General features: G+C 51.6%; 53 protein-coding genes (1 of these 53 running past the window's edge). 18 read left to right on the forward strand and 35 right to left on the reverse strand.

Going from position 1 to position 57,671, the window contains the following annotated elements:
- Window positions 1-4: 4 nt before the first annotated feature.
- The 3 genes from IPI86_RS00730 to trxB form a co-directional block, all read right to left on the reverse strand.
- Window positions 5-1,324, reverse strand: coding sequence for a citrate (Si)-synthase (locus tag IPI86_RS00730; RefSeq protein WP_345296057.1), 1,320 nt, complete (start codon window positions 1,322-1,324; stop codon window positions 5-7).
- A gap of 46 nt (window positions 1,325-1,370) precedes the next feature.
- Window positions 1,371-2,306, reverse strand: a complete 936-nt coding sequence (gene mdh / locus IPI86_RS00735) for a malate dehydrogenase (protein WP_345296058.1) — start codon at window positions 2,304-2,306, stop codon at window positions 1,371-1,373.
- 225 nt (window positions 2,307-2,531) lie between these two features.
- Window positions 2,532-3,470 carry a thioredoxin-disulfide reductase gene (gene trxB, locus IPI86_RS00740; RefSeq protein ID WP_345296059.1) on the reverse strand — a complete coding sequence of 313 codons (939 nt, stop codon included), beginning with the start codon at window positions 3,468-3,470 and terminating at the stop codon, window positions 2,532-2,534.
- A gap of 285 nt (window positions 3,471-3,755) precedes the next feature.
- Here trxB and IPI86_RS00745 point away from each other — a divergent pair, with 285 nt between their 5' ends.
- From IPI86_RS00745 to IPI86_RS00760, 4 genes are all read left to right on the forward strand, one after another.
- Window positions 3,756-4,235, forward strand: coding sequence for a hypothetical protein (locus IPI86_RS00745; RefSeq protein WP_345296060.1), 480 nt, complete (start codon window positions 3,756-3,758; stop codon window positions 4,233-4,235).
- Between the two features lie 180 nt (window positions 4,236-4,415).
- Complete coding sequence (locus tag IPI86_RS00750) at window positions 4,416-5,222, forward strand: rhodanese-like domain-containing protein (protein ID WP_345296061.1); 807 nt, start codon at window positions 4,416-4,418, stop codon at window positions 5,220-5,222.
- 39 nt (window positions 5,223-5,261) lie between these two features.
- Window positions 5,262-5,939, forward strand: coding sequence for a response regulator transcription factor (locus IPI86_RS00755; RefSeq protein ID WP_345296062.1), 678 nt, complete (start codon window positions 5,262-5,264; stop codon window positions 5,937-5,939).
- Window positions 5,940-5,960: 21 nt separating this feature from the next.
- The gene (locus tag IPI86_RS00760) at window positions 5,961-7,052 is read left to right on the forward strand and encodes a HAMP domain-containing sensor histidine kinase (RefSeq protein WP_345296063.1); all 1,092 of its coding nucleotides are present in this window, start codon (window positions 5,961-5,963) and stop codon (window positions 7,050-7,052) included.
- A gap of 16 nt (window positions 7,053-7,068) precedes the next feature.
- On the opposite strand, the gene IPI86_RS00765 is transcribed toward IPI86_RS00760, so the two are convergent.
- Window positions 7,069-8,418 carry an aminotransferase class III-fold pyridoxal phosphate-dependent enzyme gene (locus IPI86_RS00765; RefSeq protein WP_345296064.1) on the reverse strand — a complete coding sequence of 450 codons (1,350 nt, stop codon included), beginning with the start codon at window positions 8,416-8,418 and terminating at the stop codon, window positions 7,069-7,071.
- Between the two features lie 212 nt (window positions 8,419-8,630).
- On the opposite strand from IPI86_RS00765, the gene IPI86_RS00770 reads away from it, so the two are divergent.
- Genes IPI86_RS00770 through IPI86_RS00780 form a run of 3 tightly spaced genes read left to right on the forward strand, consistent with a single transcriptional unit; the run spans window position 8,631 to window position 11,250 of the window.
- Entirely contained in the window at window positions 8,631-10,043 is a 1,413-nt protein-coding gene (locus IPI86_RS00770; RefSeq protein WP_345296065.1) for an MFS transporter, read from the forward strand.
- Window positions 10,044-10,101: 58 nt separating this feature from the next.
- Entirely contained in the window at window positions 10,102-10,683 is a 582-nt protein-coding gene (locus tag IPI86_RS00775; protein ID WP_345296066.1) for a TetR/AcrR family transcriptional regulator, read from the forward strand.
- Window positions 10,684-10,689: 6 nt separating this feature from the next.
- Window positions 10,690-11,250: an adenylate kinase gene (locus IPI86_RS00780; protein WP_345296067.1), complete on the forward strand. Its 561-nt coding sequence runs from the start codon at window positions 10,690-10,692 to the stop codon at window positions 11,248-11,250.
- 26 nt (window positions 11,251-11,276) lie between these two features.
- Here the strand turns inward: IPI86_RS00780 and IPI86_RS00785 are convergent, their stop codons facing one another.
- The 5 genes from IPI86_RS00785 to IPI86_RS00805 are packed head-to-tail and all read right to left on the reverse strand — an operon-like array spanning window position 11,277 to window position 15,470.
- Window positions 11,277-11,765 carry a hypothetical protein gene (locus IPI86_RS00785; RefSeq protein WP_345296068.1) on the reverse strand — a complete coding sequence of 163 codons (489 nt, stop codon included), beginning with the start codon at window positions 11,763-11,765 and terminating at the stop codon, window positions 11,277-11,279.
- Complete coding sequence (locus IPI86_RS00790) at window positions 11,762-13,042, reverse strand: DUF58 domain-containing protein (RefSeq protein ID WP_345296069.1); 1,281 nt, start codon at window positions 13,040-13,042, stop codon at window positions 11,762-11,764. Before IPI86_RS00790 ends, IPI86_RS00785 begins: the two co-directional genes overlap by 4 nt.
- A gap of 1 nt (window position 13,043) precedes the next feature.
- Window positions 13,044-13,997, reverse strand: a complete 954-nt coding sequence (locus IPI86_RS00795) for a MoxR family ATPase (protein ID WP_345296070.1) — start codon at window positions 13,995-13,997, stop codon at window positions 13,044-13,046.
- The gene (locus IPI86_RS00800; RefSeq protein WP_345296071.1) at window positions 13,972-14,580 is read right to left on the reverse strand and encodes a hypothetical protein; all 609 of its coding nucleotides are present in this window, start codon (window positions 14,578-14,580) and stop codon (window positions 13,972-13,974) included. The genes IPI86_RS00795 and IPI86_RS00800 overlap by 26 nt, the downstream gene beginning before the upstream one ends.
- Window positions 14,580-15,470, reverse strand: coding sequence for a DUF4129 domain-containing protein (locus IPI86_RS00805; protein WP_345296072.1), 891 nt, complete (start codon window positions 15,468-15,470; stop codon window positions 14,580-14,582). Before IPI86_RS00805 ends, IPI86_RS00800 begins: the two co-directional genes overlap by 1 nt.
- A gap of 57 nt (window positions 15,471-15,527) precedes the next feature.
- Here IPI86_RS00805 and IPI86_RS00810 point away from each other — a divergent pair, with 57 nt between their 5' ends.
- Window positions 15,528-16,031, forward strand: coding sequence for a DUF309 domain-containing protein (locus IPI86_RS00810; RefSeq protein WP_345296073.1), 504 nt, complete (start codon window positions 15,528-15,530; stop codon window positions 16,029-16,031).
- 51 nt (window positions 16,032-16,082) lie between these two features.
- Here IPI86_RS00810 and IPI86_RS00815 read toward each other — a convergent pair whose 3' ends face one another.
- From IPI86_RS00815 to IPI86_RS00875, 13 genes are all read right to left on the reverse strand, one after another.
- A complete protein-coding gene (locus IPI86_RS00815) occupies window positions 16,083-16,445 on the reverse strand; it encodes a response regulator (RefSeq protein ID WP_345296074.1) in 363 nt (120 codons plus the stop codon).
- A gap of 4 nt (window positions 16,446-16,449) precedes the next feature.
- Window positions 16,450-16,806, reverse strand: coding sequence for a response regulator (locus tag IPI86_RS00820; protein ID WP_345296075.1), 357 nt, complete (start codon window positions 16,804-16,806; stop codon window positions 16,450-16,452).
- Between the two features lie 5 nt (window positions 16,807-16,811).
- A complete protein-coding gene (locus IPI86_RS00825; RefSeq protein WP_345296076.1) occupies window positions 16,812-19,463 on the reverse strand; it encodes a PAS domain S-box protein in 2,652 nt (883 codons plus the stop codon).
- Window positions 19,408-21,570, reverse strand: a complete 2,163-nt coding sequence (locus tag IPI86_RS00830) for a histidine kinase N-terminal 7TM domain-containing protein (RefSeq protein ID WP_345296077.1) — start codon at window positions 21,568-21,570, stop codon at window positions 19,408-19,410. The genes IPI86_RS00825 and IPI86_RS00830 overlap by 56 nt, the downstream gene beginning before the upstream one ends.
- Before the next feature lie 181 nt (window positions 21,571-21,751).
- Window positions 21,752-22,321 (reverse strand): hypothetical protein, encoded by a 570-nt coding sequence (locus tag IPI86_RS00835; RefSeq protein WP_345296078.1) that lies wholly within the window; start codon window positions 22,319-22,321, stop codon window positions 21,752-21,754.
- A 12-nt stretch (window positions 22,322-22,333) separates the two neighbouring features.
- Entirely contained in the window at window positions 22,334-22,720 is a 387-nt protein-coding gene (locus IPI86_RS00840; protein WP_345296079.1) for a PilZ domain-containing protein, read from the reverse strand.
- A gap of 15 nt (window positions 22,721-22,735) precedes the next feature.
- Window positions 22,736-23,983, reverse strand: coding sequence for a gephyrin-like molybdotransferase Glp (glp, locus tag IPI86_RS00845; protein WP_345296080.1), 1,248 nt, complete (start codon window positions 23,981-23,983; stop codon window positions 22,736-22,738).
- Window positions 23,984-23,987: 4 nt separating this feature from the next.
- Entirely contained in the window at window positions 23,988-24,851 is an 864-nt protein-coding gene (locus IPI86_RS00850; protein WP_345296081.1) for a UbiA family prenyltransferase, read from the reverse strand.
- Window positions 24,852-24,923: 72 nt separating this feature from the next.
- Entirely contained in the window at window positions 24,924-25,424 is a 501-nt protein-coding gene (locus IPI86_RS00855) for a hypothetical protein (protein WP_345296082.1), read from the reverse strand.
- 261 nt (window positions 25,425-25,685) lie between these two features.
- The gene (locus IPI86_RS00860) at window positions 25,686-26,792 is read right to left on the reverse strand and encodes an aminotransferase class I/II-fold pyridoxal phosphate-dependent enzyme (RefSeq protein WP_345296083.1); all 1,107 of its coding nucleotides are present in this window, start codon (window positions 26,790-26,792) and stop codon (window positions 25,686-25,688) included.
- Between the two features lie 103 nt (window positions 26,793-26,895).
- Complete coding sequence (locus tag IPI86_RS00865; protein ID WP_345296084.1) at window positions 26,896-27,366, reverse strand: DinB family protein; 471 nt, start codon at window positions 27,364-27,366, stop codon at window positions 26,896-26,898.
- A 70-nt stretch (window positions 27,367-27,436) separates the two neighbouring features.
- Entirely contained in the window at window positions 27,437-29,107 is a 1,671-nt protein-coding gene (locus IPI86_RS00870; RefSeq protein WP_345296085.1) for a hypothetical protein, read from the reverse strand.
- A 66-nt stretch (window positions 29,108-29,173) separates the two neighbouring features.
- Window positions 29,174-29,887, reverse strand: coding sequence for an SDR family oxidoreductase (locus tag IPI86_RS00875; RefSeq protein ID WP_345296086.1), 714 nt, complete (start codon window positions 29,885-29,887; stop codon window positions 29,174-29,176).
- 116 nt (window positions 29,888-30,003) lie between these two features.
- Here IPI86_RS00875 and IPI86_RS00880 point away from each other — a divergent pair, with 116 nt between their 5' ends.
- From IPI86_RS00880 to IPI86_RS00915, 8 genes are all read left to right on the forward strand, one after another.
- Window positions 30,004-30,789 (forward strand): ABC transporter permease subunit, encoded by a 786-nt coding sequence (locus IPI86_RS00880; RefSeq protein ID WP_345296087.1) that lies wholly within the window; start codon window positions 30,004-30,006, stop codon window positions 30,787-30,789.
- Window positions 30,790-30,927: 138 nt separating this feature from the next.
- A complete protein-coding gene (locus IPI86_RS00885; RefSeq protein WP_345296088.1) occupies window positions 30,928-32,307 on the forward strand; it encodes a hypothetical protein in 1,380 nt (459 codons plus the stop codon).
- 35 nt (window positions 32,308-32,342) lie between these two features.
- Entirely contained in the window at window positions 32,343-32,507 is a 165-nt protein-coding gene (locus IPI86_RS00890; protein WP_345296089.1) for a hypothetical protein, read from the forward strand.
- A gap of 10 nt (window positions 32,508-32,517) precedes the next feature.
- Window positions 32,518-33,498, forward strand: a complete 981-nt coding sequence (locus IPI86_RS00895) for a MoxR family ATPase (RefSeq protein ID WP_345296090.1) — start codon at window positions 32,518-32,520, stop codon at window positions 33,496-33,498.
- A gap of 127 nt (window positions 33,499-33,625) precedes the next feature.
- Window positions 33,626-33,868, forward strand: a complete 243-nt coding sequence (locus IPI86_RS00900) for a four helix bundle protein (protein WP_345296091.1) — start codon at window positions 33,626-33,628, stop codon at window positions 33,866-33,868.
- 37 nt (window positions 33,869-33,905) lie between these two features.
- Window positions 33,906-34,787, forward strand: a complete 882-nt coding sequence (locus IPI86_RS00905; RefSeq protein WP_345296092.1) for a DUF58 domain-containing protein — start codon at window positions 33,906-33,908, stop codon at window positions 34,785-34,787.
- Between the two features lie 57 nt (window positions 34,788-34,844).
- Entirely contained in the window at window positions 34,845-36,842 is a 1,998-nt protein-coding gene (locus IPI86_RS00910; RefSeq protein ID WP_345296093.1) for a BatA and WFA domain-containing protein, read from the forward strand.
- A gap of 20 nt (window positions 36,843-36,862) precedes the next feature.
- Window positions 36,863-39,739 (forward strand): VWA domain-containing protein, encoded by a 2,877-nt coding sequence (locus IPI86_RS00915; protein WP_345296094.1) that lies wholly within the window; start codon window positions 36,863-36,865, stop codon window positions 39,737-39,739.
- A 49-nt stretch (window positions 39,740-39,788) separates the two neighbouring features.
- Here the strand turns inward: IPI86_RS00915 and IPI86_RS00920 are convergent, their stop codons facing one another.
- The 13 genes from IPI86_RS00920 to hisG form a co-directional block, all read right to left on the reverse strand.
- A complete protein-coding gene (locus IPI86_RS00920; RefSeq protein ID WP_345296095.1) occupies window positions 39,789-45,152 on the reverse strand; it encodes a hypothetical protein in 5,364 nt (1,787 codons plus the stop codon).
- A 505-nt stretch (window positions 45,153-45,657) separates the two neighbouring features.
- Complete coding sequence (gene epsC, locus IPI86_RS00925; protein ID WP_345296096.1) at window positions 45,658-46,362, reverse strand: serine O-acetyltransferase EpsC; 705 nt, start codon at window positions 46,360-46,362, stop codon at window positions 45,658-45,660.
- Between the two features lie 77 nt (window positions 46,363-46,439).
- A complete protein-coding gene (gene cysK, locus IPI86_RS00930) occupies window positions 46,440-47,390 on the reverse strand; it encodes a cysteine synthase A (protein WP_345296097.1) in 951 nt (316 codons plus the stop codon).
- 398 nt (window positions 47,391-47,788) lie between these two features.
- Complete coding sequence (locus IPI86_RS00935) at window positions 47,789-48,919, reverse strand: hypothetical protein (protein ID WP_345296098.1); 1,131 nt, start codon at window positions 48,917-48,919, stop codon at window positions 47,789-47,791.
- Window positions 48,916-49,191: a phosphoribosyl-ATP diphosphatase gene (gene hisE / locus IPI86_RS00940; protein WP_345296099.1), complete on the reverse strand. Its 276-nt coding sequence runs from the start codon at window positions 49,189-49,191 to the stop codon at window positions 48,916-48,918. Before hisE ends, IPI86_RS00935 begins: the two co-directional genes overlap by 4 nt.
- Before the next feature lie 51 nt (window positions 49,192-49,242).
- Window positions 49,243-49,656: a phosphoribosyl-AMP cyclohydrolase gene (hisI, locus tag IPI86_RS00945; protein ID WP_345296100.1), complete on the reverse strand. Its 414-nt coding sequence runs from the start codon at window positions 49,654-49,656 to the stop codon at window positions 49,243-49,245.
- Window positions 49,657-49,685: 29 nt separating this feature from the next.
- Window positions 49,686-50,441, reverse strand: a complete 756-nt coding sequence (gene hisF / locus IPI86_RS00950; RefSeq protein ID WP_345296101.1) for an imidazole glycerol phosphate synthase subunit HisF — start codon at window positions 50,439-50,441, stop codon at window positions 49,686-49,688.
- Window positions 50,442-50,502: 61 nt separating this feature from the next.
- Window positions 50,503-51,219, reverse strand: a complete 717-nt coding sequence (gene hisA, locus IPI86_RS00955) for a 1-(5-phosphoribosyl)-5-[(5-phosphoribosylamino)methylideneamino]imidazole-4-carboxamide isomerase (RefSeq protein WP_345296102.1) — start codon at window positions 51,217-51,219, stop codon at window positions 50,503-50,505.
- Window positions 51,216-51,836, reverse strand: coding sequence for an imidazole glycerol phosphate synthase subunit HisH (gene hisH, locus IPI86_RS00960; protein WP_345296103.1), 621 nt, complete (start codon window positions 51,834-51,836; stop codon window positions 51,216-51,218). Before hisH ends, hisA begins: the two co-directional genes overlap by 4 nt.
- Before the next feature lie 22 nt (window positions 51,837-51,858).
- Window positions 51,859-52,446, reverse strand: coding sequence for an imidazoleglycerol-phosphate dehydratase HisB (gene hisB, locus IPI86_RS00965; protein WP_345296104.1), 588 nt, complete (start codon window positions 52,444-52,446; stop codon window positions 51,859-51,861).
- Between the two features lie 35 nt (window positions 52,447-52,481).
- Window positions 52,482-53,585 carry a histidinol-phosphate transaminase gene (hisC, locus tag IPI86_RS00970; RefSeq protein ID WP_345296105.1) on the reverse strand — a complete coding sequence of 368 codons (1,104 nt, stop codon included), beginning with the start codon at window positions 53,583-53,585 and terminating at the stop codon, window positions 52,482-52,484.
- A gap of 63 nt (window positions 53,586-53,648) precedes the next feature.
- Complete coding sequence (gene hisD / locus IPI86_RS00975) at window positions 53,649-54,998, reverse strand: histidinol dehydrogenase (protein WP_345296106.1); 1,350 nt, start codon at window positions 54,996-54,998, stop codon at window positions 53,649-53,651.
- Window positions 54,999-55,003: 5 nt separating this feature from the next.
- Entirely contained in the window at window positions 55,004-56,002 is a 999-nt protein-coding gene (gene hisG / locus IPI86_RS00980) for an ATP phosphoribosyltransferase (RefSeq protein WP_345296107.1), read from the reverse strand.
- Between the two features lie 376 nt (window positions 56,003-56,378).
- Between hisG and IPI86_RS00985 the strand changes: the two genes are divergently transcribed.
- Both IPI86_RS00985 and IPI86_RS00990 read left to right on the forward strand, forming a co-directional pair.
- On the forward strand, window positions 56,379-56,690 hold the full coding sequence (locus tag IPI86_RS00985; protein WP_345296108.1) for a hypothetical protein: 312 nt from the start codon (window positions 56,379-56,381) through the stop codon (window positions 56,688-56,690).
- Window positions 56,691-56,790: 100 nt separating this feature from the next.
- On the forward strand, window positions 56,791-57,671 hold part of the coding region annotated (locus IPI86_RS00990; RefSeq protein WP_345296109.1) for an Ig-like domain-containing protein (this coding region is incomplete at its 3' end). The annotated region continues 4,589 nt past the right edge of the window; 881 of 5,470 annotated nt are visible.

The raw sequence follows: 57,671 nt of genomic DNA on the forward strand, positions 1-57,671 counted from the left end.
CAAGCTATGCTGCAGGTTGGGCAGCTTTTGCCACTACATCTTCCAGCATCTTGGTCGTCAACGATTTGGGACGTTCGATCGGCATGCCGAGGGCACGAGCCCAGACATAGTTGGCAGTGACGCCAAGCGCGCGGCCGACACCGAATAACACAGTGTAGAAATCAAATTCACGCACACCATAGTAATACTGCAAGGTGCCGCTGATCGCATCTACATTCGGAGCGGGATTCTTCGCCTTGCCCTGCTCCTTGAGAACGGCAGGCACTACATCAAAGACGAGATCGGCGAGGCGCAATAATTCATCATCGGGGAAGCGCTTCTTGGCAAATTCCATCTGCGCCATGTAGCGTGGATCGGGCACGCGCAAGACCGCATGGCCGTAACCAGGGATGACATGACCGCCGTTGAGCGTATCCCAGGCGAATTTATACAGGTCATCGCGGGAGGGCACGCCGCCGAATTTCTTGTGTACTTCCAGCAACCAGCCGAGACACTCTTGATTGGCCAGACCATGCAAAGGTCCAGCAAGACCGTTGAGCGAGGCGGAGAAGGAAAGGTACGGGTCGGAGAGAGCGGACCCGACGAGGTGCATCGTGTGGGCGGAGACATTCCCAGCTTCATGGTCGCTGTGCAAAATGAAATACAGACGGGCAAGTTCGGAATAACCCTTCTTGTCTGAGACCTTCATCATCTTGGAGAAATTCGCGCCGTAATCGAGTTTGGGGTTGTATTTTGGTTTGGAGGTCTCGCCGTAATATTTCATGCGATAAATATACGCGGCAATGACGGGGAGTTTCGCGGTCAGGTCGAGGCTGTCTTCGAGGGCGGCTTCCCAGTAGACATCCTTTTTCATGCTGTGATATTTTGCCGCGAAAGCCGATCCGTTCTGAAGCGCAAGGACCGCCTGCGAGAAGAGAGTCATCGGGTGAGTCTCTTTCGGCATGGTCTTGAGCATCTTGTACACATAGTCAGGGACGATGGCGCGCTTGGCCCATTCGGCTTCGACCTCGAGCGCCTGTTCCTTGGTCGGAACTTCGCCGATCATCAACAGATAATACAGGCCGCCCACCAAAGGCATTTTGCTGGCGCGCGCCTTGGGCAGGGCCTTCAGCAATTCAGGGATGGTCAATCCGCGGAAGATGATCCCATGCGCGGGGTCAACAAAAGAGACATCGGAAAGCAGGGACTTGATATCGCGCATCCCGCCCACGATCTGTCCGATGTTGACATGGTCGACGACCACTTCGGCATGTTCCTTGGCAAGAGACTTAATGCGCTCGCGCCATGCGGGCAGTTGAGCAGAGAGTTTTTCATGCAGAATCATTTGTTCCTCCAAAGGTAGGGTCACGGCGCTGCCATGACCCATCAAATTAGAATGTGACCAAACCCTTCAATGCTTCGTGCGTCTCCTTCACTGAAGCCGCAGATTTCTCGAACATGGCCTTTTCGTCGGCGTCGAATTTGTATTCAACGACTCTTTCCATGCCGCCTGCGCCAAGCACCACAGGCACGCCAAAGTACATGTCGTTCAAACCGTATTCACCCTGCATCATGGTGGCGCAGGGGACGATCAACTTCTTGTCTTTCAAAATAGCTTCGGCCATTTGTACGCAGGCCATCGAGGGAGCATAGTAAGCGGAACCTGTCTTGAGCAGATTCACGATCTCGCCGCCGCCCTTACGGGTGCGATTGACAATGGCTTCGAGTTTGTCGGCGGGCAGATATTCCTTCAAAGGAATACCAGCGATGTTGGAGTGACGTGTCAGGGGAACCATTTCATCGCCGTGGCCGCCCAGCACGTAGCAGTTGATATTCTCCACACTCACACCAGTTTCCATGGCAACGAAGGCGCGCATGCGGGCCGAATCCAAAATGCCAGCCTGTCCGATGACACGTTCACGCGGCAGTTTAGTCATCTTCATGGTCAAGTAGGCCATGGTGTCGAGCGGATTGGTCAGAACGATGAAGATGGCATTCGGGGAGTGCTTGAGGGTCTCCATGGCAGCCTTGCCGACGATATCAGCATTGGTCTTCAGGAGGTCATCGCGGCTCATGCCAGGCTTGCGGGCAATGCCAGCCGTGATGATGATGATGTCTGAATTCTTTGTATCGGCGTAATCGTTCGTTCCGATCACGTGCGTGTCCTTACCAATGATCGGCATGGCCTCCAGCATGTCGAGGCTCTTGCCCTGCGGCATTCCCTCCACCACGTCCAACAAAACGACATCGGCAAGTTCGCGTTCGGCGAGCCAATGCGCGGCGGTTGCGCCCGTATTGCCTGCGCCGATAATTGAGATTTTCTTCATGTGTTCCTCCAATGGGATTTGGTCGGCAGAAAACGCCGCTATTTTTCACTAATTCTATCCGAAAGTATCACAGGCCAAAAGTACAAAATGTCACATTTTTTACGCACAAAAAAGACCCGCTTACACGAGTCTTTTTTGGGGAAACATCTGAACAGTAGGATTCTGCCCCTTGAACAGGACCAGACTTCCCGTCAGATGAGATACGCGATTTTCATCGCCTCATCCTTAACCGTGAACTGTTTCCTTTTCCTCAAGGAATTTCGTCGCCTGAATAGCGGCGGCGGCACCCATGCCTGCAGAGGTGATCACCTGTCTGAAATGTGGGTCGGCGATCTCACCCGCTGCGTATACGCCCTCGACACTGGTTTCCATCTTGTCGTTGACGAGGACATAACCGAGGTCGCTCATTTCGAGCTGACCTTTGAACATTTGCGAGTTCGGCGTGTGACCAATGAAAATGAACAGGCCGTCGGTCTCAAAAGTGGATTCTTGGCCCGTCTTGACGTTCTTCAACTTCAGGGCGGTGAGCTTATCCGTGCCGACTACTTCGGTGACGACGGTATCCAAAATGAAGTTCATCTTGGGGTGTTCTTTGGCGCGGTTCTGCAAAATTGCGCCCGCGCGGAATTCCTCGCGGCGGTGAATGAGCGTGACCGATGAAGCGTAGCGGGTGATGAAGAGCGCCTCTTCAAAGGCGCTATCGCCGCCGCCAACGATGACGACTCTTTTATCTTTGAAGAACCAGCCATCACAGGTGGCGCAGTAGGAAACGCCGCGGCCGGTCAACTCCACTTCGCCTGGAATTTCCAAATGATTCGGGTTCGCGCCTGTGGTGACAATGAGGGTTTCGGCTTTGTAATCACCGTCATCGGTTTTTACTGTGAAGGGACGCTGAGAGAGATCCACCTCATGCGCCATGTTGAATTCAACCTTTGCACCGAAATTCTCAGCCTGTTTTTGGAACAACTCACCCAACTGCGCTCCCCCGACCCCCTCAGGAAAGCCAGGGTAGTTTTCGATGGTATGTGTCAGTGCGGCCTGGCCGCCCAACTGCATCCCCGTCAGAACGATCGGTTCCAGCTCTGCGCGTGCCGCATACAGCGCCGCAGACAGCCCCGCCGGACCCGAACCCAATACCAATACCTTTACGTGTTTCTCAGTCATTTTCTGTTTTCCTATCCTAAGGTGATTTTCACCTGAAATTTGTTATCAACCGTATACAAGACGACCCTTTCAGGCCTGCTATTACCGACCTGCATTTTATCAGATGCGCGCCCCAGCGAAAAGTTGCAGAACTATAAGCAATAAAGTGCGCTGCGCATCCAGTTAATATTTCTCCTACACAGCCTCCACAATCTCTCACCCACCCATCCATAATTCCTCCACAATGGATTGATACATTTGGGGCGTAAGAACAAACCAAATCAATTCATTTTATAAGAGGTAAAAATGAAAAAAGGTCCATTTATTCTGTTTCGTGTCCTTGGCATGTTGATCATGCTGGGACTCATCGTCGGCGCAGGTGCATTCGCTTATAAAGCTGGCATGGCGCAGGGAATTTCGCAGGCTCCGGCCGTGGCAACGGCCATTGCTCAAGCCGCTGAAAATGGTCAGGCTGCCCCGCCCATGGTGTACAGTCACGGCTTCGCTCCTTATGGCTACGGCCTGCACGGGCACGGCCACTTCGGCTTCTTCCCGTTCGGCGCGATATGCGGCTCCATCTTCTTCCTTTTCATCTTCTTCGGTTTCATGAAGATGATGTTCTTCGGCAGAATGCGCCGCGGCTGGGGTCATCATGGCCACCGCGGTCCATGGGGCAAGGATTGGGAAGGCGGTGCTCCGTCCATGTTCAATGAATGGCACAAGCGCGCCCACGGCGAAACCCCTACTGAAGGCGAAAAGCCCGCTGAAGACAAACAGAGCGAGTAAAGGTCAGTGGGCAGCAAAAAGTAGTCAGTATAGAAAGAGGAAAGAAGAAAGAACAGCCATCTTCTTTCCTCTTTCTATTTTTTCATCCATACTTCCACATTCTCTCACCAAGACCTACACATTATCTCCACAAAGCATTGATATATTCCGTGCATACACAAACCCAACGGAGGCACAACCATGAACCGAAACGAGATTCTGATCGAAGCCGATGAGTTATTGAAGAAATTCGGCGACCCAAACATCCGCATTTTCGATGCGACCATCACAGATGACGGCTACTTACAGGGGCATATCCCCGGGGCGGCGTTCTTCGAGCACGAGGATTTCTCCGCGCCCGAAAGCCAGAACCGTTACACCAATATCCTCCCCGCAGACAAACTCGCCGAGCAGATCGGCGCGTTGGGTATTTCCAATGAAACGGAAGTGATCGTCTATGCCTGCGGAATGCTGCCCTATGCGGTGAGAGCGTGGTGGCTCCTGCGTTACGCGGGACATGATAAAGTCCGCATCCTCAATGGTGGTCTCTCTGCGTGGAAGCAGGCAGGCGGACAGATCGAGGATGAAGCGCGTCAATATCCGCCCGCGATATTCCAGCCGCAACTCCGAGAGTGGATGTACGCCAACAAGGAAGAAGTCATCGAAGCGCTCAAATCTTCCGAGGTCGCAGTTGTCAACGTCATGCCGCGTGAAAGTTACGATGGTCGTCATATCAAAGGCTCGATCTCCCTCTCCAGCATGAATTTGATGCAGCAGCTGGACGCCTTTCTGCCCGATGACCAAATCGCCACACACCTGCAGGAAGTGACTCACAACAAGCGCATTATCACCTACTGCGGCGGAGGGATTGCAGCAGCGGTCAACGCCACGGCCCATCTGATGACAGGCTACGAAAACGTGGCAGTCTATCACGGTTCAATGTTTGAATGGCTCGCAGAAGACTTGCCCACCGTCGGCACAGGCAAATGGGAAATCTGGAAAAAATAACCCACAACCTGCAACTTGTAACTTTGATATACTCCCCCCATGCCAGAACTCATCCTCGTTGTAGATGATGAACCCAAGATCGTCCGCATTGCGCGGGATTATCTTGAAAAGAACGGCTACCGCGTCCTCACAGCAGGCGACGGTCAGTCCGCATTGGCAACGGCCCGTCGCGAAAAACCAGACCTCATCGTCCTCGACCTCATGCTCCCCAATATGGATGGGCGTGAGGTCTGCAAAATCTTACGCCGCGAAAGCGCTGTGCCCATCATCATGCTCACCGCCCTTGCCGAAGAAGTCGACCAGGTGACTGGCCTTGAGATCGGTGCGGACGATTACATCACCAAGCCGTTCTCGCCGCGTGCGCTCGTCGCCCGTGTGCGCGCCCTGCTTCGCCGCTCCAAAGGCGAGGTCAAACCGCCAGCCATGATTCGCATTGGCGGCCTTGAAATCGACGCAGAGAAATATTCCGTCACCTTTAATGGCGCACCCGTAAAACTTACACCAAACGAATTCAAACTGCTTTTCATCCTTGCGAGTCGGCCAGGTCAGACACTCACCCGTGAGCAATTGCTCGAAGACCTGCACGGGGCCGCCTCCAGCATCGATCGCAGCGTGGATTCACACATCAAAAATCTCCGCAAAAAACTTGAAGCCGAATCAAACAGCCCATCCATTGAAACAGTCTACGGCGTTGGCTATCGCTTTATTGAAAGTTAAATCAGCCTTCGACCCATTATCATGTCTGATCATCACGAAGCCCATCCAAATCCACCGCATCGCTTTCAACGCCGCTGGAGCAGCAGCCGTCGTCGCTTTTTTCCATTTGCGATTTTCTTTTTCTTCTTCATACTGCTTTTTATAGGCGGTACTGCCGCAATTCTTTATTTGATCTTTTCAGAATATTCAGGGGTCAGGAATATTTGGCTGCTCTTGTGCGGCGCTCCGTTTGTGGTGATCTTCCTTTTGATTGTCACCATTTTCAGTTTATATACCCGCTTTGGCAAACCCCTTGGCGAGATATTCAACGCCATCGACGCCGTTGCTGAAGGCAATCTCTCTGTGCGCGTGCCTGAAGATAATTCACCACAGTTTCAAGAGTTGATCAAACGTTTCAATAAAATGGTCAGCGAATTGGAACGCGCCGACCAGCAGCGCCGCAATCTGACCTCAGACATTGCCCACGAACTCCGCACGCCGTTACACATCATTCAGGGAAATCTCGAAGGCATTGTTGACGGCGTGTATGAACCCACAACCGAACACATCAACAACACGCTGGATGAAACCAAACTGCTCGCCCGCCTTGTGAACGACTTGCAGACCCTCTCACTTGCCGAAGCGGGACAACTTCCGCTTCACCCCACCCGCTTCCTGCTCGCTGACCTGATGCATGATCTCACCGCAAGCTTTTCCGCCCAAGCCACCTCCCTCGGCATTGACCTGACCGCAGGTGTCACCAGTCCAAACCAGGAAATCACCGCTGACTATGACAGACTCAACCAGGTGCTGTCCAATCTCATTTCCAACGCCCTCCGTCACACACCCAAAGGGGGGACAATTTCTCTCAAAACAGAATCAGGCGTCGGTGAAGCGAGAAGCGTGCGGATCACGGTCAAAGATTCGGGCGAGGGAATTGCATCCGAAGATATTCCCTTCATCTTTGACCGATTCTGGCGCGGCGACAAATCGCGCACGGGCCGAGTTCACAGCGGGCTGGGGCTGGCCATTGCAAAACAAATCGTCCTCGCACACGGCGGGACGATTGAAGCCGAAAGCGATATCGGCAAAGGAACAACATTTACGATCGAATTACCAACAGGTCACGCTTGAGGCGTGACCTGTTTTTTTATTTCACAGCTTTATCTGTAATTTCCAGAGCCTTGTCTAAAATATCCATGCCTTCTTTCAATTCTTCCTCGGTAATAATGAGCGGCGGAATAATCAATACGGTATGCCAGTGTGTGTACAAGAACAACCCATGATCGGCGCAATATTTTCTCAACGCGACCATCTCAGGGGATGACCCATTCCACGGAGCCATCGGCTCTTTGGTGCTGCGGTCTTTCACCAACTCAAGAATTCCAAACAAACCGATATTGCGAACCTCACCCACAGATGGATGCGCCTCGCCGAGATCGGTAAGCATCCGACGCAGGGATGCGCCCATTGCCGCAGCATGCTCGACGATTCTGTCCTGTTTCATCACTTCGATGTTGGCAACCGCCGCCGCCAGCGAAATGGGATGCGAGGTGTAGGTCAGTCCGCTTTCGAAGGCATGTTCGTTGAAGGCCGCCGCAATCTCGGGTTTCATCGCCACTGCACCAAGCGGCGCATAAGCGGACGTGAGCCCCTTTGCCATTGTCATGATGTCGGGAACGACATCCCAGTGCTCGATGGCAAACATTTTGCCTGTGCGGCCAAATCCGCTCATGACTTCGTCGCAGATCATCACGATGCCGTACTTATCGCACAAGGCACGGACACCCTGCATGTACCCATTCGGCGGAATGATGATTCCATTCGTACCTGTCACCGATTCCATCAAAATAGCGGCGATGGATTCTGGACCTTCGTAGAGGATGATCTCTTCGAGATGGTTGAGATAATCGCGGGTAAATTCTTCTTCCGAAATGTTCGGATTGGTGCGATGGAAAGTGGAACGATAGCGATACGGATCAAGGAAATGCACCACGCCCGTCATCAGATTCGGCTCCCAAGCCACGCGGCGCGGGTCGCCTGTCGCGGCCATCGCACCCGCAGATGCGCCATGATACGAACGATAGCGGGTGAGAATTTTGTGGCGCTTTGTATATCCGCGCGCGAGTTTGATCGCGTTCTCATTTGCATCCGCGCCGCCGAGGGTGAAAAGCACCTTGCTCAACGCGCCATTGGGAGTGATCTCCGCCACGGCCTTGCTCGCTAATGCGCGGACCTTCGTGGTCATACCGGGTGCGGCATAGGGCAATTCCGCAGCCTGCTCCTGCATGGCCTTGATGACGCGCTCGTTGCCATGGCCGATGTTCACGCACATGGTCATGGAGTTAAAGTCGAGATACTTTTTATCATCCACATCCCAGAAATACACACCTTTGGCTTTTTTGATGGCAATGGGATTTACTTTGGCTTGCGCAGACCACGTCCAGAAGACATGCTCTTTCGAGAGAGGGAGAATTTCATTATCGGGGAGATCAAACATGGAAACCTCATTTGGATTTTCGATTTTCTATTGCAAACGAATCGTAACACAAAACCCCATGCCATTACCAAAAACACCAGGGCGGAAAATATTTCAGTAGCTTCATACACAATTCTTACGGATCATAACTTGACAGGCGTGCAGCGGCTTGATATTATAAACTTACCGAGCGGTCAGTAAGCAAAAATTCCGCGAATATTTCAGGAGATAAAATGAACGATAAAACCCGCAACAAAATACTGCTTGTACTCTTCCTGGGCGTTTTGATGGGCGCACTTGATATTGCAATCGTGGCGCCTGCCCTGCCTTCCATTCAAAATTTTTTCGGCATTGGAGACCGTGCACTTACATGGACGTTCACGATTTATGTTTTATTCAATTTGATCGGCACGCCATTGATGGCGAAACTCTCTGATACCTTTGGCCGCCGATCCATTTATATTCTAGATGTAATACTCTTCGCCATTGGATCGCTGATCGTCTCCCTCTCACCCTCAAACCTGTTTGCTGTGCTACTGGCTGGGCGCGCCCTTCAAGGATTCGGCGCGGGCGGGATTTTCCCGGTAGCCAGTGCGGTAATCGGCGATACATTCCCGCCCGAGAAACGCGGCGGCGCTTTGGGGCTGATCGGCGCGGTCTTTGGTCTGGCTTTCCTGGTTGGCCCCATCCTGGGCGGCATTATCCTGACGATTACTAGCTGGCAATGGCTATTTCTCATCAATCTGCCCATCGCTTTGATCGTCATCGTCATGGGCTGGCAATTACTCCCAACCACTCATTCAACATCCAATCGCCCATTCGATCTGAGTGGAATGCTGGTATTGGGCGCAATGCTGGCATCCACCACCTATGGACTCAATCAAATTGACACACAAAATTTCTTCGGAAGCCTGGCTTCGCTAAATGTATGGCCGTTCCTGTTGATCGGAATCATCCTGCTGTTTGTATTTCCTAAAATCGAAAAGAAGGCGGATGATCCCATCTTGAATCTTGATCTCTTCAAAAGTCGTCAGACCGTGCTTGCCAGTATGCTATCAGCTGGTGCAGGGCTGGGAGAATCGGGCATGGTTTTCATCCCGGCGCTTGCAGTAGCCTCCATGCCGATGATCATCAATGCACATAACGCCAGTTACCTGATGATGCCAGTCGTGCTTGCAATGGCAGTCGGCTCTCCACTGGTAGGCCGCCTGCTGGATAAATTTGGTTCCAAGGTGATGGTATTCTCCGGAACCTTGTTGCTTGCAATTGGCATGGGAATGTTAAGCAGCAATCTGACGAGCATGTTATGGGGCTTCATTACGTCAGCGGCCGTAGTCGGGCTGGGACTTTCCACTCTGTTGGGTGCGCCGATGCGCTACATCATGCTCAATGAAGCTTCGGCAGCCGAGCGCACATCCGCGCAGGGACTGATCGCACTGTTTACAAGTGTCGGCCAATTGACCAGCAGTGCGCTGGTCGGTGCAGTGGCGGCATCCATGGGCGGCGGTGTAAAAGGATATGGCGCCGCTTATATGGTTATCGGTGTTATTGCCGGGTTTATGGTTTTGCTCACGTTGGGGTTGAAAAACCGTCAACAAGAACAAAGCATGCTCAAAAGTAATCAGGCTATTACCGCCGCCGAATAGGTTAACTAACCTCTACGGCCTTTTTGAAAGATAAGGTTGTAGAGGTTACAATCAGCCCATGACAATTTCTGAAACCGGTGTGCGCGAAGAAATTCTGGCAGTTGCCATGCGAATGTTTATTCAACAGGGCTATCATGGGCTGGCGATGCGCCAAATCTCAGAGGCGGTTGGGGTTTCGAAGGCTGCGCTCTATTATTACTTCAAGGATAAAGAGGAGCTTTTCCTTGCCATCCTGAATAGCTACCTGAATGACATGGAGTCATCCATTGATGCCATTCGCGCAAAATCGGGATCGAGTGCAGATCAGATCACTCAATTTGTTGAGTCTGTGTTGAGGCAACCTGCCGAGCAACGCGCCCTCACACGCCTCGCCAGCCAGGAAATGGGACAACTAAGTGCAGCCTCACGTAAAAAATTCGACAAACTCTATCACGAAAAATTCATCGGAAAATTGACCGCTATTTTGCAGGAAGGCATGGATCGCGGGGAGTTTCAATCCCTCAACGCTGAAATTGCAACCTGGTCTTTATTGGGAATCATGTATCCTTATTTTTATCCCGCCCACAGTGGAGAAAAACCAATTCCTGCTGGAACAATTCAGGAAATTGTCAGCATTTATCTAAACGGTGTGAAAAAATAATCAGGCATGGAACGATCAACGACCAATTTCCCCCACAGCCGACTAGTGATAATCGGCACCACGTCGTCGGGCAAATCCACGCTGGCAAAGGCTCTTGCAGAGAAAATCAGCGCAGAGACTATTGACCTTGATTATCTGCACTGGGAACCCAACTGGGCGGAAGCGCCCGATGAAGTCTTCCGTGAGCGTGTTGAAAATGCGATTAGCGCCAGGGCATGGGTGGTGGCAGGGAATTATCACGTCGTGCGCGATATTGTCTGGGCGAAGGCGCAAGCCATCATCTGGCTGGATTATCCCTTTCATATCGTTTTCTGGCGATTGCTTACCCGCACGATTCGCCGTGTAGTGATGAAAGAAAAATTGTTTTCAGATAACGTGGAAGATTTCTGGACGCAGGCGAAAATCTGGTCGCAAGATTCGCTTTTCAATTGGCTGTTCAAAACCTACTGGCGCAGGAAACGCGAATACCCCGTTTTGTTCGTACAACCCCAAAATGCCCATCTAACGATCATCCATTTCAAACATCCGCGGGAAGCCGAGCGCTGGCTGGCTTCCATTTCAAAGTAGACGCTTCGACTTCGCTCAGGGCGAGGTTATTTTCTCAACCAATTGACCAATTGTCCCAGCCCGATCAATATCACGACCACCAGCAATGCACCCCACTCGATCGTAAATTTCACCCGCAGAATCATCGTGATCGAAGCAATCACCATACCGCCCAGCGCCAGCAAACTGATACGCGCCAAATGGCGGCGCTCCATTCCGCGCGCATTATCATCGGCGGCCACAAAGCGCATGCGCTCGCGGAAATCGGTCAGGTCCCAGGCGACGAGCGCGAAAATCGCACCAGAGAACATCCAACCCGGTGTGAGTCCAAACCACAGACCTGCAGCCGATAGAAAAACCGCAAGAGCCAGCCCAACCGAAGAAACCCACTTCCAACCTATTCGCTGCGCCACCAGCCACGCCACACCAAACGCCAGGATCCAACGCCCGAAATCGTTCAAGCCCGCTTCGAAAAACACCCAGGCCAGCGACCCAGCACTTAATATGATACTCGCTACAAGAACAAACCCCGTCACGACGACCTCCTGAAAACGGAACGATGAGGCCGCGTCAAAAACGGACCAATGGCCTGATCCAGCGGAATGGACACATCCCACCCGACGACTTGAATCCCCGCCCGTTCCAGGCGGCGCAACAGCAAATTACGCTCCATACGAATGATGCGCTCGGCCAACTCCACTTTAGGCAAATCAGATAAAAGACCGCGCTCAAACCTCGCAGGGTCTGGACTGATAACCATCACTTGATATCCGCGGCCTCGCAATTGGATCAAAACATCGAGGTCATCGTTCACCAGGGAACTAACCAGCACGATCTGCGATTCGGGCGGAAACATATGTGGAGATAAATGTTGTAAACCTGAAAAGACGGAACTCACACCCACTTCTGCCCCAGCCAACGCGCGCATGATCCGCTCGCGTTGAATCTTTCCATATCCGGGCATGGTCCAGCCGAGATACGACCCATAGACCAGCAAGCCAACGCGGTTGCCCTGCGCAAGAAATGCATCCGCAAGGCCAGCAGCAGCGGCAACCGAATATTCAAACAACGATTGATCCAAATGGAAGACGTTGGCACTGGCGCGCGCGTCCAATACAACGCCCACGTCGGCCACACGTTCCTGTTGATATTCATTCGAGAACAAACTACCGGGATGCCGCGCGCTGGCACGCCAATTGATCGTACGCGGCGAATCGCCCGATTGATATTCGCGCACGCCAAAAAATTCCGTCCCAGTGCCGCCGATGCGTCCGGGAATCGTCCCTGCATATACACGGGTCCGCAATGGATGAATGGCAACTGTTTTTAATTTTTTCACACCGGGAAAAATGATCAATTGCTGGCTGGCATGGATGGTTTGCTCGCGGCGGATCAACCCAAGCGGCTCGGTAGCCGTGACGTGGATCTGGTCAAAATTATAAAAGCCGCGTGAACCTGCGACAGTATATTTAAGGGTGCAGGAACTGTTCTTCGCGAGCCTCAGCAGGTGTCGGGGCGACCCGCTGCGCAACGTCAGGCGCGGAGAGATCTTGTCATCCAACAAAAGCTCCTCGATATCCGCTCCGTTGTTGACGACCGTTAAAGTCACAACGACTTCTGCATCGGATGAAGCGCGGTCGGAGGAAAGCGTTCGCCGTATTTGAATATTCAGATCTTCGGGCGCATTCCAAAACCCATATAAGAGAAAAAGCATGAAGGGAATCGCAAGCGCAATAAAACTGCCTTGCAAGGCGATCAAGCCCACAAGCAGCAATCCGTAAACAAGCGCAGAAAGCAGAACGTAGCGATACAAGTTATTTAATGACGGGCACGGGGGTATGGCTCAACACATCACGAATGACATCGCCGTTGACCTGCTGCGACATCCAATATTCGGGTTGAAGCAACAAGCGATGACTCAACACAGGCACTGCAAAGCGTTTGATATCATCGGGCAAAATGAAATCACGGCCAGCCAGCACTGCGCTGGCGCGTGCCATCTTGAGAAAAGCCAGTGATCCGCGCGGGCTTGCGCCAACCGCAACGCGACGGTCGGTACGCGTGGCATGCACCAGCGCAGAGATATATCCTTCGAGATCGGAATCCACATGCACCGATTCGAGCGCGGCACGCATTTCGAGAAGCTGCTTCGGCTTGATGACCTGCTTGAGCGTAAGTTCGTCCTGTTTGCGTTCGCGGCGGCGTTTGAGAATTTCCCTTTCCTCCGCGAGATCAGGGTACCCCACCGTAAGCTTCAACATAAAACGATCCAACTGCGCTTCGGGCAGCGGGAAAGTACCTTCGTATTCAATTGGGTTTTGCGTGGCCAGCACAATGAACGGGTCGGGCAATTTCATACTCTCGCCTTCCATCGTCACCTGACCTTCCTGCATGGCTTCCAATAAAGCGGATTGTGTCTTGGGCGAGGCGCGATTAATTTCATCGGCAAGCAGGATGTTGGTAAAGACGGGTCCCTGACGCAACTCGAATTTGTTCTTGGTCCGATTGAAAATATAGCCACCGGTAATATCGCCGGGCAAAAGATCGGGCGTAAATTGAATACGTTTGAAATCCAAACCAAGCGCAGACGCAAAACTGCGCGCGATCAGGGTTTTGCCAAGGCCGGGATAATCTTCGAGCAAAACATGGCCGCCCGCCAAAACGGAAGCCATGATCATTTCAAGCAGACCGCGCTTGCCGACAATGGCCCGCTCCACTTCAGAAATTATTTGTTTACTAAGTTCAGATGCTTTTACGATTTCTGTCACGATTCATCTCCATCTCGTTCTCAAGATAGTCAATTGCTTTTTGCGGGTCGAGATCCAGCGGCGTTGGGTTGGAATCACCCCACCAGTATGAATTCGGGTAATCAGCGAATGAGCCGTTCAGCCCGGTTTCCAGGTAGGCATCCACTTCAACGGGCGGCTCCCAATCCCTGCCGCGCAGTCTTGAATATCCCTTATATACGCGGCCTTCGCGCTGGTCGAGCATTTCGCGTGCCAGTCTGCCCAGGCGATTCGCGATCATCCACTTGTAATACACACCGCGTGTCGGTTTGTTAAGTAATATGGAAAGGCTTTCCACCGGCCCAACCGAAGTGTTCGGAATTTTCTTTTCAACTATAGGGAAGAAATTAATGATGGGAACCAATTTCAGGGATGAAATGAAAACCAATACAACCAGCAAGACCCACAAGATCAATTGCGGCACGGCATGATAATACAAACCAAACAACCACCAAAGATAGGCCAGCGGAACAAAAACGGTCTGATAGATCACGTCCTGCAGCATAAACGAAACGACAATTGCCGCAACGATCAACAGGACAAGCAGCCAGCGGCGATGTTTCACTACGCAGCCTCTCCGCAATAGCGCAGGATGGATTTCAGGCAATCGGAGGCTTCATCGATCTCACGCGGACCTGAGACATGCCCACCATAGCGAACGGATTCAAACAAACCAGTCAAACGGGAGATGGGTTCACGCGGAATGCCTGCACCTTCAAGATATGAAGCAAACTCAGCCGGGGTCATGGCGTATTGGCGGTGCAAGCCGCGCTTCATCCCCACCACATTACTCATGCGTACGTAACATTGAATAATAGTGTCGTTCGAATTTGAACCTGATGCGAGATCGTTCAGGGAAGCGCGTGCAATAGCCGCAATCTCCGCAAGCGGTTTTCTTTTTGAGATCAGTTCCTTTTGCCTTGCCCACCAGCGGCTGATAAGCCAAAACAAAAAAGCCATCAACGCGACAAATGCCATGGTCAACAAAAAGGATGTGGCAGAGGATACCTGCGGCGGCTCGAAGACGGGCGGAGGAATATCCTCCACCTGCCCGGAAGATTGCCCCATCTGACCAAATTGCAAAAGCCCGGCGAGGATATCCGGCTTGACCTTCAACAGGTAATAAACCATAATCACAGATGCAAGCAGCCGCAAGAGCATCAAAAAAAGTTTTTTACGTAATTCAGGGGAAAGAAACAAGGCAAGCAGTGAAAGAAAGAGAAAGATCGTCCCGAAAAAGACGAGTTGTTTCCACAGAGGAATCTGCCCCGAATCAACCAGTGCTTCCTTGAGACCGGAGAGGTCGATGCTAATGCGTTCACTCTCCGAACTGCCAATCGGCTGGGCAGGCAAAAAGTCAGCATTTCGCAACGCGCCAGCCAGCAGAACCAGTGAGATCAGCGCAAAAAATGCCAGGGCCATTCCCCAGCGTCTGTCTTCAAATCGCTTTTGCATTGTGGTTTAATTCTACCATCCGAAAGTCACACCCACGACCATACTTCAGAACTGTTTATGGAAAATTCCTGTTCAGCCCCGCTTCATCCTCAGGCCATCGATGGCCTGAGATTATTCAATCAAAGAAAGTACTTCGAAGCTCACGAAGCTTTGGAGGATGCCTGGCGTGACGAAACAGGACCCATCCGCGAGTTGTATCGCGGCATTCTTCAGGTTGCTGTGGCGTACCTGCATATCACCCGTGGAAATTACGACGGAGCGGTCAAGGTCCACGGGCGGAGTTTGAAATGGCTACAAGATTGGCCCGATGTTTGCCGGGGAATCGAAGTTGGAAAATTCAAAAGAGACGTTGAGGGTGTAATGAATATCGTTTTCACGCTGGGCAGGGATAAGATACAAGAGTTCAACCCGTCACTTTTTCACAAGATCGAGTGGAATGAGAAGAGAATTTGGATCTGTGACCGCTGTGGAACCGAGATGCATGAAAAGAACTGCAAGGTCAGCTGTCCCAACTGCGGAAATCGATTTGATTGCTCAGACCTGAATATTTATTTTGATTGACCTTCCCCATCTATCTACAAAACCCATGGAGAATAGAACAGATGAAACGACTTACTTTACACGGCTAAGTCGTTCGGCGAGGTCACGCAATTGTATGGGGCTGATCGGCTTCAACAGGACGATATCGGCCTTATCCTGTAATTCCTTAGCCTGATGAGTGCTCGCCGTCGCCAAAATGACCTTCACCGAATCGAAACGGGCATTGGCGCGGATCGTTTCCAGTATTTCAGCGCCGGAAGCACCGGGCAGGTTGATATCCAGGACAACCAGGTCAGGGACAATTTCGGTGAGTCGTTCGAGTGCCTGAGTGCCATCTGAAATGGTCTCAACTTCGAAGGACTCGAACAGGGTAAGCGTGAATATCTGATTGAGCTGCGGGTCGTCTTCAACGACAAGGGCGAGGGGTTTGGGCATACGATTATCCTTTCACTGATTCGGCAAGCTTCAAGAGGCTTGCAACACTAACGGGTTTGATGAGGACATGTTCGGCTCTTCCAGTAAAGGTCTTGGCCATATACAAGTCGGCGGTAACGATGGCGACAACCGTGTTCGAATAACGAGCCCGGATCACTTCGAGGATGTCACCGCCAAATGCAAAGGGGAGATGAAGGTCGAGGATGACAAGAGCAGGTTCGGCCAGGTCCAGAAACGAGCGGTATTTGTCGCCATTCGTATCGAGGTCGACATCAAATCCAGCGTGCTGCAGTGCGGTTTGAAATATCACTCCGAGCTTGGGATCATCTTCAATGACAATGGCATAGGGTTGGTTTGGCATGGCGATTATTCTCCAGGGGCGTTGATCAACGGCAGGGTAATCGTAAAAACGCTGCCCCTGCCCAATTCACTTTGTAGGGATATCTGGCCGCCCATCAATTCGACCAATTGCTTGACGATGGCAAGCCCCAAACCTGAGCCGCGATTTTCGCGGGTGATGGCGTTACTCACTTGACGGAAAGGTTCGAAAATGTTTTCCTGTTCGTCCAAAGGAATGCCCACGCCGGTATCGCGGACTTCCACCGTCCAGAAGGCTGGAACGGGCGCCGAAATACGAACGCTGACTTCACCTTCATTCGTAAATTTGATCGCATTCCCAGCGAGGTTGATGATGACCTGTTGCAATCGCTTTTCATCGGCATATAATTCACCGGGCAGGTCTGTGGAAATCTCTGTATGGAATGCCAATCCTTTTTTGCCTGCCAAAACTGACATGGTCGTATCGATCTTTTCCAGCAGGGTTAAAGGATTGAAATATGTATTGTGCAGGCTGAGCGATTTTGATTCGATCTGCGCCTGATCGAGCAAATCGTTGACTGTGTTCGTCAGGAAGTGTGTGCTTTCAACAATATTGTGAAGTGCCGTTTGCTGGGCTGGATTCAACGGACCGAATGCCTCATACTGAAGCAATTCGGTGTACCCAAGAATTCCACCCAGTGGGGTGCGAAGCTCGTGACTGACTCTTGATACAAGTTGACTCTTGAAACGGCTGGCTTCCAAAGCTTGATCACGGGATAGCGCGAGAGCTTCCTGCGCCTGCTTAAGCTGCGTGATATTGCGGGCCACAGCCTGGAAACCGATGACTTGGTCGCCGTCCATGATGAGTTGCACATTTTGACCGACCCACACAACCTCCCCATCCATGGTCACCGCGGGAAATTCATAATAGGTGCTCTGTGTCTTACTGAGATATTGATGATCGTAGACCCGCTTCAATTTATTTCGGAATTCAGGCGTGGTCAGGTCAAGATAATTTTTTCCAACCACATCGCGTTCATTCGTAAAGCCCATCAATTTCAATGCAGACGGGTTGGCATAGGTGAAATTCCCGTTCATATCGGCGCGATAAATGATATCGCTGGCGTTTTCCACGATCTGACGGAAACGCACTTCGCTTTCCAGGAGCAATATCTCGGCTTGTTTGCGCCGCAAAAGACCGGCAATCGCATCCGCCGCTGAACGCAGGAAGATCAGGTCATCATCCTCTTTTTGATACCCATGCGGAAGATAAAGCACAATAACACCCAATGTACTTTCACCCTGCACAATGGGAATGTTGTAATGTCCATGTTCTTCAATGCCGTCATAGCGAATTTCGTGGCGATCATCCAGACAATCGGAAAACTGAATCTCGCGGCTCAAGGCGGCACGTCCGCACAGGCATTGTCCCAATGCAACTTTGGAACACAGGACTTGTAAATGAGGGGAGAGATTGCGATGGACACGCAGATCCAGCAGGTTGGTTTGATCGTTGAACAGGAAGATTCCGCCCTTGGGCGAGATCGTCAACCAGTCGATAGAGAGAATCTCATTCAAAATCGCGTCGAGAACTTCATCCATGGATCGATCCTCGAGGCTGATCTTTAACAAGGAATTGATCACCTGCTGTTGTTGATGTGATCTTTGGAGGGATGTCTGCGCACGCTCGCGTTCAGCGATCTCCTGCACAGCCGAGTCATACAAGTTCACATTGTCCAACACCAGCGCAACGAGGCGGGCAAACAAGATGCCCGTCTGGGTTTGTTCAGGGGTAAATGGATACTCTGCCTGATTACGCCCGAGAGCCAAAATACCCAGACAACGGTCTCCCGCAATAACAGGGAAGTCAGCTACTGCATGCAATGAAAATTCATTGTAGGTTTCACGACGGCCAGGCCAGGTGGAATAATCATCAAGCAGGACAGGCTGGAGCGTGTCAAACGCCTTCCAGGAAAGGATCGCTTGTTGACGATTGACGCGCTCGCCAAGAATTTCAAGATGATTATCAGTGGCAGCCCGCACCAGCAGGTCGTCACCATCCAGAAGCATCAATTCGCTAAATGGGGCATCCAGGAGGGCGGCGGAATGATTGACGATTGTCTTCAACAGGTCGCCCAAATTACGTCGATCTAAAAGGTCCAGGGTGACTTGATGCAAAATGGAAAGATAATCATTCTGCTTCTGCAGTTGTTCCTGCAACACTTTTTGCTCGGTGACATCCTGTTTGATCTCGATGAAATTGGTAATCTCGCCATCACGGCTTTGCACCGGGGCGATCGAAGCAGACTCCCAAAACACAGACCCATCCTTGCGATGATTGCGGAATTCTCCCTGCCATATGTGGCCTTCATTAACAGTAAGCCACCATTCATCCTGAGTGAAATCGGTGGGCGTCTCAACTCCCTGCATCAATGCGGCCGGGGATTTACCAATGGCCTCTTCCGGAGTGTAGCCGGTCACTTCCGTAAATTTCGGATTGACATATTCGATCACGCCAGTACGGTCCATGATGATGATGGTGTTACCACTTTGTTCCACCGCCCTTGAAAGCTTCCGCAACTGACTCTCAACCTCGCGGCGGGAAGTAATATCCTCTTTGATGGCAACGTAATTGACCACCTGATTATCCTGATCGAGCACAGGCGCAATCGTGGCAGATTCCCAATAATAGTGTGCCATCCTTGCGTTTATTATGGAACACGCCATCCCAAATGTGTCCGGAGCTGATCGTGCCCCACATCTTTTCATAGAACTCAGGTTTTTGCCTGCCCGATTTCAAAATGCGCGGGTTCTTACCAAGGACTTCCTCCAATGCATATCCGGAAACCTGTTCGAATTTCGGATTGGCGTATTGAATATTCCCATTCAGATCCGTGATGACAATGGAATTTCCGCTTTGCTCGATAATGCGGAAATACTGCCGCAGCTCGGTATTGCTTCTAAGAGCGCTATCACGCGCATCAGCAAGGTCCTGTGTGCGTTCCTCAACACGCCGCTCCAACAGGTCACGCTCCTGCTGCAAAAGGGTTAAAGCCTGTGATTCCATTTGCCAGGCTTTGTTCAGGCTTTCCATAAGAATAACAATGGAAGTGGAGAGCGCCATTGCGCTGGCTGAAAACACAAAGAGACTGGTCATCCCCATTTGAAAAGTGCGCGGAGCAAGGGTATCCACGGTTAGATTGAATGGAATAAAGTCCGCCCTGCCAATCAGAAAACCGATCACAGCAAGTGTCACAACACTGACCAACCCGGCCGTCCAACCACCTGCCCGCCCGGTCAGCAAAACGGAGGTAACGATCAACGTCATAAAAAAGATAAAACTTTCCGATGAATAACCGAAATTAAGAGTCTCTACAAACCCCAATATGTACACAAGAAACAGGAACATGGCCGCACGGTATCTAAAATTGACCTTACGGGATAGGCCTAGAAACCAGAGCAAACCAATGATCGCGCCATACGCAATGTTGACATTCGTCAGAGCCGTGGCGCGCATAAAAGGCGACGTAAGGATGTAGGCAAGCGTGCCCACCAATGCCGAGAGCCTGATGATGATGGTAAAGGAACGTTCACGGGCTTGATACCAGCCCGGATTGATATCGCTCGGAATTGGAAGATCAGCCCTGACAGGGGTCACGAAGAAATCGATCAACCATCCAAGGAATCTTTTCTGCTGGGGACGATTGGGCTGTGTAAACTGTTTCGAGGACGAACGGGATGCTGTCTCTCTGGCGGCTGAACCTGATTGGGAAACAAATGCATCATCCATCAAGCGCAGCATGACAACCCGCCCGATCAATTGATCCTGACGGTCACGCAGTGCCGAAAGGCGGACCTCGTAGCGGCGCTGCAACACACCATCGCCGACAGTGATCTCATCGGTAGTGTCGGTCACATTGCGGAATTTCTCAACCAGATGAGACCAGGGGCGCAAAATGTCCACCGCAAGCTGACCCACTGACTGAACCGCAGGGAAGCCGATCATCTCCGATGCGGCCCGGTTAATATCCACAACATAGCCGCGCGTGTCGATCACGATCATTCCGTCGCGCATACCTTCCACCACAAGGTCACGCGCCAGCGGAGTGATATCGATCAAATGAAAACCAAAGACCGCCCATGCCAGTGCGGCAACGGAAATCGTGAACGCAAAAGGCGTCAAATCCAAATAGGGAATGGGGCTATTGCCCGTGAGATAGAGCGCATTACCCAACCAGGGAGCAAGCACGGCGATCAGCAGGGAATAAGCCTGACTGCGATATAAACTTTGATTGCGGATCAACGTCCGCACCAGTAATATTGTGCCAATCAGCAAAATTGTATACGAATACGCAAAATGGACCCAGAACCACGCTCCGTACGTTACACCCAGTGCCGAAAAATCGCCCTGCCGGTTGATGTGGAATTCCTCCCAGATCAAGCCATGCCAATTGGTTGTTAATGCGAGCAAAACGGTAATTGCAGGCACAACTCCGAGGAGAAGCAATGTACGCTTTGTGATAACACGAGTTGGAGTGCTGTAATTGATCGAAAAGATCAGCCAGGCATAGGGCAAAAATGCAATGCCGAAATACTGTAGTCTTCCCCAAAACAGCTTGGTGGAAAGGTCCACCCCAACGATCTCCAGCACATACGCAATGATCCATTCGACAATCGCCAGTGACATGAAAAGCAATGCAGGTGCGCCGTTCGCAGCACGGCGATTCCAGACATACACGGCCACAAAGACCGAGATCAGCACAGCAATGATCAAGGGCAAAATATAGGGTGAGTATTCAAAATTCATGATCAATTCCTTGGGTTGGATGCAAACATCCTGCGATTGTGCACTTGATTCCTCACTTCAATCATTGCAATGTAATGGACGTTTATTTAATCTCGTGGATTATAAACGAGCAGGTGAATTTACGGTAAATCCGCCTGCTCCATGCTTAATTAATCGCATTCCCCATATTTTCAAATCAACCTCAACGCAAGGTGATGAGCGCCACCCCATCAAGCCACACACTTTGTGGAAGCGACGGTGACACCAGTTTCAACGACCCGCCCGTCACCAGAAAGATAAAACTATCGTCAATTTTGCTTTTCAGGAGAGTCACCGAGCCAAATCCGCTCACCGATACGGTCTGGATGGAATCCCCTGCACCCAGCCCGGACGCCTCCAAAATGGTGGTCAAGGATATTCCCGTGAGTTCCCTGCCAGCCGCAACAATCGTCTTTTCAGGCAGGCCGCTCAACTCCGCCAAGCTGAAGGCAGCCCGCCTGCCATCTGACAGGTCAACGAATAAAATCTCCGTGGTGTCTGGCATCTGAGTGGCATAGACGGGCGAGGAATAATATGGGTTCGCGGTTTCAGTTTGGGCGACAGCCGTTTGCTTGGCAAATTGCTCAATGATGTCCATCGGGTTGGTGTACGGCGTACCATCAATGTAGATCGGCTCAGGCGTAGAATCTGGCCTCGACGCCTCCATCTGGCAGGAGCAAACAAGGAAGATAAGTATCACAATCACGACCAGCAAGTTTCTTTTCTGTTTCATGGCTACCCCATTCTATGATTTGCGTTTTAACTCCGAAATGTTCATAACATAGCGGAATTGGTACCGATCCAGTACAACCCTGATGATCTCCGCCCCTTCCGGGGAAAGTTCTAGAAATTCGAAACCGATATTGAGATATTGGGGCGTATCTTCATCCTGCCGGCACCACGCTACACGGCTGGAAACAACCACACGTTGCGGCTTCTCATTCAATTCTTCATTGGGAAATTCGATGCCGATGGCAAGGCGTCTGCCCACCTCGAGCGCCGTTTCCCCGATCACCATCACACCCTGAGGGGTAAGGTCTCCGACATAACCGATCAATTTTTTATGAAGCAGATCATACACGAGCGTAAAGGCGATCAACTTCTTGCGAGATTCCTTCCGCTGATTTTGCATGGCGATCTCCTTTTCTTATATCAAAACGACTTCCACAATTTCACCCGCACTCAACCCAGTAGCATCGGGATGGATACGCAGAAGACCATCTGCCGAGGCAAGAGTAAAAATGAGGTTGGATTTTCCGAAGATAGGCTCGGCTTTGTAAGTAACCGTTGACGATTCGCGATTTACGATCAACTTTACCGGCCACCAATCTTCGCGACCCGCTTGAGATGGGAGGTTGACGGTGAGCATCGCCCGCACGCTCGCCCTCGGCTTCGGCAACATTCCCAGCAGCTTTTCAATGACAGGCACCACAAACAAATATCCATTCACCAATGCGCTGACAGGGTTGCCCGGCAGGCCGATCACCGCCTTTCCATCACATACACCTAAAATCGTTGGTTTGCCGGGGCGGGTGTTGATTCCATGCACCAGCACGCCAGGCTCCCCCAACTGGCGAATGACTTCGGCGGTCATATCTCTGGTGGATGCGGATGAACCTGCGGTGATGATGACCACGTCACATTCGGATAGCGCCTGCGCCGCCGCTTCTTTCAACGCTGAAAACTGGTCGGCGATAATCCCATATCTTTTGGTTGCGCCGCCAGCTTTTTCAACCAAGGCTCCCAGCGTGTACGAGTTGATATCACGCACCTGCCCGGGCCGCAGAGTTTGACTTGGCTCGATAACCTCGTCACCTGTTGAAATCAACCCAACACCAATTCTCTTGACTACACGCAAATACATAAACCCTAGGGCGGTCAGGCCGCCGATCTCGGCTGGGCGCAGAATCGTCCCTTTGGGAATGACAACCTGTCCTTGTGCCACGTCCTCGCCAATGTGGATGATATTCTCGCCATCTGCCACGGATTTGAAGATTTCAATTTCCTCCGCCCCATCAATATGTTGGGTATATTCCAGCATCACAACTGCGTCCGCGCCTTTGGGCAGCATACCGCCAGTGTGAATCAACGCACATTGCCCCGCGCCGATCTCAAAAGACGGCGAATCCCCCATCGGCACTTCGCCAATGAGATTGAGATATGCAGGCAGCGAGTCTGTCGCCCCGAAGGTATCCTTCGCGCGGACGGCGTAACCATCCACGGTGGTGCGCTGGAAATCGGGCAAGGGGTGCGGCGCAACAATATCTTCCGCGGTGACACGACCCAAGGCATGGAGAATGTCAATTGAATCTGAATCAGATTTCGGTGAGGAGAGATGCGCGAGCAATTTGTCGCGGGCTTCATCGGGCGGGAGAAGAGTCAAAAATTCGGGCATGGGTTTATCTCAGCCAAAAAGTCAGAGTGAGGAAATAGGCGGTCAATCCAAAAACGGCGAGAGCGGTGGTGGTAAGGAGAGTCCAGTTTGGTTTGCCGCCGAGTGAAATGTGACGGAGCAAAAGCATTTGCAGGATCGCAAACGGAAGTGTGAGAAAGGCAGGCCAGATGAGCAAAAATGAATACCCGAAGATCGGCGAACAAATAAAAATGACATACGCAAAAATAATCAGGCTGTGATGCAAAGGCACTGCACTTTCCCACCCGAGACGGCGAAGGAGTGTGGCGCGTTGATATTTTTGGTCGGAGGGAAAGGATGTGAAGCTGAGAATCAAAAAATAGGCGAGGGTCAGCGCGGTAAGTGGAATGGCAATCATAATGAGCAGGCGATGATTCTCTTTTGCCTGCAACAAAAATCCGATGGAAGGAATGACATAGGCCATATGCGCCGCGAGGGCGAGTTCACCGAAACCCCGATCAAGAAGGCGGAGCGGAGGGACGGCATACAGCACGACGAGAACGAGGGATAAAAGAAGAAAGATGAAAGTAGGAAGATTCAAGCCTTGATTGATATAAAGCAGGAAAGCGATCATCGCACAGGCGGTGAGGGCGGCGTAGGAAATGTAGAGCAGGTTACTGCGCAGGGCCTCTTTTTGTGCAGGGGTTTCACCTTCGATCATCGGTTCGTTGTGCGGACGGAAAGCCTCGGCCAGCAGGTTCATGCTCAACTGGGCAAGCACCACACCGCCAAGGCCAAGTAAAAAGGTAAGGTTTTGGAACGATTTACCAAGATATGCAGAAATACTCGCGCCAAGGAGATAGGTCAGCGCAGCGAGGAGCAGAAGGAGGGGACGGGAAAGTTTTAGCAATTTTTGATTTCCAATGTACGATTAAAACCAGAGATGAACGGGGAGAAACAAAGATGTGATTTTGCTTTACATCTAGCTAATCACTGGCTTTTTGTTCTTGAGTATAAACGCATAAGTCAGGGATACTTCAATAACAGCCGAAACAAATGGATACAAGAGCACCCCAAACCAATTAATGGCATTGATCTGCCGTACACCTGTCCATTCAACAATTGGCATAAAAGGAAGAACAGACCAACTCACCGGCGACAACAAAGAAGGAAACAATGACACGACCACACCAGACAGGAATATGCACAAATAAAACAAAGGGTGCATATATAGCTCTACAAAGCCTGCCTTAATTGAATCCGAAACAAATATTTTGCCGTGATAGATCATATGTCTCAAGCTCAACGGAAACGACACAAAAAACGCCGCAATAACCAACGAGACAAGAATTTCCTTTCCTGCATCTGGAAAATCAAGGATTTTAAAAAGAAGAGAAACCGCAAAACCCAAAACCAGGATGTCAAACACAGTATATAAGATCAAAAGCACAACGCTACCATAACTTCGCCAAGCGGCTTGCAAGATCGTCTCTTCATTCCTGATAATCGCTTCCCTTTTGTACACTGCTACAACCACAAAAACAGTGGCCAGACAGAAAGACAAAAAGTAAATGAATTGGTAAGTAAATCTAGCAAACGTTGTATCATTCCGAGTCCAAATATTCAACAAAAAGCATACAATCTGGAAAAGAACAAAAGGAACGACAACAAATATGTTCTTCCGAACAAAAACTACCGACTCAACATAAATATTGTAGATCGTTATCAGCACTGGCCCCTCCGCCTATTTACCAAGATATCCTTCCAGTTTTTCCACGGCCTGCGGAAGATTCTTCCTGCCCAAGCCAAGCCTGAAATGATTTCTCGAATCGTCATACATGGTTCCAGGTAAAAGCAAAACTCCCACCTTTTTCACGAGGTCATCGCAGAAGTCTTCAATGTCGCCTTTGAGCAATTTCGGGAAGCCCATCGAGCCAGCTTTGGGGCGGGCCCATGTGAACAGCGAAGCGCGGCGGGCAAACAGGTCATCCACAACGGTCAGGTTGTGCTTGATGATGGCGAGACTGCGGTCGATCAATTTTTGGCGGTTGCGCATGGCCACTTCTGCGAGGAATTCACTCGGCGCGGAGTTGCAGATGGTCGTGTAATCCTTGAGCGAGGCCATGGCTTGAAGGATCTTCTTATTCTTCGTGGCAACCCAGCCAATGCGCAGACCCGCAAGGCCGTAGGTTTTCGAGGTCACGCCCAGCGACACGGCATGTTCGCCCATGTCACAAGCGGCAGGGAGTCTGTCCGCGGGGTCGTATTCAGATTCACGATAGACTTCGTCGGAGAAAAGGATCAGGTTTTTCTCCTGAGCGAACTTGTTCACGGCTTCAAAATCCGCACGGGACATTAAATATCCAGTCGGGTTATGCGGCGTGTTGATGATGATGCCTTTGGTGTTCGTCCGCATCAGGTGGCGGAGTTCGTCCAGATCCAAGACCCAGCCATCCTGCTCTCTGGCACGCCACGGGCTAACGTCACAGCCAACTGCGCGGGCCACTTCCGCAAGGGATTGGTAGCCCGGAGAATGCACGATGACATGATCCCCTTTTTTGAAGGCGGCATACATGAAGAGATAAATCGCCTCCCCCGCCCCAGTGTGGACTAAAACATCCTCAGGCTGAATGGTGGTGTACAGATTGGCAATCTCTCGTCGCAGAGAAGGGCTGCCCTGCGATTCGGTATATCCGAGCCAGACGTTTTGGAATTTTTCCGCGGACCCTGGTTCCAAGGCCAGCAAATCCGCAATGGACATGGCCTCACAGTCTGAGGAGCACAATAAGTATTCAGTGTTAAATTCGTATTTGGCAAAGTACCGTTCAAGTTTAAAGGGGGGAAGATGCATGATTGTTAGATTGCGTCGCACCGAAATTAGGTGGACGATTCCTTTCGTTTGGATTTTTTTCGATCAATGGGATTCTCTCATCAACAAGGTGCGATGCGCCCAGTTATTTCAACGATTTTTTCAAGTCACGGTAATGCAATTGGTTGTGAATGTACAACATCTTGACCATTTCGCGAAGGACGGTTTCTCCCAAAAATGGATGACGGCCTTTGATCTCAAGTTCTTCATCTTTCAACCCAGAGACCCACGTCACAGAATTAGCGCGCACTTCCTTGTACTGCTCCAACAACTCAACGGGAGATAAATCCTTTGTTTTCGCCTGCTGACTGGCATTATAGCGGTCAATGGAAAAATCATCCGCCGCACCAGCGCCGCCCTGACGAATCTGCTCAAAGAGTTTGACCAGTCCGCGCTCGGAGGTGACAAAATGCGAAAGCACGTTGCGGATCGTCCACATTTCGCCTTCGGTATACACTTCCTGCTGCCATTGCGATTCGTTCAACCCGGAGAAAAACTCGATAAATTTTTCTCCTTCGGTTTTCAGCTTTTCAGCCAGTTCGGTTATTTCAGACATGAGTGCGCTCTCCTGAATAGATTTCATATTTGACGATAAACGACACACAATTAACGATAAGGCCCACGGTCTATGGCCTACGGTCATATTCCGCGTAATTGATCGCGCGTTTTCCTGTGGTGAACCAATAATAATCTTTGAATCCAGATATTTGCCCGATGAGTTTTTTACTATCTTCAAAATCAGGGCGGACGTAAAAGTAATTCGTGTCGTACGGGCTGTCACCGAAGACAGCGGCGAGGACATATCCATTTTCCTCGGCGTAGGTCTTGAGCATAATTGTCATACTGAACCAACGCTGGGAAAGGTTAACATCGGTCAACCTCGGCGGCACGAGCGGCGAATAATAATCATGGAACATGATGATATGCGGCTTGTACTTGTCCAAATATTCGGCTGTGATCTCGCCGTTGTGTGCGATGAACTGGTCGTTCAAGCCCCAGGTATCAATCGCGGTCCAGCCCGAGTAATATGGAATCAAGCCCGCCTCGGTAGTGGCGATCACATAGCCCTTACCGCGATATTCCGCCAGCAACTTGCCCATCTCATAACGCCCATCGCGTTCATATGGCCTGTCACAAGTTTGCTGGAAATAGGTGAGAAAACAGTTTTGATAAGACGAATAATAGACGAGACTCGCAAACAGCGCGACTCCCGCGACGAAATACGCGCCTCTTTCTCTACCCGACAACTGATTCAGCCACGATTGATCTCGATACGGGTCGAGAAAATCACTCGACCCTACTCGACCAACCGAACTCAAAAATGGTGTCCACGACATGAGTACGAGTGGAACCAGCGTATATTGAAAGCGCGCACCGAAATTCATTTCATCGGAGATCAAAATAAAAGCGGACGCGAATCCAAGGAGCGGAATGAGATAGGCAATCGTCCGCGTTGATGTTTCGCGGGAACGAAAACCAAGGATAAACACGAACACGAACGGCAAACACATCCGCAGCGCGTTTGACAGGGAATTGTAAAACGAGTCCCAGTGCAGGCCGCTATCGCCTTTTTTGTAAAACGGGTTGGGCAACGGATAGCCAAAATAATTCCAACGCCACAAAAAGTACGCGCCGCCAAGCAAAAGAAAAGTGACGCCAAATGTGATAATGATCGAAATTGAATTCTTCCAGCCGCGCATGACAATGACAGCAAGCAGCATCAACGAAGCAAGGATGACACCCTCAGGGCGAATCAGCCCGGTGACAAGTCCGCTCAGGGCGAAGGCGAGAGTCAAGCTGAAGGGCGGATTCTCTTTTTGAATCAAGAGCAGGCCCAAGGTCCAGGTGGAAGCGGCGGCGAGGGCAAAGAAAGGCGTCCCGAAGTAGGCGGCCACATAGGAGAGTCCAGTTCCAACGGCGAGGTAAAGTCCGCTTAATAATGAAAAGGGAATGTTCGCATGGTTGACACGGCGATTTGTCCAGTAAACGATGAGGACAGTAAGCAAATGTGAGACAAAGCCAATGCCCCGTACAGATTGTCCGACGGTAAAGCCAAGTTTGATCAGCGCGGCGGAGGCGGCCATGAAAAGAAAATCGGTCGCACCATCCACGGGAGGCTCGCCAATGTTCCAGACAATGCCGTGGCCCTCTGCGAGGTGCTGGGCGTAGCGCATGAGCATGGCCGCATCTTCAAACGGCGGAATGGAAAAATCCACGTAGCGCGCAGCGTAGAACAACGTGAAGGCGATGAGGAAGATGGTAACAAAAAGATCGAGGGGGAGTTTTTTGGAAGGCATTGGCAATCAGTGAATAGTTATCAGTGAGCAGTTATCAGTTTTTTATAATTGTTTACCATTTATGCACTACAGTAACGAATACCCGCCATCCACAACAATGGTTTGACCTGTAATGTATTCATTTTTGATGAGGAATTCAAGTGCGGAGGTCACTTCGTCGAGGGTGGCAGCGCGTTTGAGCGGGAGTTTTTGTACGAGGGTGTTCCATTGCTCCTCGGTGACCACATCCGATGGCAGGACAAGGCCAGGCGCAATGGCATTGACTCGAATCGTCGGCGCGAGGGCGCGGGCGAGCAACTTTGTAAGCGACTCAAGCCCAGCCTTGCTGACGGTGTACGACGGATAGCGGCTCCATGCTTTTTGTGCACCGATGTCTGTGATATTGACGATAAGCCCGCCGTCAGTCATCCGTTTTGCAGCTTCCTGCGCGAGCAGAAACGGCGCGCGCAGGTTGAGGTCAAGTGCGGCATCCCAATCGTGGATTTCAAGCTCCTGCGGCTTTCCAACGGGCATGACCGCCGCCGAATTGACCAGCACTTTCAGCGGGGTTTTGAATTCATCCACCAGCGAAAAAAGGAAATCGACCTTTTCAGGCAATGTCAAATCTGCGCGAATCGGGAGACAATCCACGCCCAATGCGCGAATCTCTTTGACGGCATGGTCGGCTTCATTTGCCGAGGCACGATAATGCAGGGCGATGGAATATCCCATGCGCGCAAGGGATAAAGCAAAAGCTTTGCCGAGTCTGTGTGCGCCACCAGTAACCAGTGCGAGAGGCATACGGGGATTGTAAACGAAAAACGCAGAGCAGGTAAAATGTTATGATTGCAATCAGGCATAAACGGACAATCCACGCCAGATCAATCGGCAGGACGGGCAAGTAAAAAGGAACCAACATGGAGAAGACAACGTCATCTTTACATGAAAAGCCACCCCGCTGGAACTGGATGAACAATCCCATCATCGCCAAGGAACTAAAAGGCCGAATGCGCGGCAGGCAGGGATTCATCATATTGACCGCCTACCTCGGATTGCTCAGCCTTGTCATTTACGGCGTCTACACTTACACGATACAGAATACGTATTACAGAGATCCTGGTCTATTGCAGCAGGCGGGCAAACAGGTCTTTCTGATCGTTGTCCTTTTAGAAATCATCCTGACTGGCTTCATCGGCCCGGCACTCACGGCAGGCGCAATTTCATCCGAGCGTGAACGGCAGACTTTCGATCAATTGCGCATTTCACTACTCAGCGCAAAAGACATCGTGATCGGCAAATTGGGCGCATCCGTGATGTATCTGCTTTTGTTGATCGTCGCCGCGATTCCCCTGCAAAGCCTCGCTTTCTTTTTAGGCGGCGTGGGCATGGCAGAAGTGTTGATCTCCATTTGGATCCTGACCCTTTCTGCGGTCAACTTCTGCACACTGGGTTTGTATTTTTCAAGCATCAACAAACGCACGTCGATCGCAACCACGTTATCCTATTCCACGCTGGTTATTTCGGTTCTCATCCTCGGCGCGATCGCTTATATCGTGGCAGAAAATTCCTATCTTATGTCGAGCAGCAGCACAGAGATCCAAAGTTGGACACTGAATTTTTTGTGGACGATTTTCTCCACCAATCCATTCTCAGCGGCGGTCATCAGTGAGTTTATGCTGGTCGAAGAACAAAGCCTTTTCTGATCCACGCGCCTGATCTTCCGCTCTCCCTGCTCTCGCCGTGGATTCTGTATTCAATGTTCTCTGTAACAATGACCTTTTTAATGATAAGGTTAATCGTCTTTTACCTGAATCGTCACGAGCCTTAACGGAGCAAATATCATGAGTACGATAAACAACCTCAACCACACCCTGCAGACCTGGATTCGCTGGCTGCGCGTCCAACGCGCGCTGACGTGGTATCTGCGTGGATTGGCCGCAGCACTGGGGCTTTCTCTGCTCTTTGGTGGCGTCGGGTTGGCTCAGGCAAAACTTTTGAAGCAGGAATTCCTCGCATTGGTGGTCGCCTCGGTCACTTTATTGCCGATCCTTTCAGCGATCATCGCATTTTTCTGGAATGTGAACCCAGCCCAAGCCGCACGCCATTTCGACCGCGCTTTTCATCTCGAAGAACGCATCAGCACGGCGCTGGAATTAAGCACAGCGGACCACGCGAACGAGATGGTTCAAAAGCAATTGGATGACGCGGTCTCCGCCGCGCGCACGGTCAAACCCCGCCGAGACCTGCCTCTGCGACTAAAAAGATTCGACTCAGCCCTGACATTGATCTTCGCATTGCTGATTGCCGCATTGTGGTTTCGCGGTGAGGCGCTGTTCGCCGCCGCAAGCCGTCAACGCGCTGTAGAGCAGGCCATTGCCGCGCAACAGGAACAAATCGAAGAAATCATTAAAGAGATCAACGAAAACGATGCGCTGACCGCCGAACAAAAACAGGAACTCACCGAACCGCTCAACGAAGCCCTGCAGGCTCTGGATCAAAATCCATCGCTTGAAGGCGCGGTTTCGGTTTTAACAAATACAGGCGAAAAACTGCAAGCCTTGGATAGTGAGCAGGCTGGTCAAACCGCTCAGGCATTGAAGGAAGCAGGTAGTTCCCTTCAATCACAGGAAGGGACTCCGCTTGAATCTGTCGGGCAGAATTTAGCCAACGGCGATTTCACTCAAGCCGCAAATGAACTCAACAACATGGACTTGAGCCAGATGAGCGCGGAAGAATTGCAAAAACTCGCCGAGCAATTACAGGCAACGGCTGAGTCACTTTCATCCACCAACCCGCAACTGGCGCAGGCTTTGCAACAAGCCGCAGACGCGATCCGCAATGGAGATTTGGCGGCGGCGCAACAAGCCCTGGCAAATGCGTCGCAGCAAATGGCGAATGCAGGTCAGCAAGTGACCGCGGCACAGACTGCGAGTCAGGCGGCGAGTCAAATGCAGACGGGCGCAGGTCAACTGTTGGCGGCGGGCGGCGGAAACCAGTCAACGCAGGCAAATGGTCAGGGGCAACAGGGAGATGGTTCGGGTGGACAAAATGGCGGGGCGGCAGGATCAGGCGCGGGGTCGGGCGATTCGCCAGATTCCCCCCAGCAAGGGGATGAAGCGGGTAGTTCCCCCATTGAGCAGAATAACGGCGCGGGCGATGGCGGCGAATCCGCTTATGAGCAAATTTATGCGCCGTCATTATTAGGCGGTGAAAATGGATAATCGTTGGAATTCCATCTTCTGGAACCGATGGCGATGTGGTCGGCACCAGCCCAACGACCGCGACGGATGGTCAGAGCCTCGTGCCGTACACCAACGTGTTTGCACAATATCAGCAGTTCTATTATCAAGCCATCGAAAACGGACAGGTGCCGATTCAATTCTACGACCTGATCCGAAATTATTTTATCTCTCTGAAATAACGGAGCAGCCATGAGCGATTTTTCTGTTGATACATTCCGCGAATATGCAAACCGAATCGAAACCGAAGTGGGGCGCGTGATCGTCGGTCAGGGCGAGGTGGTGCGGCATGTGCTGGTGAGCATCCTCGCAGGCGGACATGTTTTGCTTGAAGGCGTACCTGGCTTGGGCAAGACGATGTTGATCCGCACGCTCGGGCAGGCGCTCGATTTGAAATTCTCGCGCATCCAATTCACGCCTGACCTGATGCCCGCAGACATTCTCGGAACGGAAATTCTCAGCGACGATAACGGCAGGCGCGAATTTCGTTTCCGCGAAGGACCGTTATTTTCAAATTTGGTTCTCGCAGATGAAATCAACCGCGCCACACCGAAGACGCAATCTGCTTTGCTCGAAGCGATGCAGGAAGCCTCGGTGACGGTGGCGCAAAAGACTTACAAACTCGAAGAACCATTCTTCGTGATGGCCACGCAAAATCCGCTCGAAATGGAAGGGACCTATCCCCTGCCCGAAGCGCAGTTGGATCGTTTCTTCTTCAAAGTGAATGTGGATTTACCCAACGTGAGCGAGATGATTGAAATTTTAGATCGCACCACAGGCAAGGAATCTCCATCGGCAAACAAAGCTGTCACTGGTGCGGATATTATCCAAATGCGCGCGCTCGCGCGGACAACACCCATTGCTTCACATGTCAAAGAATATATCGCAAGACTCATGCTCGCTACACATCCCGAAGATGAAAACGCTTCGCCGCTCGTGAAAAAATATGTCCGCTATGGGGTCTCTCCGCGTGGCGGGCAGGCGCTAGTATTGGGAGCGAAAGTCACCGCATTACTTGCGGGAAGATACAACGTGGCGTTTGAAGATGTCCATGCGGTGGCGAAGGCGGCGCTTCGTCATCGTCTGCTGTTGAATTTTGATGGGATGGCGGAAGGGGTTAAGGCGGATGATGTGATCAACGAATTAGTTGGAATGTTGCAATTACAAGGATGAATGATGAAGGATGAAAGATGAATAAGGCCAAAGACAAAAAGAATAAGGCAGTCAATGGAAAATAAATCCCCAAGATGCGCGACGCTGATTTTGCCTGGCAATCAAAAACAGGCGCGGTTGAAAGCAGGTGCTGCGCTCTGGCACATCTGTTGGCGCGAATTATCGTGAAGGACATCGCGCCAAATCCGACTCCGATATTGTCAACAAATTCGAGTCTGTCTTACAAGAATTGGACGAAACCGATTATTGGCTCGACCTATTGGTAAGAAGCGGCATCCTGTCCGCCCAAAAAGCAGAAGCTCTCATCAAAGAAACCAACGAACTCACCACCATCGTAACCAAAATCAAAAAACGGATGGGCAAAATCTAGCTCTTTTTTCATCCTTCATCCTTCATAATTCATCCTTATGCTTTTTGACGAATCCACCCTCCGCAAGCTAAACCAACTCACCCTCGTTGCCTCACGCGTGCGCTCGGGCGCGATCAAGGGCGAGCGGCGTTCTTCGCGCCGTGGCAGCAGCGTGGAATTCGCGGACTATCGCAACTACACCGCAGGCGATGACTTGCGCCGTTTGGATTGGAACATCTACGCGCGTTTGGAAAAGCCTTTCATCAAATTACTGGAAGAGGAGGAAGACCTCGCCGTTTATGTGTTGATAGACGGCTCACGCTCCATGGATTGGGGCGAGCAAGATGAAAACAAATTCAAGTACGCCTTGCGCCTCGCCGCAGGGATCGGCGCGATCGCGCTGAGTTCAGGCGATTTGCTCTCGGTCGGCTTTTTACAAGGCGGGCGCGTTGCCAGTGAATTCGGTCCCTCACGCGGACAATACGCCCTGCCAAGAATGTTCAAATTTCTAGAAGCGCTCAAAGCAGGCGAAACAACAAACCTCAACACCTCCCTGCGCGATTATTCAATTCGACCGCGCCGCGCGGGCTTGGTGATTCTGATCTCCGATCTACTCACCGCCGATGGATACGAATCAGGTCTGCGTCAACTGCTCGGGCGCGGACATGAAGCGGCGATGATCCACGTTCTCGCACCCGATGAAATCGATCCGCCGCTCGCGGGCGATTTGCAGCTTGTGGATATCGAAACCAATTTCGAGCAGGATGTTTCCATAGACGGCGGCCTGCGAAATCTTTATCGCGCCCGTGTGCAGGCATGGAGACAATCCATCCAAACCGATTGCCGCAAACACAACGTCCGCTATCTTGATCTGGTCACGAGCCTTTCGTGGGATCAGGCGTTGTTGCTTGAAATGCGGCGATCAGGAATAGCGAAGTAAACAAGTAGACAAGCAGACAAGTTTCATCCTTCATAATTCATCCTTCATCCTTTCCCCATGCAATTCCTCACCCCGCTCGCCTTCGCGCTCGCTGCGCTCGCCATTCCCATCATTCTGCTTTACATGCTCAAACTGCGCCGCAGACAGACGCAAGTCTCTTCGACTCTGCTTTGGGAACAACTCTTGCGCGACAGGCAGGCGAATGCTCCGTGGCAAAAACTCAAACGCAATCTTTTACTTTTTCTTCAATTGCTCATCCTCGCCGCGCTGGTCTTTGCATTGGCACGCCCCGCCCTGCAAACAAAAGTCGTCGCATCAGGATCAGTCATCGTGTTGTTGGATGCGTCCGCTTCGATGAATGCGACGGATGTGACTCCATCCCGTTTTGAAGAGGCGCGGAAATCCGTGCTGGCTCTGATCAACGGACTGACAAACGCTTCATCCATGACCCTGATTCTGGTTGCAAAAACCCCGCAGACCTTGATCGCCGCTGAATCAGATTCGTCCCTGCTCAAAGCAGCGCTGACCAAAGCACAGGTCACGCAAGGAAGCGCAGATTGGGAAGCGGCGTTCGCGTTGGCCGCAGGCGCAACGCGCAACAGCACATCTCCCATCATCGTCATCATTTCCGATGGCGGCCTCCCCGAAAGCGGACTGCCATCCCTGCCCGGCGAAGTGCGTTATATTCCCATCGGCACGGGCAATGACAATATCGCCATTTCTGCGCTGGCGTTACGTGCAGAAAACGGCGTTCCGCAGCTATTCGCAGAAGTGACCAATTACAGTGCAGCCAATCGCACCGTTTTGCTTTCGCTTTATCGCGGAGATGAATTATTCGATGCGCGTCAATTGAATATTTCTGCAAATTCCAAAACCAGCGTTTCGATGGAAAACCTGCCTGTGACAACGGCGGTATACAAAGCGCACATTTCGGACCCCGCAGACGCCAACAAAAAATTAGATTCGCTTTCACAAGACGACACCGCTTTTGCAATTTATCAATCGTCCGCAGCGAGACGTGCGTTGTTGGTTTCAAAAGGGAATTTATTCCTCGAACAATTATTGGCTTCACTCCCGGGCATTCAACCCTTCCGAGCCCTGCCCGCTGACGATGGGACTCTGCAAATTCCCAATGACCCATTTGATTTATACGTATTTGATGGTTACATTCCAGCCGAGTTGCCAAAGTCAAATTTACTGCTCATCAACCCGCCGACGAATCCTTTTTTTGAAGTCGGCGATGTATTCAAGGAAATGGGCGAATTTCAAGTCAACGAACATGCGCTCACTCAATTTGTAGACTGGAAAACCGTCCACGTGTTGCAGGCGCATAAAGTGACCCTGCCAAATTGGATGACCGTTCTGATCGAAACCGATGACAATCCACTGGTATTTGCAGGCGAAACGAACGGACAGAGAATCGCCGCCTTGTCATTTGATTTACGCGAAAGCGACCTGCCCTTGCAGATCGCCTACCCGATTCTTTTTTCCAACCTCATCAATTATCTCGCGCCGCCCAGCGCATTTGACTCTTCACAAGCGCTTCAAGCTGGCGAAAGCCTTTCCCTCGTCCCGCAGACGGATGCAAAACAAGTGATCGTTTCTTCGCCTTCGGGCATAATCTATTCCCTGCCGCCCGGGCAAAACCTGTTCAGCAACACCGATGAACTCGGCTTTTACGCCGTAAACTTCGTCACCGAAACAGCAACCCGTTCCGAATATTTCGCCGTCAATCTTTTCGATGAAGCCGAGTCAAACGTTCAGCCGCGCGAAAGCCTGCAACTCGGAAGCACATCCATCACACCGACCGTTTCCCAGCAAATCGGCTTACAGGAAATATGGAAATGGCTGGCAGGAAGCTCTCCGTTCTGGCCATCCGTAGGCGCAAATTATCTGAAGGAATCGCGCAAAATCGCGCTAATCGTTAACAAATTCAGTCCTGCAAGTACAAAGTTCCGCTCATCTGCTGGTAAGCTTTACCTTGAACTTATCGGAAACCAAGATGAACACCAGCTAAATAAAAAGAATGGAAAGATTTTTTTTCATCCTTCATAATTCATCCTTCATCCTTTCCAATGCGTTTCACTTCTCCGCTCTTCCTCCTGCTTCTTCTCTTCCTGCCGATCACTGTCTGGCTGGGGTATCCTGCTGCGGGTCAGTCAAGGAAGCGCGAACTTACTTCGTTAATTCTGCGGCTTGTGATCGTCCTATGTTTGATTCTCGCCATCTCTGGATTGGAAATCGTCCAAAGCGGAGATAACCTCGCCGTCGTCTTTCTCGTGGATGTTTCAGACTCCATGCCGCAACAAGCGGTGGATGCGGAAGTGGGCTACATCCGCGAGGCGCTGCAATCCATGGGCGTGGACGATCAAGCCGCGGTGATTCTTTTCGGCGCGGACGCATTGGTGGAGCGCCCGATGTCAGCACTGAATGAACTCGCCGAGATCACATCTGTACCGATCACAAATCAAACCGATCTCGCGGAGGCGATTCAGCTCGGGCTGGCGATGTTCCCATCCGGTTTCGCAAAACGCATGGTGATTCTCTCTGACGGCGCGGAAACCACTGGTAATGCGGCAAAGGCCGCCGAATTCGCCGCAGCCTCCGATGTGCAGATCGTCGTTGTCCCGTTTGTAAATCAAATTGACGCCGAAGCCCTCGTCACCGAAGTGGATGCGCCGACGCATTTACGCAGCGGCGAGAAATTCGATTTGAATGTTTCCATTCAAGCAAACCAATCCATGCAGGCGACCGTGCGCGTGTTTTCGCAAAGCGAAATGATCTACGAAGGCGGACATGATCTGCATAAAGGCCTGCAAACCTTGAGCCTGCCGCTCACCGCGCAAGACCCTGGCTTTGTCACGTATCAGGTGCAGGTCACGCCTCAACAAGATGCCTTCTATCAAAACAATCGGCTGGATACGTTCTCGCAGGTGGAAGGTCCGCCGCGTATTTTGGTGGTGGCCCCGCCCGAAGGTGAAGTAATTCCTGGCGGTGAGGTCCGCCCCGATGAAACTTCATTACTGCTGGCTTCGCTCACATCCGCAGGCTTTGATGTGAAGATGATCGCGCCGAATCTCCTGCCTGCTGATTTGCCCACGCTCGCGCAATATAACTCGGTTGTGCTGGTAGATGTCCCTGCGCGGCAGCTTGACCGCAATCAAATGGAAACCCTGCAATCTTACGTGCGCGATCTCGGCGGCGGACTTGTAGCTGTGGGCGGGCCGACCAGTTATGGCGTCGGCGGCTATTATGGCACACCGCTCGAAGATGCCCTGCCTGTGGATATGCAAATCAAAGACGAAAAACGCCGCCCGTCACTGACGATTGTTTTCATTATTGACCATTCGGGAAGCATGTCTGAAACCAGCGGTGGAGTCACCAAACTCGAACTTGCCAAGGAAGCCGCAGCGCGTTCGGTGGAATTGCTTTTCCCCAACGATCATGTCGGTGTGATCGCATTCGACGATACCGCCAGTTGGGTGGTGCCGATCACCGATCTGCAAAACCCTGCTGACATCGTCAACGCCATCGGCACAATTCAAATCGGCGGCGGCACCGATATTTACGCAGGCCTGCTCGCAATGTCGAAGGTTCTGCCTGATGATCCGTCGAAGGCCAAACATGTCATTCTGCTTACCGATGGCGGCGCGGATATCACGGGCATTCCCGAACTCGTGAAAAAGTTGTACGAAGAAAATGGCATCACACTTTCCACTGTTGGCGTTGGCAACGATGCCGCGCCCTTCCTGAAAGACATCGCCGCAATCGGCGGCGGCCGTTATCACTTCACCAACAACGCGAGCACCATCGCCACCATCTTCACCGAAGAAACCACACTCGCCACGCGCGCCTACATCGTCGAAGAATCATTTTTCCCGACTCTGGTCAATTCGTCGCCGATTCTCGCCAACATCACCGAAGTGCCGCAACTACACGGCTATGTTGCCTCCAGTGCAAAAGACCTCGCACAGGTGATTCTCGAATCAGAAAAAGGCGACCCGATTCTCGCCACATGGCAATACGGCCTCGGTAAATCCGTGGCATTCACTTCCGATGCAACGGGCCGCTGGGCGCGTGATTGGGCACGCTCTGAAATTTTCCCAACCTTTTGGGTGCAGGCCGTGCGTTACACCATCAACGACTCGCTCAACTCCGCGCTGCAAATGAGCATCGACACACAAGGTGAAAACGCCAGCATCACCCTCGACGCGCGCGACCGTGCGGGCGGTTTCCTCAACGGCTATCAAGTGGAAGCCAGCATCGTCGCGCCGAATGGCGAAGCGCAAACCGTTACATTTACGCAAACCGCGCCCGGGCGATACGAATCCGCGTTCACGCCCACCGAACAGGGAATCTATCTCATTCATTTTTCGGGGACAACTGACTCTGGAAGTGAATCCGCCTCTTTTGCAGAGACGACAGGGTGGGCATTATCCTACTCACCCGAATATCAGCGCATCGAATCGGACCCGGACCTGCTCCTGCGTCTATCGGCATTGGCCAACGGGCAGGTTGCTTCTCCCCTCCCAGCAGACGTTTTCAAGCACGACCTGAAAGCCACCCGCGCCACACAGCCGATCGCCCCGTTGCTGCTGTTGATCGCCGCATTGCTCCTTCCCGTGGATATCGCCGTCCGCAGACTCATCGTCACGAAGACCGATTTGATTCGCCTGCGTGAATGGGTACAACAAAAGACCACCCTTCGACGTGCTCAGGGCGAAGTACCCGCACAAACAAGCCCGCAAATGGAAGCGTTGTTCAGCGCGAAGAGTCGCGTGCGTGACAATGTGCCTGTGACAAGAGTCGATTCGTCGGCGCATGAAATGCCTGTTGAAACTGAATCAGTCTCAAGTCCAGAAAAAGAAGCGCGGGAGACTCCATCGAAGGTGGAAGAATCCACATCGACCACATCCGCATTGCTCGCCAGGAAAAAGAATATTCGAAAATAAAAATGTGCCCCGAAAATTCGGGGCACATTTTTTCAAGCAATACGTTCTGTTAATGGATGTTGTTCGTCACTCCAGCCACAGGCGTGAACCATGCTTGCGGATTCCCGTCATTGAACTGGAAGAGGATGTTGGACGGCAGCAATTCCATGCCGTTCGTGAAGGCGTGCCAGCCGCCCGTGTAATACTGGGTGCAGGTACCAGTGGCCGAGGTTACCTTGCCCGTCTGGAATGCAACAGTTTCGTTGAGGCCAGTGTTCTGCCATCTTTCAGCGTGGGTAAATGCATAGTCCATGCTGAACAAAATGTTGGCAGGCAGCAATTCCATGCTGACTTCACCGCCAGAGGTTGTGCCGAAGGCGTGCCATGAACCCGTGTAATATTTGACCGTGCCGGTGTCCATCAGGGCACCAGTGCTATCCTTCAATTGCACCACGACCTTTTTGGTTTGGAATAACACGGTTGCGTTGCCGCCGGTATCCTGCCATTTTTCGTTATGGACGAATTGATTGTCCATGCTGAACAGGATGTTCGCAGGCAGCAAGTCCACATTCACTTTGCCGCCTGAGGTGCTGCCAAGATCATGCCATGCACCTGTGTAATATTTGACCGTGCCGGTGTCCATCAGCGCGCCGCTGCTGTCCTTCAATTGGACTTCAACGTTCTTCATCTGGAAGACAACTGTGGCATCTGTGGTGGTGTTCTGCCATTTTTCATTGTGCACGAACTGATTGTCCATGCTAAACAGGATGTTGGAGGGCAGCAATTCCATGCTGACCTTGCCGCCGGAGGTATTGCCAAGGTCATGCCATGCACCTGTGTAATATTTGACCACGCCGGCATCGACAAGCGTTCCGCCGCTGTTCTTCAGCTGTACTTCAACCTTTTTAGTCTGGAACAGAACGATCGGATTGGTGGCGATATTCTGCCACTTTTCGTTGTGCGTGAACGCATAATCCACGCTGAACAGCAGGTTGGTTGATGTCCCAGGGAACCCAAAAGCCATCAGTCCGCTTGCATTTGTATTGCCAACGGGATGCCAACTGCCGTCATAATATTTCACTACGCCTCCGGCCAGCGCCGCGTTCGCGCTATTGACCAGCTTGACCACCGTGAGGCTGTAGGTGCAGGTATTCCCGGTGCAATTGATATCATCGAGGATAAAGGAATCTGCTCCGATCTTGACCACCACATCATAGGTGTTCTTGAGCAGCACCATCGTAGTGGAATTGTTCTGGTAGGTGCGGTTTTCTACATCGCCGCCTGCGGCTGTGCCAGCCACATTATCGGTCACTTTGACATAGACATGCACACCGGTCTTGCCGGGGAATTTGAGCGTAAAGGTTGCAACAATGTTTTCAACCACACAGGTATTCCCTGTGCAATCCACCGCGTCGATGACCTTCTGTTTCGCGCCCTTGACCACGACCACGTCGTAGGTGTTCTTCAAAACCACCATGGAGGTTTCGTTGTTCTTATAGGTGCGGTTCTCCACATCACCGCCAGTGGCTGTGCCAGCAATGCTGTTATCCACCTTCACATAGGTGTGGACGCCGCTGATGCCAGGGAATTTCACCGTTAGTGTTGCGACGATATTCTCCACCATGCAGGTCTCGCCTGTGCAATCCACCGCGTCGATGACCACCTGTTTCGCGCCCTTGACCACGATCACATCGTAGGTGTTCTTCAATACCACCATGGATGCTTCGTCATTCTTGTAGGTGCGATTCTCCACATCGCCACCCGATGCGCCTGCCACGCCGTCATTCACTTTGACGTAGGTGTGCACACCGGCAATGCCGGGGAACTTCACGGTTAACGTGGCGACGATATTTTCCACCACGCAGGTTTCGCCTGTGCAATCCACCGCGTCGATGATCTTCTGCTTCGCACCCTTGACCACAACAACATCGTAGGTGTTCTTCAATACCACCATGGATGCTTCGTCATTTTTGTAGGTGCGGTTTTCCACATCACCACCAGATGCGCCTGCCACACCGTCATTCACTTTGACGTAAGTGTGCACACCGGCAATGCCGGGGAATTTCACAGTCAATGTGGCGACGATATTTTCCACCACGCAGGTTTCACCCGTGCAATCCACCGCGTCGATGACTTTCTGCTTCGCACCCTTGACCACCATGACATCATAGGTGCTCTTCAACACGACCATCGAGGTTTCGTCATTCTTGTAGGTGCGGTCTTCAACACTTCCACCAGCGGCTGTACCAGCTACGCCATCATTCACCTTGGCATAGGTATGGACACCCGCAATACCGGGGAATTTCACCGTCAGCGTGGCCACGATCTTATCCACGGTGGCCCAACCGCCAAGCACGGTCACATTGTCAATGAGCTTGGTCTGAGAGCCCTTCACCACGATCACATCGTAAAAACCGTTGGGCAGGTCGGCAAAGACAGCCTGATCGGTCTTATAGGTTTGAGACGCAACCTGTGTCCCGGTCGCCGTTCCCGCAACGTTATCGCTCTTGCGCACATAGGTATGTACACTGGTGATTCCGGGGAACTTCACCGTGAGGCTGGCCTTATCCAATGTGCAAGTCAGGGCCGTGCAATCCACATCGTCATAGATGAACGAGTCGCTGCCCTTCACGATCAGCACATCATAGAAACCACGCAAAACGGTCATGACCGATTCATTGTTCTGCCAGGTGCGCTCTTCCACAGCTCCACCCGTGGCTGAATTGCTGATTGAATCGGGCATCTTGACGTAGTTATGAATTCCCGTCATTCCGGGGTATTTGATGGTCAACGTGGCAACGATTCCCTCCACAAGGCAGGTGTTGCCGCCACAGTCAACATCATCAGCAACATAAGTCTTCGCACCCTTGACCACAGAAACATCGTACGTGCCCTTGAGCACGACCATCTCAGACTGGTCATTCTTCCAGGTGCGTTCTTCAACGCCTCCGCCGCCAGCAGTATTAACGACGCCATCGGGCATCCGAGCGTAGGTGTGGACTCCGCCAATGCCGGGGAATTTCACTGTCAACGTGGCGACGATTCCATCTACCTGACAACTGGTGCCGGTACAATCGACATTATCCACCACGTAGGTCTTCGCGCCTTTAACCACCTGTACATCGTAGGTGCCCTTCAGCACGACCATCTCAGACTGGTCATTCTTCCAGGTGCGCTCTTCCACGCCCCCGCCGCCAGCAGTATTAGCAACGCCATCAGGCATCTTTGCATAGGTATGGACACCGCCAATGCCGGGGAATTTCACGGTCAGCGTGGCGACGATATCCTCCACCAGACAGGTGTCACCGGTGCAATCCACATCTTCCACAAGATAAGTTTTCGCACCCTTGACCACAGAGACATCATATGTGCCCTTGAGCACGACCATCTCAGATTGGTCATTCTTCCAGGTGCGCTCTTCCACGCCTCCACCATCGGGCATCCGAGCATAGGTATGGACTCCGCCAATACCGGGGAATTTCACGGTCAACGTGGCGACGATGCCGTCCACGAGACAGGTTTCGCCGGTGCAATCCACGTCATCTACAACATAGATCTTTGCGCCTTTAACCACCTGTACATCAAAGGTGCCCTTGAACACGATCAATTCAGCCTGGTCGTTCTTCCAGGTGCGCTCTTCAACGCCCCCGCCGCCAGCCGTGCCAGCGACACTATCAGGCATCTTTGCATAGGTATGGACACCGCCAATGCCGGGGAATTCAACAGTCAGCGTGGCAATGAGTCCGTCCACGGTTTTATCGCCGAGCAAAATGACGTTGTCAACGATCTTGGTCTGTGCGCCCTTCACCAATACGATGTCATACACATCGTTGGGTACATCGGCAAAGATCGCTTCATCATTCTTCCAGGTCAGAGATGCAACCTGAAGTCCGTTTGCGACGCCATTAACACCATCGCTCTTCTTCAAATAAGCGTGAACGCCGCCGATCCCCGGGAATTTCACAGTCAGGTCACCTGTTGAGAAATCGCATTCAGGCACAGTCACAGTGACCTGTGTTCCGTTGATGAGGAAGGTCCGCGTACCGGCAAACATTTCCATGGCTGGTTTGGTAAATGGATACCAGCCGCCGTTGGCGCTGCCGTGGTTGATCGAACCACTATAGTTGATCGCAACTTTCGTGGTCGTGAATGTTACCAGCGGGTCACCCTGCTCAACCACAGTTGCAGTCTGCAGCGCCGAAGAAGTGTGATTCGCCGACGCATAGAATGTGCGGTCATAGCCGGGGAACAATTCCTTTGAAACAAGGCCATCACTGCCGGTTGTGCCAAAGGTCAGGAATCCGCCATTGACACTGCCGTAGGTGACAGCCGCGCCTTCGATCGCAACGCCCGGACAAGTCTCCACTTTCGCTTTGACCAGAACGGTCTCGAAAACGACTTCATCATCGCCATCAAAAACCAAAGCTTGCGAAGTGGATGTCGAGGCGTTGTAACTGGCATAGAAATGGTAGTTCGTGCCAACGGTCAGGTCTGAACGGCTGATCGTGCCATCCACCCCGGTCGTGCCAAACGTCTGCCAGCCAGCATTGGGGCTGCCAACTGCGTACGTGATGACAGCGCCTTCGATGGGATTACCAAGGCTGTCCTGCACTTTGACTGTCAATTCGGGCGTGGCAACTGCTTCCTCCACATCAAAGCGAACTGCGGGAACATAACCGGTCCAGCCTGTGTCACGGCGGAAAACACCAACTCCGCCTGCACCACCGTCCGCATACCATCCCGCCGTTTCAGTGTTGAAGAAAACGGCATCTGGTTCCACATCCGTACCCGTACTCGGGGTTGAAATATTATTTACAGCAAAATTAAGCGAGTTGTATGGGCCGGGGGCGCCGATTGGGTCATATCCCCATGTTTCAGTATTCGATGCGATACCGTAAATGATCTCATCGGGCAGGACAATGCCTTCACCGCTCAAATCAAATACGATATTGAAGGCAAATCCATTATAGCAAGTGCCATTGGCCGCCTTCCATGCAAAACCCGCACCGTACCCGGTATTCGGGCAGGAAGGATCTCCCTCAGGCCGCCATTGCATTACAAAATCCTGGGTCACACTTGCGATCAATGTTCCAAGAGCCGGTACAGCACCGCTCTTATCCACATTGTAGATGTTGAGGGTGAGCGGGTGAGAAAACCCATCAGCGGGCATATCTGGATACTCTGAATGCCTTGCCCAATTACTCAGGGTTACCGTTACACTGGAAAGGTTACGGGCTGTGCCAGCAAACTGAATATGATCGCCAAACTCCGCCGCCTGTTGAGCCTGATAAGGCTGACTGGGCAAATTTCCAGGCAGTGGATCGGGAATGCTGTTAAAAACAGATTCACTTGTGGCCGTTACGTTTTGAATCGATAGCGCGGTGAATATAAGCATCACCACAACCATCATGCCGAAGTACTTGACTCGTTTCATGTTTTCTCCCTTTCAAAAACATAGACTTAATGAACAAATGATAGACTATTCAAGACACCCACTCTACTTTCTTCGATGAGCCACCTCTTCTTTCTTGAAATTAAATTAAAAACCGACCACTCGGGCCGGTTTCGCTATTAGCTCCCCAAAGACCTGTCCATTTTGTCTATTACGACAGGACAAGCGACCAAATCAGGTCATTGGATCGTTGCTTCCAAATCACATATTCAATTGTCTTCTTATATCTAAAAGGAAAACCCCTGCTCCACCAATAAATAAACCCGTGTTTTTCAACCCCTGCTTTCATTCTTCACTAGGTTTATTTCACGGTGGATTACTTCTAAATTCCCACACAAGGTACTAAAGTAAAATCAGTATACAAGAATAAATTTGTAAATACAAGTACTTTTTGTAACAAGTTCATTAATAGACAATTCTCATATTCTTTGTCTCATAAAACAAGTTTTTTTACCATACATCGAATTATGCAAAGATTCAAAACAGATTAAATCGCAAAATCCTCACCATGCCAGATGCCATGATCGGACGTATGCAAAGCCGGAGAAATGGAAGTGTGTCCATCCAGTCTTTTTTCAAGTTTCTCCACATGGGATACCAATGCCGCAAGTGTCTCGCCAATGGTATCGGGAAGGAGACCATGCTCAAGGTCGGGCTTGTCACTCATCGCCTTCTCCTGACTGCGGACAATGATCTGCCCCGGCACTCCGATGATCACCGAGTTTGGCGGAGACGATTTCACCACAACCGCGTTCGCACCGATACGGCTATGTGCACCGATGGTAATTGCGCCCAAAACTTTTGCTCCCGCACCGATGACAACATGATCTTCAATCGTGGGATGGCGTTTGGTCTTTTGCAGGCTGGTGCCGCCCAAGGTAACCCCGTGATACATTGTGACGTTCTCACCGATTTCCGCAGTTTCACCGATCACAACTCCCATGCCATGGTCAATGAAAAAATTACGTCCAATGGTTGCGCCGGGATGGATTTCGATCCCGGTCATACTACGGGCCAGTTGGGAAAGCCAACGGGCAATTAATTTGAAACCACCCTTCCACAGGTGATGGGATAGGCGATGTATCCAAATGGCATACACACCAGGGTAGCATAAAAGGATCTCCCAAACGCTTCGGGCAGCGGGGTCACGATCTAATACAGATTGAACATCTTCTTGAATGGTTTTAAGCATTTTTTCTCATTATAGTATGTAGAGGCACAGCGGCCTATCGGCAGGCTCAGGACAAGCGCTGTGCCCCTACGCCTTTTTTATAAAGTCGGTTGTGCTTCCGCAAGATCAGCAAACAGCGGAGTGGACAAATAACGTTCGCCGAACGAAGGGATGATCACTACGATCAGCTTGCCTGCATTCTCAGCACGGTTTGCCACCTGCAAAGCTGCCCAGGTCGCTGCACCGGAAGAAATGCCTACAAGCAGACCTTCCTCACGCGCCATGCGGCGGGCAGTCTGAAAAGCATCCTCATTCTTCACGCGGATAATTTCGTCGTAGATCTTGGTGTTGAGAATATCAGGTACAAATCCCGCACCAATACCTTGAATCGGATGTGGACCTTTTGCACCACCCGACAGAACTGGAGAGGCATCAGGCTCAACAGCAATCGCCTTGAAGGATGGCTTGCGCGATTTGAGCACTTCACCCGTGCCGGTGATGGTTCCGCCGGTACCGATGCCTGAAACCAGAAAATCGATCTTTCCATCGGTGTCGCGCCAGATTTCTTCGGCGGTCGTTTTACGATGGATTTCAGGATTCGCAAGATTCTTAAACTGTTGCGGCAGGAAATATTTTTTCGGATCAGAAGCAACGATCTCCTCAGCCTTGCGGATCGCGCCGCCCATGCCATCAGGTCCAGGCGTCAGCACCAACTCCGCACCATAGGCACGCAGCAACATGCGGCGTTCCTTGCTCATGGTTTCGGGCATGGTCAGGATGATCTTGTAACCACGCGCGGCAGCAACCATAGCCAAAGCGATACCTGTATTGCCGCTGGTCGGCTCTACGATGGTGGTGTCCTTTGTGATCAATCCAGCCTTTTCGCCAGCATCGATCATGGCCGCGCCGATACGGTCCTTCACTGAATGGGCTGGGTTGTAAAACTCCAACTTGGCAACCACCTCAGCTTTGGCACCTTCAGTAACGTGGTTCAAGCGCACCAAGGGTGTATTGCCAATCAGATCTGTAACGTTATTTGCGATTTTCATGCTGCTCTCCTTAAATATGATTTTGGTTTTTAAATAAATAAAACGGCTGTCTGCCAACCGGAATAAATCCCGGTCTACGTAAACGATGGGCGCAATTCACAAGCCGTGCCAGCGGCTTGGGGAGTTGCGGGATCACATCCACCGTCTACGGCAGTCAGCCGTTTGTATCTCTGTGAAAGAGGCGGTGGTTAGCGACCCCGCCAGGTACACATGCAGTTCAAAAATTCTAGTGGTTTCATCATTGCCTTTAGAAAGTGTGATTCGCCTTTTTCTTACCTCAGGAATTTGTCAGACAGATATTCCTGAATGGTTAGCATCAAGGCCTAAACGGTGTGCATTATAACCATACAACAACTTTTTTGTAAGTTTATAGGTGGGCAAACACTTTTGGTGTAAATCTAAATTCCAATCTTTGCAATCAGTTCTTCCCAGTCCTCAAAATGTCGGATGCCCGCTTGAGTGAACGCTTCTATCTTTGAAGCACTGCCAGATGTTAAACCAATAGTTTGAGTGGGGACATTGAATCCATTCTGGCGGAGAATTTCTCCCGCCGCATGTGTGGAGCGTATTCCGCCCATCGTATCTTCCACAACGAATAATTCAAATTCACGCGGCAGAGTTGCAAAAACACCGTTGAGTTTGCCCGTTTGGTGCCAATCCCCAGCGGACTGTAATCCTGCCCATTCATCACCAGTCAACGCCGCAGCAGTCGCCGCCAGCGCATGGACAGGGGACGGTTTGATCAAAGCGCCTGCATCAAGTCCGCGCTTGGCGGCGAGGTATTCCAGTTTCCCAAAAGCGATAAATGGAATATCTGCAAGCCCCACGAGTTCAAGCGCAATTTCTGCTTCGGGTGCATATCCAAAATGTGAATCATCCACCTCACGCGGCGGCGCGGATGGGCGCGCCGTCAGCCCCGCCAGATGAATATTCGGCTGACGAAGTTTTGCGAGGATCGCATCATTGATATTGGAACGGTCATGCGTGTGTAATAACGATTCAGTTTCAACTTCAGCGGGCAGGTTGTATGTTTTGCTGAATACAACACTTCCCAACGAATAATGCTGAAACAAACGCATTGTCTGTGAGAAATTCACATTCCGCGACTGGCTCAAAATATTTAGCCGTAAATCCATTGGAATGAAAGGGAAGCATCCGTGTTGCATTGCCGCTTCGGCGGGATATTGACCAGCGATAAATTCAAATTCAGGGATGACCAATTCCTGTGGCTTGAACCCGTTCATGTTGTGCCCAATGATGACAGCAGCAGAAAATAGATCCGCAGGTAGTTTCAAGCCTGGGCGGTGTTCGAGGATGTCATTCCATAAAGTAGCCAGTAACAGCGGAACCATATCCCACTCGCTGAAAATTCCGCGCTTCTCCAACTCTGCCAGTTTTTCCTCGGGGAAATCAAAATGCGATAATCCCATCAGGCTGGCAAAGTGATTCAACGTGGCGTGCAGCGCGGCACGATACCCACCGTGATGGACAAGCACGCCGTCAATATCAAGCAGGATCACCTTTTTCATTTATGCCGCTTCTCCAACTCCGCAACAATGTGGGCGGGAGTCAATCCACGCGCTGCCAACAAGACAAGCGTGTGATAGGTCAGGTCGGCAACTTCTTCAATGAGACGTTGATCTTCCTGCGCCAGCGCCGCCACGACAACTTCCGTCCCTTCTTCGCCAACTTTTTGCGCGATCTTCGGCAAGCCTTCATTGAAAAGACTTGCGGTGTAGGATTTCTCGCTCGGATTATTTTTTCGTTCTTGAATTACATCAAACAACCATTGAATGCTCATTATTTCTCCTTTTTTGTTTAGAGGTTACAGACGACTGACGATGGGTAAATTTCAAACCATCGTCTTCGGCCTTCTAACCGCAACTTCTATAAAAAAACACGTCCGTTCCCCAGTATGACACGCCGCCCCCGCAGGGTTGACCAACACCAACAGCGTATCCTCATCACAATCCACGCGGATTTCAACCACGCTTTGAATATTCCCCGAAGTCGCACCCTTATGCCACAACTCACTACGACTGCGTGACCAGAACCAAGTCTCGCCTGATTCAATTGTCAAGCGCAAAGACTCGGCATTCATCCACGCCATCATCAATACTTCGTTTGTGTTTGCATCCTGCACAATCGCAGGGACAAGTCCATTGCCATCATATTTTATCTGGCTCAACAACTCTTCTTTCATCTTTCCTCTTTCCACGTAGACCATAGACGACCATTGACCACGGACAACAATTACCTTTACCACTTTCCACTCTATCGCCTCTATCGTCATTCTTACAACCTAACCGCCACCCCTTGAGTCCTCAACTCCCGTTTCAAATCAGGGATCAACAACTTCCCATCATGAAACAACGAAGCCGCCAGCGCCGCATCCGCATTGCCTTTGGTGAGCACCTCCGCAAAGTGGAGCGGAGTCCCAGCGCCGCCAGAAGCAATGACAGGCACAGATACCATATTCGAGATAATACTCGTCAATTCAATATCGTATCCTGCAAGCGTGCCATCTGCATCCATGCTGGTGAGTAGGATTTCGCCCGCGCCTAACTCCACGCCGCGCATCGCCCATTCAACGGCATCAATGCCAGTGGGTGTGCGCCCGCCAGCCACATACACTTCCCAGCTTGAGCCATTTCTGCGTGCGTCAATTGCCAGCACAATGCACTGCGCTCCAAACCGCGCCGCACCTTCAGACAGCAACTCAGGCCGTTTCACCGCCGCCGAGTTGACACTGACCTTGTCCGCGCCAGCCAGCAGCAAATTCCGCATATCATCCACTTCGCGGATTCCACCACCCACGGTCAATGGCATGAAAACCGTCTCTGCCACGCGGCTGACCAACTCCAGCGTGGTCTTGCGTCCTTCGTGCGTTGCGGAAATATCAAGGAACACCAACTCATCCGCGCCCTGCTCATCATAAAGCCGCGCCTGTTCCACAGGGTCACCTGCATCACGCAGATTTACAAAATTCACACCCTTCACCACGCGCCCGTCTTTAATATCAAGGCAGGGAATAATCCGTTTTGCTAACATAAACCTCCAATCATGAAAGTTCAATCTCAAAGGTCTGCATCATCGCCGTTGACTTTCGCTTTCAAACCTGTAACGCCTCTTTCAAATCAACCGTTCCATCATACAGCGCTCTTCCGATAATACATCCCGCCAGCCCTGCATCCTTCGCCGCAATGACATCATCGATCGTATGCACGCCGCCAGAAGCGATCACATCAAGTCCGCTGCGTTCGGCCAACTCGCGGGTGGACGGGATGTTCAGCCCGCTGCCCAAACCGTCCCGACTGACATCTGTAAAGATAACAGTACCCAGCCCAACGGTCCGCATTTGAAGCGCGAGGTCAATCGCCGAGACTCCGCTGTTATCCTTCCATCCCCGCGTGCGGACGAGTCCATCGCGTGCGTCAATTCCAACTGCAATTTGTTCAGCACCAAAACGAGTCAACGCATCTGCCACTATCGCGGGTTGCTCAATTGCGATCGTTCCTAAAATAGCGCGGCTCACGCCCAATTTCAAAACATCCGCAATTGACTCCATTGAACGAATGCCGCCGCCAAATTGCACGCGCGCGCCAAGTTTCAAGATCGACTCAAGCGCAGCACGATTTGCATTATCGCCTTCGCCAAACGCGCCATCGAGGTTTACAACATGCAGCCATTGCGCGCCCATGCCCAGCCACTTTCGCGCCGTCTCCGCGGGGTCATCGCTGTACGACGTCATCCGCGCGGGGTCGCCTTCTTTCAGCCGCACAACTTTTCCGCCGCGCAGATCAATTGCAGGATAGATCGTAAAGCTCATGCCGCCTCCACAAAGTTTTTCAAAATTTGCAACCCAACCGCCTGACTCTTTTCAGGATGGAACTGCACGCCAAAAACATTTTCACGCCGCACCGCACACGCGTAATTGATTCCGTAATCGGTTGTTGCAATTACATCGGATGAATCTCCCGCCTGACAATAATACGAGTGATTGAAATAAACATACGCCTCATCTTTTATCTGATCAAAGAGAGACGCTTCTTTCTTAACTGTAAGCTGATTCCACCCCGTATGCGGAATCTTCACTGACAGTGAATCAGCAAACTTCACCACCGTGCCCTTGAGCAACCCCAAGCCTTCGTGATCGCCCATCTCTTCGCCGATCTCGAACAAGGCTTGCATCCCGACGCAAATCCCAAGCATCGGCACACCGCGCGAGACAACTTCCTTCACCGCATTATCCAATCCCCGCGCCCGCAGCCCAGACATAAAATCGCCGAACGCACCAACGCCAGGCAAAACGATTCGCCCGCCAGACAAAACCTTTTGCGGGTCATCTGTGCGTGTGACATTTGCTCCAACATTTTCCAACGCCTTCTGCACCGAGCGGAGGTTCCCCGTGCCTGCGTCTATCAAAATGATTTCTTTATTCATCATTCATCCTTCTGCGTTCATCATTTCAGAAACTTCCTTTTGTAGACGGGATTGTCCCGCCGCGTCTTGGGTCGAACTGAGTCGCCATATCCAGCGCGCGTGCCCATGCCTTGAACAATGCCTCAGCCTGATGATGATCATCACGTCCGTACAAAACCCGCGCATGGAGATTGCAGCGCGAAGTCACAGCGAATGACTCAAAGAAATGCGGGAACAACGTCGTTGGGATATTGCCAACATAAGGCGTGTGCCATTCCGCTTGCACCACTGTGTAAGGCCGTCCTGACAAATCAATCGCCACATGCGCCAAAGTCTCATCCATCGGCGCAAAACTATCTCCCATGCGGACAATTCCCTTGCGGTCGCCGAGCGCCTTGTCAAAGGCTTGCCCCAACGCCAGCGCCACATCTTCCACCGTGTGATGGACATCAATGTGCAAGTCGCCCTTCGCTTGGACATTGAGATCGAACAATCCATGCACAGCAAGGTGGGTCAACATGTGGTCGAGAAACCCAACTCCTGTGGAAATCTCATGTTTGCCTGTGCCGTCCAAATCCAGTTTGATGGTAATTTGCGTTTCGTTTGTCTGTCGTGATATTTCTGCGGTTCGCATAATGCTCCTTTGGTTTACAGGTGTGACGTTTCAACTCACTTTCCGACAACTTTTTCAACGCTCAGCAGATAACCAACATCCGTATCCTGCGGCCTGCCCACGCTAATGCGGATATTGTCTCTCAGCCCAGGCTTGTTGAAATAGCGGATGAAGACTCCGAATTCCTGCGCCAGCCTTGCTTTGAGTTCTGCTGCATTACGTCCATCCACTTGGCAGAGGATGAAATTTGATTGCGTGGGATACGGTTTCAAATACGGAATCTTCTGTAATTCTGTCATCAAGCGGGTTCGTTCGGCTTTCAGAAGCTCAACCGTTTTTGCCAACTCATCGGTATGCTCAAGTGAAACTTGTGCTGCAACACTTGCGGCCACATTGATATTGTATGGCTGTTTGGATTTCCACAAGGTGGGCATCAGCCAGAGCGGAAATGCTCCGTATCCAACCCGCAGCCCTGCCAACCCTGCCCACTTGCTAAAGGTTCGCAGAACCACCAAATTCTCCCGTGCAGGGACTTCACGAATGCGGCTCAAACTTGCTCCAAGATTTTCACCTGCAAATTCAATATAGGCTTCATCCAGAACGATCAAAGTTGGCAATTCGAGTAATTCGTCAATTGTCTTTGCGTCAAGAACAGAGCCGTCTGGATTATTGGGTGACGTGATAAAGAAGAGCTTCGGCTTGTGAGTCTCAACTGCTTCACGAATGGCATCCATGTCCAGTGAAAAATCTGCGCGGCGTGGGACTTCGACACAGCGGGCGGCGTTGAGTTCCGCGTCAAACGAGTACATGCCAAAGGTGGGCGGACAGGAGAGAATGCAATCGTTCGGTTCAAGGAAGACGCGCATGAGCAGGTCGAGCAATTCGTCCGCGCCTGCGCCAGCCATGAGATATTCAGCAGGGACGCCAGTAAATTCCGCGAGTGACTTTCGCAAAGCGCGGCTTTCAGGGTCGGGATAAATGTGCGGGAATTCCATATTCGCCAACGCCTCGCGGACAACTTTCAGCGGGCCGTATGGATTTTCATTTGCATCCAATTTGACGATCTGATCTGGAGTTCGCCCGAGGCGTGCGGATAAAACCTCAAACGGTTCGATGGGGGCATAGGGCGGAAGGGATTCTAGGTGAGTGCGGATTTTCATGAGTTTTCCTTTGACGATTGACCATGGACAACGGACAATAGACGATTGTTCATGGTCTATGGTCTATTGTCCATCGTCCATCGTCCTCAACAACGCCGCATTCGCGTGCCCATCCAACCCTTCGGCTTGGGCGAGAGTTGCGGCGACTGGGCCAACAGCCTGCGCGGTCTTGTCATCCAACGCCACCAGACTGACGATCTTCACAAAGTCCCACACATTGAGCGGGGACGCAAATCTTGCAGAGCCGCCTGTCGGCATGACGTGGCTTGGGCCAGCGAGATAATCGCCCAGCACTTCAAAGGAATGTTCACCGACGAATACTCCGCCCGCATTGTTCACTTTTTCCACCCAGCGCCACGGCTCATTGACAGATATTGCCAGATGTTCGGGGGCGTAATCATTTGCCAATTGAACGGCTTCTTCGAGGTCGCGAGTCAACACTGCGCCGCCGCGGTTTTCAAGGGATGCGGTGATGATCTCTGCGCGGCTGCGGTCTTCCAGCTGCTTGCCGACTTCGATCTGTACTTTTTCAATTAATGATTTCGAGGGAGTTAATAAAATAGCGGAAGCTAAAAAGTCATGTTCGGCTTGAGCAAGCAAATCTGCGGCGACCCATGCAGGGTTCGCGGACTCATCGGCAACGACCACGGTTTCAGTGGGGCCAGCCAATCCGTCAATGCCAACCACGCCATACACTTGTCGCTTTGCCAATGTGACGAATAAATTTCCTGGGCCGAAAATTTTATCCACAGGGCGGACGGTTTCAGTGCCGTACGCGAGTGCGGCAATGGCTTGCGCTCCGCCAAGCGGATAGATTTCGTCCACGCCAGCAACGGCGCAGGCGGCGAGAATGATCGGGTCAATGGGAGCTTCGGAATTTGCGAATGCTTTATTTGGCGGAGTGACAACGACAATTTCTTTCACGCCAGCAACACGCGCGGGGATGGCGCTCATCAAAACCGTGGATGGCAACGGAGCTGTGCCGCCTGGGACGTAGAGTCCCACGCGCTGAATGGGGCGGATGATCTGCCCGATCGTGCCGCCGAGTTCATTGGTGAACCATGATGTCAGCGGTTGTTTGCGGTGAAAGGCTTCCACGCGGGCGGCGGCTTTTTCAAGCGCTTCACGCTGTGCGGGCGGCAGCGAATCGAATGCAGCTTGGATCATGTCCTTCGAAACGGGAGCAGGCTTGAGGTCGATTGAATCGAGGCGCTTTGTCCAATCTTGAAGGGCAGAGTCGCCGCGAGTCCGCACATCCTTCAAAATTTTTGTGACGGCTTGTTCCGCTGTCAAAGATTCGCCGAAGAGATTTTTGATTCCATCCAGCACGCGTTGGCTGATGGGAAATTCATCGGGCGGGGTGCGTTTGAGAATGGACTGTTGTGCGGTTTGTGGGTCATATTGTTTGAGCATGATGATTATCCTTTCAGGGCCGCGAGCATGGCGGTGTAGCGCGGCGGCTCTTCTTCAAAAATATAGGTGACGGGGGAGACGATGATGCCGCTGCCGCCGACTTGACGTAATTCGCCGATGGCGCGCGGAAGGTTGTCGCGGCGCACAACTACGGTGACGGAGTGCCAGCCTTGATTTGATTCGCGGGTGATGATGGGGCTGATGGTGGGGCCTTGCAAGCCGCCGACGGATGTTTCGTTGAATAATTTGGATGCAATCGCTTCGGGACTTTCCCCGCGCATGTTTGCAATGACGAGGAGATTTTCCTTCGCCCGCATATGTGCCTCGATGTATTCGAGCAAGCGACGTGCTGTTTCAAGCGCGCTGGGATTTGTTTCAAGCGATTTGCGATTTGCAATGAGCGCGGCTTGTGATGCTTGAACGACTCCATCGCGCAATGCGCGCAGGCGATTATCTTGAAGTGTTTGGCCTGATGAAACGAGGTCAGAGATGATGTCTGCATAGCCGATGGTGGGAGCGGTTTCAAGAGTCCCTTCAGCGGCGATGAGTGTGTGCGGGATATTCTGCTGTTTTAGAAAGCGCTCGGTGAGGACAGGGAATTTCGTTGCTACTCTTAATGGCTGGTCAAGAGTCGCTGCGTATGATTTGAGAGATTCAATGTTTGTGACATCGCTCCATGCTTCGGGCACGGCCAGCATCAATGAGCAGCTGCCGAAGCCAAGGGCATCGTGTAAAACGATGATGTCGCCATTGTCGCCGCGATTTTCTTCGAGGACATCAATGCCTGTAATGCCAAAATCCACGCTGCCCTGACGGACACTGATGACAATATCACTTGGGCGTTGGAAGAGGACGGTCAACTCAGGTAAGGCAGGCATTTTTGCCTGATATTGACGCGGGTTGAGTTTTTGTATGGGAAGTCCGCACTCTGCGAGAAGCTCTATCGAGTCATCTTGCAGGCGTCCTTTGGAGGGGAGGGAGAGGCGAATGTTGGGGTTGGGCATAAGGTTTCCTTTTGATGAGTGGGGGATAGCAGGCGGAGGGGGCAAACAAAAAGCCCCGACGCAGGGTCGGGGCTTGATGAGGTAAATGAGAAATACCTGTTACTGAGTCACAGGTACGCGCACATAAACCTCCCGACCATGCGGGGGGTGAATATGATGATGGTGCAAATGCGCGGAATAACTGGACAAAGTGTTGTACATATTGGGCGGCAGTATACCAACGGGAGGATGATTCCGCAAGCATTTGCTCAATTTTGAATCGCGGCGGCGGGAACCTCCTTCGCGTGAAATTCGTTTAAGAAAAAGCCCTGAAACCCGAAAAGGGTCACTTGACATCTCTCTTTACAAAAGGCATACTCGTTTGGGAGGCGGTACCATGAACAATCAAAAACTTCTGCGCATATTTGGCGGGCTTATCATTCTCGTGCTGGCATTCGTGCTGACAAAAAGCATCTTCTTCAACAATGCTCCCCTGTCCATCGAAGCCGAGCCAACGGGGCCGCAAGTCATTGCGCAGAACCCGATTGAAGGACAGCGCCTGACGCTTGAGCCTTCCATCCAGTTCACATTCGACCGCGACATGGACACCGCCGCGACGGAAAAAGCCTTCTCGCTTCTTTCCGACGGGGAGCCTGTTTCCGGTCAACTGACATGGATCGACGCCCGAACATTTTCCTTCTTCCCCTGATTCCAAACTGACTCCCGCCACCGAATACACGGCGCTCATCACTACTTCAGCCGTCGCCAAAGACGGCACCTCCCCGGAAGAAGAGATCAAAATCGAATTCATGACCGTGGAGACACTTTCAGTGTCACAGGTCTTTCCCGCGCCCGATACCGCAGGCGTGGACTTGAACTCGACGATCACAGTCATTTTCAATCATCCTGTTGTGCCGCTTAACATCGTCGAAGAACAGGACAAACTTCCCCAGCCATTGAAATTTACACCTACCATCAAAGGCAAGGGCGAATGGGTGAATTCATCGGTGTATGTGTTTCAGCCAGAGGAAATTCTTTTAAGCGGAACCAGTTATCAGGTCAAGGTGGATGCGGGGATCGAAGATACGCTCGGCAACCCGTTGGGCGAATCCTATATCTGGGCGTTCGACACACGCAAACCTACCATCTATAATTTTGCGTTAAAAGGCGGTGAGCAGAATCCATCCAACGGGGTGACGGATATGCCGCTCGACCAGAGTTTCGTCGTCACGTTTGAACAGCCGATGGACGTGAAAAGTACGGAAGCGGCGATCAAATTGATCAACAGCGAAACAAAGGCCGCCTTCCCCGTCAACTTCACATGGAGCGATGATAATGTAACCCTGCTCATCGAGCCGAAGACCAATTTCAGCATCGCAAGTTTTTACGAGTTGACCATCGCCGACAGCGCACAGGCCGAAGATGGCGGGACGCTGAACGCAGGCATGTCGGTGATGCTGGCAACCGTGCCCCTCCCCGCTGTATCCAGCGTTTTTCCCGGAGCTGATTCAGATAACGCCGATTTTCACTCTTCCATCACCATTTGGTTTGCCTCACAAATGGACATAGACAGCCTGAAAGGCAGGGTGCGAATCACGCCTGCAGTGCCAGGCATGGAAGATAACTGGTATTACAACAGCTACGACAGGTCATTGAACATTTACGGGCTTGACCCTGCCACCCATTACGT

The organism is Candidatus Villigracilis affinis (assembly GCF_016705895.1).
Classification (GTDB): Bacteria; Chloroflexota; Anaerolineae; order Anaerolineales; family Villigracilaceae; genus Villigracilis; species Villigracilis affinis.

Bases quoted from the DNA above. Each gene is read 5' to 3' on its own strand.
- IPI86_RS00730 (WP_345296057.1), bottom strand. From the start codon at position 1,324: ATGATTCTGCATGAAAAACTCTCTGCTCAACTGCCCGCATGGCGCGAG.
- mdh (WP_345296058.1), bottom strand. From the start codon at position 2,306: ATGAAGAAAATCTCAATTATCGGCGCAGGCAATACGGGCGCAACCGCC.
- trxB (WP_345296059.1), bottom strand. From the start codon at position 3,470: ATGACTGAGAAACACGTAAAGGTATTGGTATTGGGTTCGGGTCCGGCG.
- IPI86_RS00745 (WP_345296060.1), top strand. From the start codon at position 3,756: ATGAAAAAAGGTCCATTTATTCTGTTTCGTGTCCTTGGCATGTTGATC.
- IPI86_RS00750 (WP_345296061.1), top strand. From the start codon at position 4,416: ATGAACCGAAACGAGATTCTGATCGAAGCCGATGAGTTATTGAAGAAA.
- IPI86_RS00755 (WP_345296062.1), top strand. From the start codon at position 5,262: ATGCCAGAACTCATCCTCGTTGTAGATGATGAACCCAAGATCGTCCGC.
- IPI86_RS00760 (WP_345296063.1), top strand. From the start codon at position 5,961: ATGTCTGATCATCACGAAGCCCATCCAAATCCACCGCATCGCTTTCAA.
- IPI86_RS00765 (WP_345296064.1), bottom strand. From the start codon at position 8,418: ATGTTTGATCTCCCCGATAATGAAATTCTCCCTCTCTCGAAAGAGCAT.
- IPI86_RS00770 (WP_345296065.1), top strand. From the start codon at position 8,631: ATGAACGATAAAACCCGCAACAAAATACTGCTTGTACTCTTCCTGGGC.
- IPI86_RS00775 (WP_345296066.1), top strand. From the start codon at position 10,102: ATGACAATTTCTGAAACCGGTGTGCGCGAAGAAATTCTGGCAGTTGCC.
- IPI86_RS00780 (WP_345296067.1), top strand. From the start codon at position 10,690: ATGGAACGATCAACGACCAATTTCCCCCACAGCCGACTAGTGATAATC.
- IPI86_RS00805 (WP_345296072.1), bottom strand. From the start codon at position 15,470: ATGCAAAAGCGATTTGAAGACAGACGCTGGGGAATGGCCCTGGCATTT.
- IPI86_RS00810 (WP_345296073.1), top strand. From the start codon at position 15,528: ATGGAAAATTCCTGTTCAGCCCCGCTTCATCCTCAGGCCATCGATGGC.
- IPI86_RS00815 (WP_345296074.1), bottom strand. From the start codon at position 16,445: ATGCCCAAACCCCTCGCCCTTGTCGTTGAAGACGACCCGCAGCTCAAT.
- IPI86_RS00820 (WP_345296075.1), bottom strand. From the start codon at position 16,806: ATGCCAAACCAACCCTATGCCATTGTCATTGAAGATGATCCCAAGCTC.
- IPI86_RS00825 (WP_345296076.1), bottom strand. From the start codon at position 19,463: ATGGCACACTATTATTGGGAATCTGCCACGATTGCGCCTGTGCTCGAT.
- IPI86_RS00830 (WP_345296077.1), bottom strand. From the start codon at position 21,570: ATGAATTTTGAATACTCACCCTATATTTTGCCCTTGATCATTGCTGTG.
- IPI86_RS00835 (WP_345296078.1), bottom strand. From the start codon at position 22,321: ATGAAACAGAAAAGAAACTTGCTGGTCGTGATTGTGATACTTATCTTC.
- IPI86_RS00840 (WP_345296079.1), bottom strand. From the start codon at position 22,720: ATGCAAAATCAGCGGAAGGAATCTCGCAAGAAGTTGATCGCCTTTACG.
- glp (WP_345296080.1), bottom strand. From the start codon at position 23,983: ATGCCCGAATTTTTGACTCTTCTCCCGCCCGATGAAGCCCGCGACAAA.
- IPI86_RS00860 (WP_345296083.1), bottom strand. From the start codon at position 26,792: ATGCATCTTCCCCCCTTTAAACTTGAACGGTACTTTGCCAAATACGAA.
- IPI86_RS00865 (WP_345296084.1), bottom strand. From the start codon at position 27,366: ATGTCTGAAATAACCGAACTGGCTGAAAAGCTGAAAACCGAAGGAGAA.
- IPI86_RS00870 (WP_345296085.1), bottom strand. From the start codon at position 29,107: ATGCCTTCCAAAAAACTCCCCCTCGATCTTTTTGTTACCATCTTCCTC.
- IPI86_RS00875 (WP_345296086.1), bottom strand. From the start codon at position 29,887: ATGCCTCTCGCACTGGTTACTGGTGGCGCACACAGACTCGGCAAAGCT.
- IPI86_RS00880 (WP_345296087.1), top strand. From the start codon at position 30,004: ATGGAGAAGACAACGTCATCTTTACATGAAAAGCCACCCCGCTGGAAC.
- IPI86_RS00885 (WP_345296088.1), top strand. From the start codon at position 30,928: ATGAGTACGATAAACAACCTCAACCACACCCTGCAGACCTGGATTCGC.
- IPI86_RS00895 (WP_345296090.1), top strand. From the start codon at position 32,518: ATGAGCGATTTTTCTGTTGATACATTCCGCGAATATGCAAACCGAATC.
- IPI86_RS00905 (WP_345296092.1), top strand. From the start codon at position 33,906: ATGCTTTTTGACGAATCCACCCTCCGCAAGCTAAACCAACTCACCCTC.
- IPI86_RS00910 (WP_345296093.1), top strand. From the start codon at position 34,845: ATGCAATTCCTCACCCCGCTCGCCTTCGCGCTCGCTGCGCTCGCCATT.
- IPI86_RS00915 (WP_345296094.1), top strand. From the start codon at position 36,863: ATGCGTTTCACTTCTCCGCTCTTCCTCCTGCTTCTTCTCTTCCTGCCG.
- IPI86_RS00920 (WP_345296095.1), bottom strand. From the start codon at position 45,152: ATGAAACGAGTCAAGTACTTCGGCATGATGGTTGTGGTGATGCTTATA.
- epsC (WP_345296096.1), bottom strand. From the start codon at position 46,362: ATGCTTAAAACCATTCAAGAAGATGTTCAATCTGTATTAGATCGTGAC.
- cysK (WP_345296097.1), bottom strand. From the start codon at position 47,390: ATGAAAATCGCAAATAACGTTACAGATCTGATTGGCAATACACCCTTG.
- IPI86_RS00935 (WP_345296098.1), bottom strand. From the start codon at position 48,919: ATGAAAAAGGTGATCCTGCTTGATATTGACGGCGTGCTTGTCCATCAC.
- hisE (WP_345296099.1), bottom strand. From the start codon at position 49,191: ATGAGCATTCAATGGTTGTTTGATGTAATTCAAGAACGAAAAAATAAT.
- hisF (WP_345296101.1), bottom strand. From the start codon at position 50,441: ATGTTAGCAAAACGGATTATTCCCTGCCTTGATATTAAAGACGGGCGC.
- hisA (WP_345296102.1), bottom strand. From the start codon at position 51,219: ATGAGCTTTACGATCTATCCTGCAATTGATCTGCGCGGCGGAAAAGTT.
- hisH (WP_345296103.1), bottom strand. From the start codon at position 51,836: ATGATGAATAAAGAAATCATTTTGATAGACGCAGGCACGGGGAACCTC.
- hisB (WP_345296104.1), bottom strand. From the start codon at position 52,446: ATGCGAACCGCAGAAATATCACGACAGACAAACGAAACGCAAATTACC.
- hisC (WP_345296105.1), bottom strand. From the start codon at position 53,585: ATGAAAATCCGCACTCACCTAGAATCCCTTCCGCCCTATGCCCCCATC.
- hisD (WP_345296106.1), bottom strand. From the start codon at position 54,998: ATGCTCAAACAATATGACCCACAAACCGCACAACAGTCCATTCTCAAA.
- hisG (WP_345296107.1), bottom strand. From the start codon at position 56,002: ATGCCCAACCCCAACATTCGCCTCTCCCTCCCCTCCAAAGGACGCCTG.
- IPI86_RS00985 (WP_345296108.1), top strand. From the start codon at position 56,379: ATGAACAATCAAAAACTTCTGCGCATATTTGGCGGGCTTATCATTCTC.